The sequence below is a fragment of the Sinorhizobium sp. KGO-5 genome (assembly GCF_036245905.1).
Lineage (GTDB): Bacteria > Pseudomonadota > Alphaproteobacteria > Rhizobiales > Rhizobiaceae > Sinorhizobium > Sinorhizobium meliloti_A.
Window position 1 is genome coordinate 567043 of record NZ_BDIZ01000003.1, and the last position, 55378, is coordinate 622420.

Consider the following 55378-nt stretch of genomic DNA (forward strand, 5'->3'; position numbering starts at 1 on the left):
ATGATCCCTTCGCCCTGCCAGGCGAAGCCCTCGCGCCCAATTCCGACGCCGTAGCGCATCGCCGTTCCGCCGGGCTCGATGAGGTAGAGGAACCGCCCGGGCGTGTCTACGACGACCGTCCCCGCCGGTTCGCCGGTGGGGTCCGGCACCCGCTGGCGCAAATATTTCGGATCCATCTCCCTATAGGGAACTGCCGGAATGAAATGCCCGCCGTCTTCGACGGCAGCATATCTGGCTTCCAGTTCGGCATCGCTCGCCAGCCCGATCGGGCGGCTCACCAGACGCGGCACGGGGGCGCGCTGCGCTTGCGGCGCAGAGGTCGAGCACCCCGCGACGGCTGCCGTTGCGGAAATCGCTCCCAGAAGAAGCGTGCGTCGTCGTAATTGAATTTTGCTAAACATCTCAAGCAGGTACGAAGAGAGAAAAGGGGGTCGCGTGTAGACGTGTAGCCGACTCGCCTGGATTGCCAAACTCACGGCCAATCACATGTTCGATATCTGCAAGCATCGCGCGGAGGGTCGTCGGAGATTTAGAAGTGACGAAGTCGGCAGCCCTCCAGCCGGAGGAATGAGGTATGTGCGGTTTTCCGCCCGCATTCCGCTCTATTCCTGGATTTGATCACGTTTATGCTTCTAGCCGACCCGACCTGAAAGCATCGTGCCTAGGAATGCAGCTGCCGCGATCCCGCAGATCTGCGTATGGCGGCCGGCAGCGGCGCGGGCTGGCCGCAATAGACCGGGTACAGCGTCGGCTCGGACAGAAGGAAGCCCTGCACATGCGTTGCGCCGGCCTTTTTGACGGCTTCGAGCTGTCCGTAGGTCTCGATGCCGTCGACGACCACCGTCGGCGCAACGCAGGAAGCGAGCCCCACCAAATGATGGAGGAACCCCTTGCCCCCGCCCTGGCCGCGGCCGATGAAGAATGCGTCCAGTTTCACGATGTCGACGGGAATGGACAACAGCGATTCCGGCGTCGAGTGACCCGTTCCGAAACTGTCCAGGGCGATTCTGTAGCCCAGTTCGCGCGCGCCTTCAATGAACTCCGCCGCCATCGGCAGGGTGGCCAGCGGCAGGCACTCCGTTATCTCGAGAACCAGGCGCGAGGCCATTTCCCGATTTCGCGAAAGCAGATCGTAGAGTTCCGACCAAGTGTTCTCGTCGAGAATGTTCCCGGCCGAGATATCGCAACCCAACACGCCTGACGGATTGCAGTCGAGCCACTCGAATGCGAGACCGAGCATGTATCGATCGAATGACGCAACGCGTCCCGACGCTTCGAGAAAAGCCGTGAATTCCTCGCTCGTCCTGACCGCTCCGTCACGTTCTACGAGTCTGCCTAGGCATTCCGAATAGAGCACCTCGCCCGTATCGCCGACCGCATTGACCTGTTGCAGCGAGAAGCCTATCCGTCCCTCCCGCATCGCTTGGGTCACGGCGCCGACGACACGGTCGAATCTTCTCAGATGTTCCATCCGGCGACGCGCCTCGCTCGGTCAGTCTTCGATCACGACGTCCTCATCGGGCGTCGTGTCGAGAAGGTGCTCACGAATATCGTCTATCTTCCCGACGGACGATCCGACGCCAAGCGTTTCCTTGACGTCCTCAAGTGTCGCATCCGTCACTTCGCCGCCATTCGTGAAGCTTGCAATCGCCTCGCGCAGCGCTTCATCGCTGAGAGCCGGATCGGTCGGGATGACGTCCGAGCCGAACTCCGCCTCGAACTCTGCATAGGCGATCGCATAGGCGGAGATTGCCGCCATTCGCGGATCGTTCGAGTTCAGGTAGGCGTGATAGTTCCGGCCGAGCGAGCTCAGCTTTGCCGTTTCGGCCTGCGGATTCTTGGGCTTCGGCGTCGGGACAGCCGTTTCCGTCACCCTGGCCTTTACTACCTTACCGGACTTCCCGGACTTGCCGTGCGCCGCTTTTCCGGACTTCCTGCCGTGCTTGAACAGGTCCTGGAGGAAGCGCGGCGTGCCCGCGCGCTCGCCGCCCGATCTGCCCGAATCGGATCGGGCCTTCGCGTGGCTTCCGCTATTGCCGTGGCTTCCGCTCTTGCCGTGGCCGCCGCCATTGCCGTGGCCCCCGCCATTGCCGCCGCCATTGCCGTTGCCGCCGCCACCATTGCCGCCACCGTTGCCATTGCCGCCCTTGGCGAATGCGATGTCCGACATGCCGGGTGCAAGGCCCGCCAGGGGAGCGCCTGCGAGCGCCAGCGCAATAAGACCTCGTCCGACGAATTTGGAAATAGGCATGAGGGCCTCCTATCGAAAGTCGCGGCCGTTGTTGCTGCGGCCGATTTTCTGCTTCAATTGATTAAGCGATAGCGTGCAACTGGTGCGGGTTCCACCGCCGCCGGACCAATGCGCCGGTTGATTGGACTTAGGTCCGTGGGCTCGGTCGTCAAAAGTCCCAAGATGCGCTATGACCAAGGGGTAAGGGATGGCGCGCGTTGACCGGCCGGCCGGAAATGCTAATTTGGCGGTTGCAAAGAACGCAGCAGTGCCGGCGACGAATTGAGCGGGCCATCGTGAGATCTCTCGTGCACGTCGACGCCCTCATCAGACGGTGGAACTCTCAGCCGCTGGCGAAGCAGTTCCTCATTATCGGTGGCTCTGTAGCCGCCGCGGCGATGCTCGTCGTCGGCGCCTTCGTGACGAGCCTTATAGAGGACGCCGTGACGCGCAACTCCGCGGCCACCACGGCGCTCTATGTCGATAGCGTGATTGCGCCGCTCCTGCCCGACATGCAAACGACGCAGGTGCTCGACGATTCGGTGGCACGGGCGCTTGACGAAACGCTTGGGCAGGGCGCTTTGGGTGATCGGCTTGCTTCATTTCGCCTCTGGCGTGCCGACGGCACGGTTCTCTATTCGAGCGACAAGGCCATGGTCGGTCAGAAGTATGAGCTGGGTCCGGAGCTGACGGCGGCATTCGACGGCGGCATGGTCGCTCGTTTCATGCCTCTCGACGAGGCCGACGGCGAGACGGAGCGCCTTTCGAGCAGTCCTCTCCTGGAGATCTACAATCCCCTTCTCCAACCCTGGTCCGGCGAGGTGGTCGCCGTCTCGGAATTCCACGAGATTGCCGACGAATTCGAGCAGAGCCTCAATCGGGCGAGGCTTCACACGTGGCTCGCCGTTGCCGGCTTCACGCTCGCCTTCTTCATCGCCCTTTCGGCCATCGTCCTGCGCGGCAGCAGAACGATAGAGAAGCAGCGCCATGCGCTTGCGCAGCGCGTCGACGAGCTTTCGGCGCTGCTTGCGCAGAACGAGACACTGCGCGGGCGCCTGCGCCAGGCCTCCCAGCGAGCGACCGCGCTGAACGAGACCCTGTTGCGGCGGATCGGCGCCGATCTGCATGACGGGCCGGCGCAACTCGTGGCCTATGCTTCCCTGCGACTGGACAGCAACAAGCTTGTCAGCCCCACGACGCCCGCCGAACTGCGCGAGCGTGAGATCGCCGCCATCAAGGGCAGCCTCGACGAGGCGATGAACGAGATCAGAACGCTGTGCAGCGGGCTGGTCCTGCCGCAGATAGAGACCGCCGGCCTGAGGAAAATTCTGGAGCGCTGCGTCCACGCCCATGAACAACGAACGGGAACCACCGTGGAGTTGTCGATGACCGACCCGCCCGAGCGCCTTTCGGCATCGGCGAAGATCTGCATATACCGTTTCGTGCAGGAAGCGCTTAACAATGCCTACCGTCACGGCGGCGGCATCGCGCAGCGCGTGACGCAGAGCACGAAGGGTGACAAGGTTACCGTCGAGGTTGCAGACGGCGGGCCGGGCTTCGACCCCAAAGACGTACGGCCGACGAGCCTCGGCCTCGCGGGCCTTGAAGGCCGGGTCGAGAGCCTCGGCGGAACATTCGAGATCAACCCCAACGCACCCGGCACGATTGTCCGGATGTCGATCGGTTTTGAGGAAACGGAGCAGGCATGATGACGGGAATTCGAGTAGCCGTGGTCGATGACCACCCCTTGTTCAGGGAGGGTGTGACACGGAGCCTGTCGGAGATCGACGGGTTCGAGGTCGTCGCCGAAGGCGGGTCGCGGGACGAGGCGATCGCGATTGCGCAAAATTTCAACCCTGATGTGATGCTGCTCGACATCTCCATGCCGGGCGGCGGGCTGAACGCCATTCCGGCGATCCTGAGCGTCGCGCCCTCACAAAAGATCGTCATGCTGACCGTTTCCGAGGCGAATGACGACGTCGCTGCAGCTCTCAAGGAAGGCGCGAAAGGTTACCTTCTCAAGGGGATCGGTGCGAGGGCGCTGGCGGACGTCATTCGCACTGTCGCCTCAGGCGAGAGCTATGTCGCCCCCACCCTTTCCGCCAAGCTGCTGACGGGCCAGCTGGCCAATCCCGCACCGGCCAAATCCAACCTCGTTGCCGAGCTGACGCGGCGCGAACAGGAGGTCCTGCACCTCGTCGCCTCGGGAATGAGCAACAAGCAGATTGCCCGGAAGCTCGATCTGCACGAGAAAACGGTGAAACATCACATGACGCAGATCATGGCGAAGCTTGACGTCGCCAACCGGACGGAGGCCGCCATGGTACTGCGCGACGCGCTCGACTGGCGTCCTGTCAGTCAATGAAGGACAGAAGCCGTTTCCGGTCGGCCGACGTTGCACGCCGGTTGACAATAGTGCGCCCGCGCGAATCCTTCATGATATAACGGGCGCCTTCGATCACCTCGCTGATGCCGTCCCGGTGACGTACGCGCAAGACGGAGCCGCCCCCTTCCACGGACGTCGTTGCTTTTCCGCTTGCCCGGCCGGAATTCGAATTGCCGCCGCCCTTACCGTTTCCGCCGCCCCCGTTTCCACCGCCTCTTCCGCCGCCGTTGCCACCGCCTCGTCCGCCGCCGCCACCGCCGCCACCGCCGCGCCCGCCGCCGCTACCACCTCCCTTGGCGAGAGCGGATTGCGGTTCCAGTTCGATGCCTGAGCCCGACAGCGCGATTTTGTAAGGCGATACGGCGATGGGAAGGCCGACCGAAACCCAGCACAGTGCTGCAAGAAAGTTTCGACGCGTGACCATCACGCTCCTCCTGAAGAGTTTTACCGGGATGCGCCTGATCGCGGTCTCGCGAATGCCTTGACGCTATCACCGATCGTCGGCGTCGCCGCCGACCCGACAACAGTCCACCGGGAAAGCCCGACACTCGCTTTCGCCGGCTGTTGCGCCATCTTTGGTCACGGCCTGACCGGTGCGTCAACTGCAATCGGGGTGTCTCAGACGTTTCGCTTTCGCCGGTCGGACGATCGTCCGATGTGATTCGGACGAAAGTCCGACGACGGGGCGCGGTGGCCAGGCGAAAGCCGTACTGCAGCCTCCCGGACGAGAGGCTGCAGGAAGAGATATCCATCCGGTTGCCATTCGCGCAACCTGGCCGGACCATGGTGCCGCTGCGGCCGGCTCAGGCCGCCCGCACGCCCGCCTTCATCGGTATCTCGATGTCGACTTCGAGCGTGGTGACGTGCTCGCCGCGTTCCATCGTGACGTTGACCTTGTCGCGGTCGACCTGGACATGCTTGGCGATGACCGCGAGAATTTCTTCCCGGAGCACCGCAACGAGGTCCGACTGGCCGACCGACGCCCGCTCATGCGCCAGCAGCACCTGCAGGCGCTCGCGCGCCGTCGGCGCCGAGGTCTGCTTGCTGAAGAAACGGAAAATGCTCATGCTGCCCTCCGTCCGAATATCTTGCCCAGGAAGCCGCGCTTCTCGCCGGGAATGGTCATCGGCACCGTTTCCCCCGCAAGGCGGCGCGCGGCATCCAGATAGGCGCGTGCCGGAGCGCTGCTGCTGTCGGCGAGCGTCACCGGGGCACCGAGGTTGGAAGCCTTGAGAACGTCCATGCTTTCGGGAACGATTCCGATGAGCGGGATCGACAGGATCTCGAGAACGTCATCGACCTTGAGCATGTCGCCGCGCTCGGCGCGGACGGCGTCGTAGCGCGTCAGCAGCAGGTGCTTCTCGACCCGCTCTCCGCGCTCTGCCCTTTCGGTCTTGGCATCGAGCAGGCCGATGATGCGATCGGAGTCGCGGACCGATGAGACTTCCGGATTGGTGACGATGACGGCGAGGTCGGCGTGGCGCATCGCGAGCGTCGCGCCGCGCTCAATCCCGGCCGGGCTGTCGCAAATGATCCAGTCGAAGTGTTTCTTGAGCTCTTCCATCACCCGCTCGACGCCCTCGGGGGTCAGGCTGTCCTTGTCGCGGGTCTGCGATGCCGGCAGCAGGAAGAGGGTGTCGAGCCGTTTGTCGCGGATCAGCGCCTGCGGCAGCTTCGCGTCGCCCTGGATCACGTTGACGAGGTCGTAGACGACCCGGCGCTCGGCGCCCATGACGAGGTCGAGATTGCGCAGCCCGACGTCAAAATCGACGACGACCGTTTTCTCGTTGCGCTGCGCCAGCGCCGCACCCAGTGCGGCGGTTGACGTCGTCTTGCCGACGCCGCCCTTTCCAGATGTAACTACAACTACTTTCGCCATCTTCCCGCTCCTGTTGTCAGAGCGGGAGGAAAACTGTGAGCGGTTTCCGCCCGCATCCCCGCTCTAATTCTATAAATCAGCCGGCGACCGGCTCAGTTCAGTCTTTCTGCCATGATCGAATCGCCTTCCAGCCACAGCTGGACCGACTGCCCGCGCAGATTGGGGGCCATGTCCTCGGCCGTCTTGTAGACGCCGTCGATTGCCAGCAGTTCCGCTTCGAGCCGGCGGCAGAAGATGCGCGCAGACGCGTTTCCGACCGAGCCTGCCAGCGCCCGCCCTCGGAGCGTCCCGTAGATATGGACTGAACCTCCTGCGACGATCTCCGCGCCGGATGCGACGGAGCCAACCACCGTCACGTCGCCTTCCGGGAAGATGACCGACTGTCCGGACCGAACCGGTTCCCGGACGATGATCGATGCCGTCGCCCGAACCGGCTGAACGTCCTCCGACGTAATCGGCGCAGCGGCCTTTCCCTTGCCGGCCTTCGGCGGATCGGCCGGATCGGCCTCGGGTACTTCGAAATCGGGAGCCGGCCGACCGCCCTTCATGGCAGGCGGCATCCCCGGCTCGAAAAGCGAGGGACGTCCGCCTTCGATCCCCATGACCCTGACATTGCGCTGGCCGAGCTCGTCGAGCAGGCTCTTCAACTGTTTCCGGTCGATCTCGAGATCTGCCACATCGAGCACCACCGGGCGCCCCAGGAAGAAGCCCGCCGAACGCGAAGCGAGGTCATCGAGCCGGCCAAGCCACCAGTCGAGCGGCAGTTCCGGGGAAAGCACCAGCGCCAGGAAGGAGCGGCCCTTGATGCGGATCGAGCGAGCGTCTGTTAGCACTTTGGTCATCTTCGTTAATTTTTGGTTGCCAAGATGTAGGCGAGCCATGGTTAACAAACAGTTAACCGGGCCTCCTTCTTTGCCTGATCTTCGGTCCGTTTCGCCCCTGCACGACGTGAAGTTTCCGTCACGCGCGAGACCGTCTGTCCAAGATGAGACTCGACGGAACCGGCGACCAGTTCTAGGCAGCATGGTGACGAGGGGAGCTTGCACAGGGCTGACGAAGGCGGGATGCCCATGCGGGAAGAATTGACCGCTGCCCCGTAATCGGGGGGAGAGAGACCCTGCGAACCTCTCCCCCCGCACTTCTCAGGGTTTGCCTCCAGATCAATCCGGATGCCTTGCCCTGGCCTGGATGAAGGCGTCTATGTCCCAGATGGGAAATTCCTCCTCCGCCTCCGGAAGGCCGATATCGCGGCGCATCCGATTCGACAGGTGAGAGATCTGGTTTTGCGCCTGATGGCGCCTCCATGCGGCCGACATCAGTGCCCGTGCGGTCTTCCAGACGCCGAATTTGCGGTAAAGCTCATCGGCCGCCGCCGCGAGGGGCTCGACAACTATTGCTTGTGGTTCACGCATGACTGTCCGTCCCGGCGCGGTGATGCAGCCAGGTCCTTTCGAGGATCAGAAGACGTGCGGATGCGGAACGAAACAATGCGAACAATTGTCCCGTCAGCCGGTCACGTCAGTTAAAAGGGAAGCGCCAAATGGCGGAGATGCGGGCTTGTGAGCCTCAGATCAGTAGCGGCTGAAGCCAGATGCGCGTCGCATCGAAGGCACGATAGCCGTTCCGCCACAGAGGCGCACAAACACGAGATTGGAATTCATCTTACGCCTCCTCTGATTTGAATTGCGGATGAGGTGATCCTCGCACGAGACAGGCCGATCGGCAAGCACTCAATTTCGAATTGCAATCGGCGCTTCATCCCTGTTGCGGGAATACAACAGTCTTCCCATGAGAAGGCGCATCCGTGCGGCAAGGCACGTCGTTCAACTGCATCTATTATTGCTTGGCGAGACTCATGTTACGCTAACGGCGCATCTCCGGTTGAACGCATGGCGGCCGCTTATCTACTCGCCGTCGTGCAGTCGATCGAAGATGATCGTCAGCAGCGGAGAAAACACCATGAACCGCAACGTTATCATTGGCATTATCGTGCTCGCGATTATCATTCTCGCGGTCATATTCTTCATGCCAGGGACGGCTGAAACGCCCCCGGCGACCGAAACGACTCCCCCGGCGACGACGGAGCCCGCGCCCACAGAACCGGCACCGGCACCGACGACACCTGCACCTTCTCAATAAAGCCGGCCGATCGCACGCCCCGTTTAAGGACGGGGCGTGCGATCGGATTCTTACTCGATCTCCTCGACCGGCTGCACCAGCTGCGGCCCGAGATGCAGGTAGCGCGTGGCCTTGCGCTTGGCGGCAATATCCGCCCAGACGCGCTCGACCTGAGCCGCGTCTAGATTTGCCGCGCGTCCGACCTCGTCGGCGCTGAGCCCGTTGTTGAGGCCGAAGAGGCACAGATCCATTCGGTCATAAGGCAGCGAGAAATAGAACTCTTCCTGCGTCTGCTCGAGCGAATAGGTGTCGGTGGTCGGCGGCCGGCGCCGGATTTCCTCGGGAACGCCGAGATAACCGGCAAGCGCATAGACCTGCGACTTGTAAAGATGGGCGATCGGCTTGACGTCCGCCGCGCCATCGCCGTTCTTGACGAAGAAGCCCTGATCGTATTCCAGCCTGTTCGGCGTGCCGAGCACGGCAAAGTTCAGCCGGTCGGCATGGTAGTATTCGATCTGCTTGCGGGTGCGCTGCTTCATGTTCGTCGCGGCGACGATGCCGAGATAGACGGAAGGCGGCATGCGCAGCTTCGTCTGCTTCCCCTCGGGGTCCTGCACCACGAGCGAGGAAATGTTGTAGCCGTCGCCTTCGAGCGCATTGGCGATGACGATCTTCGACGCCCAGCCCGGCCCGTAATCGGGGACGAGTTCGCGAATGAAGGCGTCACGCCGCTGATAGCAGCCCATGGCGTCGAGCGTCGGTCCGATGTCCTCGACCACCGCCTCTACACCGAACGTCTCGGCGACCAGCCGTCCGAGGTGCAGGCTTTCCGGATCGGAATCGTTTTCCGGCATGAAGAGGCAGAAGACGTTCTTCGCACCGACGGCGCGCACGGCCAGCGCGACCGAGACGCTCGAATCGATGCCGCCGGAAAGGCCGAGGACGAGGCCGCGTTTGCGCAGGCTGCGCAGCTGGGCCCGCAATCCGGCGATTATACGCTCGGCTTCCGCAGCTTCGTCGATTTTCAACGTGTCGGCCGAGAAGACGAGCCTGTTCTGGTCCGGTCGGATATTCATTCTGCGGGCTCCAATGTTTCGGCCGCAAGGCGGCGACTGACTTTTCCTGTATCCGTCTTCGGCAATTCGGTGCGGAATTCGACGATCTTCGGCACCATGAAATCCTCGAGATGGCGGCTGCAATGACGGATGATTTCCTTCTCCGTCAGCGTCGGGTCCGACAACACGACGAGAGCGCCGATCGCGGCCCCAAGCACCGGATCGGGAACACCGATGACCACGGCCTCGGCAATTCCGGGATGCGCATGCAGCACGGTCTCGACCTCCTTGGGCGCCACCTTTTCGCCGCGCGTCTTGATGATGTCGTCCTTGCGGCCGACGAAATAGAGGAAACCCTCCTCGTCGGTACGGAACAGGTCACCGGTGTGAAGCACCTTTTCCCATGGATTGGGGCCGGGGCGGAGCATGCGCTCGGTCGCGGCGTCATTGCGCCAGTAGCCCTGCATCACATGCGGGCCGCGAATGACCAGTTCGCCGGCTACACCGGGCGGTACCCGGTTCCCCTCGTCATCGACCACGAAGGCTTCGGTGTTCGGTATCGCGATCCCGACGGAACCCGGCCGCCGGTCGAGCTCTTCCGGCGGCAAATAGGTGCAGCGCTTGCATTCCGTCAGTCCGTACATGGAATAGAGCCGGGCGCCCGGGAAAAGCTCTCTCAGGCGGGCGATATGCGCCGGCGGCAGTGCTGCCGCGGTATTGGAGAGAAAACGAAGGCTCGGGAGAAAGCCGGGTTCGAGGTCACGCATCTGCAGGATCATTGCCGCCATGGTCGGCACCAGCGGGAAGCCGGTAACCCCTTCGGTCCGGATACGGTCGAAGATCGCCTGCGGGAAGGCGAATGACTTTTCGAGTACGAGCGTCGCGCCGAGCCGGATCGCCATCAGCAGCTGATAGAGCCCGTAGTCGAAGGCGAGCGGCAGCACGTTCAGGATGATGTCGTCAGGCGTGTTCTGGAGATAGGAGGTGATCGACTCCGAAGCCGCATCGATATTGCGATGCGTCATCATCACGCCCTTGGGACGGCCCGTCGAGCCCGAGGTATAGATCAGCATGCCGAGATCGACGTCGATGCCGCCGTGGCGGATGGGCCTGGGCGCAACCGTCAGGCATTCCTCGAAGGAAGCGGCACCGTCCGGGATGCGGCCCCCCGGACCCGCGGTCGAGGCGACGAATGGCGCATGGCCCCGGGCAAGCGCCAGCGCCTCGGCAACGACCGGCACCAGCTTGGCCTGCGTCAGGATAGCCGCCGCTTCGCAATCGGCGACGATATAGGCAAGCTTGTCCGCCTTGGTCGAAGCATTGATCGGGCTGAAGGTCGCACCGGTCTTGAGGATCGCGAAGATCGCGACGGCCGCCTCCCAGCAATTGTCCATGAAGACGAGAACCCGGTCGTTCCGCTTCACGCCGCTTTCGGCAAGAGCGGCGGCGAGGCGGCTCGAAAGATCGTCGAGTTCGGCATAGCCCAGCCGCCGGCGATCGGTGACCAGCGCCGTCTTTGCCCCGTTTGCCGCGGCGTTCCTGATGAGGAATTGCTCGAACCGCATGATGGTGATGCCCCCGCCCTTCGCCGCTTACGCCGAGACCGGCACGGCGGCTTTCGCTTCGATGAACGCCGAAATCCGCGCGAGCGAGTCGAGATTTTGCGGGACGATGTCGGCATCGGCCATCACGATCCCGAAATGGTCTTCGATGAAGGCCACCAGTTCCAGAACGCCGGTCGAATCGATGATGTCGTTCTCGATCAGCGAAGCGTCGTCGGCGAGTTCGTATGCGCTGTCGCCGAAGAGAAAGTTCTCGATGACGAATGCCTTGACCTTGTCCTTAATCGCTTGGGCCATTCCACTATCCTTTTCTCCAAGGGTTTTTACGCGGCCTCAGCCTTGCGATGGCTGGTGCCGGTGAATGTCTGCAGCCAGAGTTGCGTCGAGAGGACGCCGACGAAGGCCGCATTGTCGCGGAAACCGGAGGCCGGGCGCGACTGGCATTTCTGGTAGAGTTTCGTTACCGCTTTGGCGTTGAAGAGCCCACCGGCGGCGACCGCGTCCTCGCTCATGGCCGACCGCACGTAATCGAGTTCGCCCGTGCCGCTGAAGGAGTGGCTGTCCGGAGCGCGATAGGGCTGCTTCGTCCGCCGGCCGATCGCCGGCGGCAGCAGATCTTTCGTCGCTTCGCGCAGGATATGCTTCTCGACGAGCCCTCTGAGTTTCATGTCCGGCGGCAGCTTTGCGGCGAATTCGACGAGGCGGTGGTCGAGGAACGGGAAACGGCCCTCGATCCCATGTGCCATCGCCATGCGGTCGCCCTGGCTCGAGAGAATATATCCGGGCAGCAGGAAGCGACTTTCGAGATATTGGGCCTGATGCAGCGGATGCCAGCGGCCGAAGGCGGCGGGGAGCCGACTGACCAATTCTTCCGCCGCATCATAACCCTTGAGTTCGGCGCGCAGGTCCGAGGAGAAGAACATCTTGGTTGCCGCCGTGCCCTTGAGGCGTGGCCGATGCGAAAAGAGCGGGTCGTCGAGGGCCACGTCGCCGGCGCCGAAAAAGGCGGCGAGATACTCGGCCGATTGCTGCTGCAAACCGGGCAGATAGGGGTAGAGCTTGCGGAAGAGGTGCGGCCTGATGCGCGAGCCGGGTTGCCGGCCGCAGAAACGGCGGACGCGCGCTTCCTTGAAGATATCGTAACCGGCGAACACCTCGTCGGCGCCCTCGCCCGTCAGCACCACTTTCAGACCCGCCTCGCGCACCAGGCCGGACAATTTGTAGAGCGGTGCGGGCGCAGTGCGGATGATTGGCTTCTCCGTAAAGCGGATGACATCGGGAAAGTCCCTGGCGATGTCGCCGGCGCGGCATGCGACAGCCCTGTGCTCGGTTCCGAGTGCCGCTGCCATCTCCTCCTGGAAGGCGCTTTCGTCATGTTCCGCGCTGTCGAAGGTGACGGAGAAGGTGCGCAAGCCTTGGGACGTCATCCCGGCCGCCAACGCCGAGATTATGGACGAATCGAGACCGCCGGAAAGATAGGCGCCGACGGGCACATCGGCCCGCATGCGGATCCGCGTCGCGTCCGTCAGGAGCGCGCGCAGTTCCTCCGCGGCGCGGCTTTCCTCCGCGTAGGCTGAGCGCTCGTCCCGGTCCGGATAATCGAGCTGCCAATAGGGCCGTGTCGTGATGCCGTTCTGATCGGCGATCATCAGATGCCCGGGCTCGAGCTCGTGGATGTCACGGAAGGGTGTGCGCGGCGCGATCGGCGCCCACAGCGTGAATATCTGGTCGAGCGCGATCGGGTCGATCTCCGCGGAGACCCCCGGAACTTCGAGGAGCGCCTTGACCTCGGATGCGAAATAGAGCGTGCCGCCTTTCAACGTGTGGAAGAGTGGACGCACACCCATGCGGTCGCGCGCGAGCACCATCCGGCGTAGGCGTGCGTCCCAGATCGCAAAGGCGAAGTCGCCGTTGAGGAGGGAAAGACAGTCCGCGCCCATCTCTTCGTAAAGATGGAGGATCACCTCCGTATCGCTGGAGGTGCGGAAACGGCGGCCCCTGGCGCGCAGGTCGTCGCGCAACTCCACATAGTTGAAGATTTCGCCGTTGAAGGCGATCGTCAGCTCGCCGCTCGGGTCTGACATCGGCTGCTGGCCGTCCCCAAGCCCCACAATCGACAGCCGGACATGACCGAGGCCCGCACCCGGCACGGTGAAGATCCCACGCTCGTCCGGCCCGCGGTGGCCGATCGCGGCCGTCATCCTCTCGAGAAGGGGCTTACCGTCCCGTATTGAACCAAGATACCCGCCGAGTCCGCACATGCCTATTCGCTCTCACGCCCGCAATGACACCCTAAATATAGACTGAATACCGGCGAGAATAGTTAATCAGCGGGGCTTTTTTCAATAATGGTAAATTGTCTTCTTGGCCTCGATAATAATCACTGCATCCTTGCCCGCATAATATTCACATTTACTTTGATACATTTTTATGCTTATTTTACTAAAATGGGATGCATCAACAAATCATCCAATCTTAACGGATGGATAACGGGACCGCGCGCCGCCCAGGTTCTGTCACATTGCAGGCCTCAAGGCGTGGAACCGCGCAGTTTCCATTTTGTTAAGAAAAAGCGTCCAATCTTAACGTTTGAGCTGCACATCTCGGAGCACATGATGAGCTACGATTGGACCGGCGAGCGGACACGTCGGATGAAGATGATGAGATATGCGATCGCCATTGCCCTCGCCCTTGGGCTTATCGCCGGCGCGGCATCCTGGACGTTGCAGACCATCTAGGCCTGAGCGAGCGCCACTGCATGTTTCTATTGATCGTAGCCGATCAAAGGACAAAAACATGCAATACCTCAAAGTGCTACAGCGACTTTTCGGCAATCTCTCCTCCGTTCTCATCCCTTTGCTCGTCACAGGTATGAGAACAGCGCCGCGTCTGCGGCGCGGGAAGAGTTGTTTCAGCCCAAGGACTTGGGCTGGCTGGATTCCTGTGACAAGCACAGGAATGAGGGACCGGGATGGGCGAAGCGACGCGGGACGCTGCACACGGGCGGGACCGGCGACCTTCCGCGCCGCCCCACTATCTTCACGGTTTATGAAACGCGCCGAGGACCGCACCCTCTCCGCCCTCATCTCTGTGCTTGTCACAGAGATCCAGCAGCGCCGCGTCTGCGGCGCGGGAAGAGCTCTTTCAGCCCAAACTTGATCGCCTCATCCCTGTGACAAGCACAGGAATGAGGCGATCAAACAAACCGCGGCGGGTGGACCGAATCTCAACAGGACTTAGGCCGTCGCGCATTCGGCTTGCCCGGCAGGCAAAGGCGCCCGACACATCTTTTCTAACTCGAATTGAGTAAGCGCTAAACCTTGACGCGAGCGCGCCCCGGGAGTGAAATCCGGGTTGAGGCGTATGCCTTGAGGCCGCCCGCCGAATGCTATTGAGGAGGCGGCCTCACCAGTTTCGAGGGGACGATAGGTGGACCCCGCCGCATAACCGATCAGCAGCAGCGCGGGTTCACCTATCGGGTCAGGCCAGTTCGAGGCATACCAGGACGCTATATTTTCACGATTTGCATAATGGCGCGGGAACAAAGCAGTTCCTTGCGTGTTCTTCGACGCAGCCGCGTGGAGGGTCGAATGCAGAGAAAATTCATGCCGACGGACGTATTCCTGCGCCTTGAGAAGGAATGGCAGCACATGCGCCATGCAAAGCACAATCTCGAGATCGAGGCCGTTCCTGCGAACGACCAGCGCATCGACGGTATCAATGAACTGGAGCACTCCGCGATTCCGCGGAACGCCCATAGGAGCTAGTCCGCTTCGTCCCCCCAGATTACCAATCATCGCGTTCTACTATCGACGATCCGGAATTCCGCCATATCGGGCAGCACCACCGCGCCCGCCGAAACATCCAGCAGTCCGCCGGGCAGTGTCACGGTGATCGAATTCAGGCTCGGCGGCCAGAATTCACCGTGCTCGGGGCCGGTCCTCTCGATCCTTTCCCGGTCTTTAACTGCACCGCGCTCACGACTTCGTGGCTGCAGAGTAGCGCCGCAGGGGTTATTATCCCGCCCCATGAGCCACAGGCTCGAGAGTTTCGGGCCGAAGGGAGCGAGCGATGACCTTCACGCGGCGCGCAGTCGTCCAGGGGCTGGGCATAGGTATGTCGCTGCCGCTCATGCCGCGGGCGCGGGGCCAGGCTGCCGACCTCAGGACGCGCGTCATACCGAAGAGCGAAGAAGCGCTGCCGCTGGTCGGCCTCGGCACCTGGATCACTTTCAACGTCGGAGACGACCCCGTCCTGATGGACGAATGTGCCGCCGTGATCGCTGCCTTCTTCGAAGGCGGCGGTCGCATGATCGATTCCTCGCCGATGTACGGATCCTCCCAGCCGACCATCGGCTACGGCCTCCGTAAGCTCGGACATCCGAAGCGGCTCTTCTCGGCGGAAAAGGTCTGGATATCGGATCCCGGCGACGGCGCGGCCCAGATCGAGGCATCGAAGGAATACTGGGGCGTCGAGAAATTCGATCTCATGCAGGTTCACAATCTCGTCTCCTGGGAAGAGCACCTGCCCGCGCTCTTCGACATGAAGGCGGCAGGCCGGCTGCGCTATGTCGGCATCACCACCTCGGAAGGGCGCAGGCACCGCGAGATCGAGCAGGTCATGGCGACCCGGCCGATCGATTTCGTCCAGGTCACCTACAATATCCTCGACCGCGAGGCGGAGGAGCGCATCTTGCCGCTGGCGCAGGAGAAGGGCATTGCCGTGATCGTCAACCGGCCGTTCCGACAGGGCGATCTGATCCGACAGGTCGAAGACGAACCGTTGCCGGCTTGGCTTGCCGAGACCGGCGCCCGCAGCTGGGCGCAGTTTCTCCTCAAGTTCATCATTTCGCATCCGGCGGTCACCTGCGCAATCCCCGCGACTACGCGCGTCGACCATGTACGGGAGAACCTGGAGGCTGCGAGAGGCATCCTGCCCGACGAGAAGTTGCGCCGCCGCATGGCCGCCTATGTGGAGGCGCTGTGAAGCACGATCCTGTCGCGCATGATACGGATTTGACGTGATGTCGGACTGGGGGACCTACACGCTCGCGGATTTCCTGATGTTTTCGCCGCGCGTCTATTTCCGCCTTGTCGAACGCTACAATCAGGGACTCTGGCCGCTTCAGCCGGTCTTCGTCGCGGGCGCGCTTGCCATCCTTTTCGCCACTGCGACGGACGGACGGCGCGCCCGCGCCGCGGCCATGGCGACGCTCGCCCTGGCCTGGCTCTTCTGCGCGTGGCAATTTCTCTGGCTGCGTTACTCCACCATAAACTGGGCAATGTCCTATGCGACGGCGGCCTTCATGCTGCAGGCCGGTCTGCTGCTTCTCGCGGTCCGGTGGACGCAAGGCGGCGTATTGCCCGCGAACAGCCTGCGCCGCCGTGGCGGCATCGGCCTGATGGTCTTCGGCTCGCTCGGCTATCCTTTCGGCCCGCTGCTTGCCGGCCGCGCGCCCGCCTCGGCCGAAACCTTCGGGGCAATGCCGGACCCGACCGTTGCCGTGACCCTCGGCGCCCTTCTGGCGCTCATGCCGCAGAAGCTGTGGCTCCTTCTGCCCATTCCGGTCCTCTGGTGCGTCTTCAGCGCACTCACCCTTCTGGCGTTGGAGGATCCAGGCGCCTGGGTGCCATTCGCGGTGATCGTCGCGACATTTGTCCTCCTCGTCGTCAGACGTTGACGGGAGCTCACTCCTTCACCGCTCCCGTCATCGACGAGACGTAATAATCGACGAAGAAGGAGTAGAGAATGACCACGGGCAGCGAACCGAAGAGTGCGCCCGCCATCAGTGCGCCCCATTCGAAGACGTCGCCGCGCACCAGTTCCGTCAGCACGCCGACCGGTACTGTCTTGTTTTCCGAAGACTGGATGAATGTCAGCGCGTAGATGAACTCGTTCCACGAGAGGGTGAAGGCGAAGATGCCGGCCGATATCAGGCCGGGCACGGCGAGCGGCAGGATGATCTTGACCAGAATCTGCCAGCGCGTGGCTCCGTCCACCAGCGCGCTTTCTTCCAGTTCGAAGGGGATCGAGCGGAAATAGCCCATCAGGAGCCATGTGCAGAACGGTATGAGGAACGTCGGATAGGTGAAGATCAGCGCCAACTTGGAATCGTAGATGCCGAATTTGAAGACGATGAAGGCGAGCGGAATGAACAGGATCGACGGCGGCACCAGATAGGCGAGGAAGATCAGCAGCCCGACGGGCCGCGCGCCGGTGAAGCGCACCCGCTCGATCGCATAGGCCGCGAAAACCGATGCAGCCAGCGACAGGATGGTCGAGCCTACGGCCACCAGCATCGTGTTCCAGAGCCAGCCCGGATAGGAGGTCTCGAAGAGCAGATACTTGATGTGGTCGAGCGTCGGACGGACCACCCAGAAAGGGCTGTAATTGTTGTAGTCGGTCAGCTGCGCGTTCGGCTTCACCGCCGTGATCGCCATCCAGTAGAAGGGGAAGAGCAATACGAAGACGAAGACCGCCATCGGCAGGTAAAGCACGACGATCCGCCGCGGCAGGCGGTTCAGGTAGCTCATGCCCTCGGCCGTGTCGGTGAGGACCTCGTCGTCGGTTCGTGTGGTCGTGTTCATTTTGTCCTCCCGCTCAATCCTGGCCGCCCTGCTGCCATTTGCGGCGTTGCAGACCGAAGAAGCTGAACATGATGGCGGCAAGCAGGAAGGGGATCATGGCGACGGCGATCGCCGCCCCCTCCCCGAGCTGCCCGCCCGGAATGCCGCGCTGGAACGAAAGCGTCGCCATCAAGTGGGTTGCATTGACTGGCCCGCCCTTGGTCAGCACGTAGATCAGCTGGAAATCGGTGAAGGTGAAGAGCACCGAGAAGGTCATGACGACCGCGATGATCGGGGTCAGCATCGGCAGGGTTACATAGCGGAAACGCTGCCAGCTGGTGGCGCCGTCGAGCGAGGCTGCCTCCTGCAGCGAAGCCGGGATCGTCTGCAGGCCGGCCAGAAGCGAGATCGCCACGAAGGGAATGCCGCGCCAGACATTGGCGGCGATGACGGAAGCGCGCGCGTTGTTCGGGTCGCCCAGGAAGTTGATCGGCCCGTCGATGATGCCGAGCTGCATCAGCGACCAGGAGATGATGGAAAACTGCGAATCGTAGATCCACCAGAAGGCGAGCGCCGAAAGCACCGTCGGCACGACCCAGGGCAGGAGCACGATCGCGCGGAAGAAGGATTTGAAAGGCAGGTTTTCGTTCAGCAGCAGCGCCAGCCAGAGCCCGAGCACGAATTTCAGGATCGACGCCACGAAGGTGTAGAGCAGCGTGTTGTAGACCGAGAGCCAGAAGACCGAATCCCGGGCCAGGAACTCGTAATTCTCGATCCCGATGAAGACGCCGTCGCGGCCTATGCGTGTGTCGGTGAAGCCGAGCCAGACGCCCAGCCCGAGCGGATAGGTCAGAAAGCAGATCAGAAAGACGGCTGCCGGCAGCATGAACAGGAAGCCAAGCACATTGTTGTTCTGCATTAGCGAAGCCGTGGTGGATGGCTTTCCGGACGGCGTTATGGAGGACATCGGGCTTCTCCGGCTGGAGGAACGGATCTCGAGGCATTTGCCGGCAGCGTTTGCTGCCGGCTTGAGGCGGCCCGTGGGCCGCGTCAGACGCGATAATAGCGGTTCGCCCGCCGTTCGGCCTCGATGATGGCGTCTTCCGGCGTTGCCTGGCCGGTGACCGCACTGGCGAACATGTCGACCAGGACGTAGTCGGCCATTACGCCTGCCGAGGCATAGCCGAGCGGTCCGGCGTAGCCGTTCGGCCGCAGCGTCTCCGAGGCGCGCGCATAGGGCGCGTGAATCGGGTCCGAGGTCCAGACCGGGTTGTCGGCAAAGGCCTTCAGCGGCTGGCAGCAATAGGCGCTCGATCCCTCGATCCAGGCGTTCATCTGGTCGGCTTCCATCATGAACTTGAGATAGGCCTTGGCGGCCTCGGGATACTTGCTGTGCTTGAAGAGCAGGATCGAGCTCGTCTGGTGGAGTTCGACGCTCTGGCCGACCGGACCGACCGGGAAGTTGGTCGTGCGGATGTCGGCCGCAAGCTCCGCAAGGGCCGCGTCCTTCTTGGCCGCATAGTAGAGCGAGACGCCGTTTGCCGTCAGCGATACCTGGCCCGCAAGGAAGGCGCGGTTGTTGTTGATGTCGAGCCAGCTTTCGGTGCCCGGGATGAAGGTCTCGTATAGCGACTTTGCGTAGTTGACCGCTGCGAGCGTCTCCGGGCTGTTGATCGTGACCTTGCCGCTCTCGTCGACCATCTTGCCGCCATGGCTCCACAGCAGCCAATGGGCGTAGTTGTTGCCGTCGCCGACCGCTTTGCCGTGGGGGAAACCGGCCGGGGTTCCCTTGGCCTTGAGGGCCTTGCAGAGTTCGAGAAAGCCGGCAGTATCCTTCGGGAACTCACTGAAGCCGGCCGCCTTCATGTGGCTCTCGCGGTAGCAGACGGCGTTGCCGATCGCGGCCAGCGGCATGGCGATGAACTGGCCGTCGCGGCTCGCATACCCCTTCAGGCCGTCGTACCATCCTCCATATTTGTTGCCGAGATAGTCGGCGAGCTCCGTCAGGTCGACGAGCTTGTCGGGATATTGATGTGCGTCGTCGAACCAGCACATCACCATATCCGGACCGGAGCCGACATTGGCGGCAACCGCCGCCTTCGGCCGGATGTCCTCCCAGCTTTCCTTGTCGATGCGGACTTCGACGCCCGTGGCTTCGGTGAACTTCTTGGTGTTGGCGATCCAGGCGTCTTCATCGCCCTTGACGAAGGGCGTCCATCTGAGAAGCCTGAGGCTTGCCCCCTCCTCCGGCTTGTAGCTCGGCTCGGCCTGCGCGAAGGACGGGCGGATGCCCAGACCCGCAACGCCGGCGAGTGCGGCGGAGGTTGCGAGAAAATCACGTCTCTTTATCGGCATGCTACTCCTCCTCAAAATGCGGGAGCGTCTTCCTCCGGCATTCACCGTCCCGCTTGGCGAATGCGGCTTGAGCGATGCCGGCGATTGCCTGGCATCTTTATGGCCCACGAAGGCTCCTCCCTTCGTCAGCGACGTCAGCCGACCAGCCGCCGTCCCGTTCCGGCGTCGAACAAGTGCACATGCGCGGCATCGATCGCGAGATGGATCGTTTCGCCGGGCTTGGCATTCACCCTCTCGCGGAAAACACAGGTCACATCGTGCCCGCCGAGCCTTGCGATCAGCTGCGTCTCATAGCCGGTCGGCTCGATCACCGCGATTTCTGCCGGCAGCCCGTTCGGGTCGAGCGCCATGTATTCGGGCCTGAGACCGTAGACGAGATCGCGCCCTTGGGCCGCTGCCGCCGGCTGCGCCACGGGCAGAGCCGTTCCGTCGGCGGTGAGGAAGGCATTCGGATTGTCCGGATCGAGGCGGCCCTTGAGCATGTTCATCGCGGGCGAGCCGATGAAACCGGCCACGAAGAGATTGGCGGGGTTGTCGTAGAGCTCGAGCGGTGCGCCGATCTGCTCGATGATGCCGTCATGCATGACGACGATCTTGTCGGCCATGGTCATCGCCTCGATCTGGTCGTGCGTCACGTAGACGGTCGTGGTTTTCAGCCGCTGATGCAATTCCTTGATCTCGGCGCGCATGGCGACGCGCAGCTTCGCGTCGAGGTTGGAAAGCGGTTCGTCGAAAAGAAATACCTGCGGGTCGCGCACGATCGCCCGCCCCATGGCCACGCGCTGTCGCTGACCGCCGGAAAGCTGACGCGGATAACGGTCCAGCAGCTTCGAAAGGCCGAGGATTTCGGCCGCCACGCCGACGCGCTTGTCGATTTCGGATTTGGGTCTGCTTGCCAGCATCAGGGAGAAGGCCATGTTGTCGGCGACAGTCATATGCGGATAGAGCGCGTAGTTCTGGAACACCATGGCGATGTCGCGGTCCTTCGGCGGCAATCGGTTGACCACCTGATTGCCGATGCGAATTTCGCCCGCGGTGATGTTTTCGAGACCCGCCAGCATCCGCAGCAAGGTGGATTTGCCGCAACCGGAAGGGCCGACGAGAATGACGAACTCGCCATCCTCGATCTCGATGTTCACGCCCTTGATGACAGGGAAAGCACCGAAGGACTTACGAACATCGACAAAATCCACGCCTGCCATTTGCGTTCCTCCCAGAACTGATCTTTACCCTTGCGGCCGCCAAATTCATCGTTTGCGCGATCGCGCCAGGCTGAAAACCTCTTTATCCGCGGCCGACCAGCGGCATCCTGGTCGCCATCACGGTCATCGTTAGAACATTGGCCGAGAGCGGCAGGCTCGCCATGTAGACGACCGCCTCGGCGATGTGCTCGATCGGTATCGTCGGCTCCGCCGCAACCTCGCCATTGGCCTGCAGCACGCCGGTGCTCATCCGCGCCGTCATGTCGGTCGCAGCATTGCCTATGTCGATCTGACCGCAGGCGATGTCGTGCATCCGGCCATCGAGCGCCGTCGATTTCGTGAGGCCGGTAATGGCGTGCTTGGTCGCGGTATAGGGCGCCGAATTGGGCCGCGGCGTCTGCGCGGAAATCGAGCCGTTGTTGATGATCCGGCCGCCCCGCGGCGTTTGCGCCTTCATCAGCCGGAAGGCATGTTGCGTACACAAAAAGGCGCCCGTCAGGTTCGCCGCGACGATACCGTTCCACTGTTCGAAGGTCACATCTTCGAGGGGCACGGGCGGCACGTTCGAGCCGGCATTGTTGACGAGGAGGTCCAGCCGGCCGAATTCCGCCCGGACGGCGGCGAAGAGAGCCGCGACCTGATCCGGATCGCCGACGTCGCAGACGACCGCGCGGACGATATTGCCGGTCCGCCCGCTTATTTCGCCGGCCGCAGCCTCGAGTACATCCGGACGGCGGCCGGTGATGACGACGCTGTAGCCTTCCTCACTCAAGGCCTGGGCTATGCCCCGGCCGACACCGGTCCCGCCGCCCGTGACCAGCGCGATCCTGCCCTCGCCCGATCCCTTCGCCTGGGCCATCTCAGATCCTTCCTCCGAGTTCGTCTTCGATATGGATGCGGATGATCTCGTCGAAATTGCTTTCGGCCGTAAAGCCGAGTTCTCGTGCACGGCGAGCATCGAAGTCGGTCGCCCAGCCGGAGACGATCGTGCGGATCACCGGGTCCGGTTCGCGGCGGATGAGGCCCACGGCCTTCCGGCCGGCAATGCGGCCGAGCGCCTCGATCTCCTCGCCGACCAGCGCCGACAGGCCCGGCATGGTGAGGTTTCGCCGCGGTCCGATGATATCGGTATCCATTCGCGCCGCATGGATGAAGAAGCCCACGGCCGAGCGCGGGCTCGCGAACCAATGCCGGACATTCTCGTCCACCGGCAGGATAGCCTCCTGGCCGACGAGCGGCTCGCGCAGGATGTTGGAGAAGAAGCCGGATGCGGCCTTGTTCGGCTTTCCGGGCCGTATGCAGATGGTCGGCAGCCGAATGCCGATACCGTCGAAGAAGCCGCGGCGGGTATAATCGGCGAGCAGCAGCTCGCAGATCGCCTTTTGCGTCCCGTAACTGGTGAGCGGCGTCGTGAAGAACTCGTCGCCGATCTTTTCCGGGAACGGCTGGCCGAAGACGGCGATAGAGGAGGCGAAGAGGACGCGCGGGAGGTAGCGCTCGCGCTGTCCCTCGCGGCGGATCGCCTCGAAGAGCGCACGCGTGCCGTCGAGATTGACCAGGTAGCCTTTGTCGAAGTCGGCCTCCGCCTCTCCCGAGACGATCGCCGCGAGGTGGAAGATCACGTCGGGCCGCGACGCGATCAGGCGCTCTGCGCTGCCCTCGGTGGACAGGTCGATGGCAAGCGTCGTCGCAAGCGACGAAAGCGCCGGAGGCACGGGCGGCTCAGCCACGTCAGCCAACGTCAGGCTGGCGATCTCGCGTCCCAGAGATCCGGGCTCCGCCGCCAGCCTTTCGACCAGCTTCCGGCCGATCATGCCGGCGGCACCTATGACCATTACATTCATTTTCGGCGAACCTCCTCCTGTTCAGCCACCCGGTCGGTCCTGCTCAGCTTGACTTTCTGTTCGTTCCGTCTGCCTCCTCGTCCGCCAGCAGAGCCTTCGTCGTCTCATAGATCCGGATCAGATGATGGTGAAAGGCGGCAACGACGGCCGCCCGGTCATGCCGCCTCAAGGCGGCGACGATGTCGCTGTGATCCTTGTAGCTCGCTTCGATTGCTCCCGGCCGTGACATGGCGCTGCGCCGGTAGTCCATCATATAGGTGTAAAGGTCGGTGACAAAATCGGAGAGCAGCGGATTGCCGCAGGCCCGGTAGATCGCCACGTGGAACTCGCGGTCGCAGATCAGAAAGCGCATCGCGTCGTCACCGCAGATCTTCTGCGCATCGAGAAGGCTGTCAAGCTTGCGCAGCGCCTCTTCGTCGATGTTTTCGGCCGCGTCGCCCACCACCTTCAACTCGATATGGAGCCTTGCGGCGTGAACGTCCTCGAGATCGTAGCTGTCGATCGCGTTCGGAGAAGCGATCGTCACTGTGACATGGCTGAGATCGACGTTCCCGACGCGGGTTCGGCTTCCTTGCGACACCTCGACCACACCGCGCGCCGCCAGCGTCTGGATTGCGCCGCGCACGGTCTCGCGGCTCACATGGAGCACGCTCGCAAGCTCGCGTTCGCCCGGCAGCACGTCGCCGGGCCTCAGCATGTTGGTCGCAACCAGCACCATAAGCTTGTCGGCGATGAGGTCGCGCGCGGTACGGCGCTCGAGGCTCTTCCCGACTTTCGGCATATGCGTGAGGATTGGACTTCCGTTCACCGCGGCCTCCCAACTGATCCACTGGTTGGTCCAGCAGATCAGTATGACGAATAGAGGGCTTATCGGAAGGTGCGGTCAAGACAGGTTCGTTGCGGCAGCGCACCAATAATGCACGGCTCGTTGTGCGGTGCCGTGGGACCGGACACGCTCGGCCTGCCCCTCATCCGCCTGCCGGCACCTTCTCCCCGCAAGCGGGGCGAAGGGACTAGCCGGCCAGCTTAGTGGCCCCAAGCATTTTTCAGGGCAGGTCCCCTCTCCCCGCCGGCGGGGAGAGGGCTAGGGTGAGGGGCAAAACGCGGGTCCAGGCCGGTTGAGAATAGATGCAAGAAGGCACTCTATCCGTGATCATGTCCCTCATGGTCGCCGAGCGACGGCAGGTCGAGGCTGAAGGTTTTGGCAAGATCGGCGACTTGCTGCGGGCTGAGATAGCGGGGATTGAGGTTGCGCAGCAGCAGGTAGAGCTTTGCGGTCTCTTCCAGTTCCTCCGTCGCAAAGACCGCGGCCTCCAGAGTGTCGCCGGCGACGACGGGACCGTGATTGGAAAGCAGCACGGAGGAATATTTTCCCGCAAGCCCGCGGATCGCATCGACGACTGCCGGGTCTCCGGGGCGGTAATAGGGTACGAGCGCAGTCTCCCCGGCCCGCATGAGGTAATAGGGCGTCATCGGCGGAAGGGCCGCTTGCGGATCGATCTCCGGCAGCATCGTCAGCGCGACCGCGTGGGTCGAATGGAGATGCACGATGGCACGGGCGCTGCCGCGCGTCTCGTAGAGGGCGGAATGAAGCGGGATCTCCTTGGTCGGCTTGTCGCCCGAGACAAGCCGGCCGCCGGCATCGAGGCGCGAAATACGCGCTGGGTCGAGGAAGCCGAGCGAGGCATTGGTGGGCGTCACCAGCCAGCCGCCGTCATCGAGTCTCATCGATATGTTTCCGGAAGAGCCGGGGGTCAGGCCCCGCTCGAAGAGAGACCGGCCGTAGCGGCAGATTTCCTCGCGAAGACGCGTTTCGGACATTGGTGGTCCTTTCGTTCAGGCTGTATCGCCTTCGATCAGTTCAAATCCAAGATCGGCGATGTGAGACGGGTGATCGTTGATGACCAACTCGGCCGCCAGCTTTCCCGTCGCGACGCGAGGCGTGCGAATGGTCGTCAGAGGCTGCGGCGTGGCCTGGCCGATATCGAGGCCGTTATGGCCGAAAAGGGCGAGCCTGGTTGGGACGGAAATGGCGCGTGCAAGACAATGAAAATATCCGCCGAGCGCCATGTCGTCGTTCGAGAAATAGACCGCATCGAGTCCCGGCGCCCTTCGAAGAAGCTGCTCGAGCCCCGCCCGCCCGCTCCCAACCGAAGAAGCGCCCGGACGGATTTCCCGATCCACAAGGGCGACGCCGGCCAGGTTCAGCGCTTCACGGAAGCCGTCGAAGCGTTTGCCGGCGCGTGTGTCGCGGTCGAGATCGTGGCCGACATAGCCGATCCGGCGATAACCGCGCTTCAACAGGAATTCGGCGCTCGCCCGACCCGCCTCACGATTGGAAAAGCCGACCGCCAGGTCTATGGCGCTCCCGTCGATGTCGAGCAGTTCGACGACGCGACAGCCGCTCGCCCGCAGCATCTTGAGCGTGCCCTCCGTATGCTCGAATCCGGCAAGCATCACCGCCGTCGGCCGCCAGGCGAGCATGGCGGCGACGAGGGCCTCCTCGCGCTCCGGCTCATAGTCCGTCACGGAAAAGACGGCCTGATAGCGATTTTCCTCCAGAACGGCACCTGCACCCCGCAGCACGTCCGGGAACACGATGTTGGTGAGCGACGGGATGACGAAGGCAACGAGCCGGGACCCGGCCGAGGCCAAGGTTCCGGCGATCCGGTTCGGCACGTAGCCAAGCCGCTCGACCGCATCCAACACGCGCTCGCGGGCCTTGCCGGAGAACGAGCCGTGATTGCGCAGCACGCGGGAAACCGTGCTCTCACCCACGCCCGCGGCTTCCGCCACCTCTGCGAGCGTTACGGGTGTCTGCTGCTTGAAGTCCGTCGCCACTTCGCGCCTGTCCAGTTTGACGAGACCGTTCACGGCTCTCATCGACTTCATAGGCGGATTTTTTTGGCAGCGCTACCAATTTTGGTTGGCAGCGCTGCCAAAAATCCCTAGAACGAGTGAGCGGCAACTGGAGGAGACGAAATGACATCGAAGATCGCAGTGCTCGGGCTCGGCTCGATGGGCTTCGGTATGGCGTGCTCGTTGAAAAGCGCGGGCCTCGACGTGTTTGGCTACGACGTTGCCCCGCCCGCAGTGGAACGTTTCGTCGCCGAAGGCGGTCGCGGAGCGGGCACGCCAGGCGAAGCCGTGACGGGCGCCGACATCGTCGTTTCGGTGGTCGTGAGCGGCGCGCAGACCGAAGCCGTTCTGTTCGGCCGGGACGGCGTTGCAGACGCGATGAAGCCCGGCGCCGTCTTCATATCGTCCGCGACAATGGATCCGGCGATCGCGCGCGACTTGGCGCAGCGGCTCGAAGGACTGGGGTTTCACTATCTCGACGCGCCGATCTCAGGCGGCGCGGTAAAGGCATCGAAGGGCGAACTGACGATCATGGCGTCGGGATCGCCGCAGGCCTTCGCCGCCGCCCGACCGGCGCTCGACGCCATGGCCGCCAAGGTTTACGAACTCGGCGAGACTGCCGGGACCGGCGCCGCCTTCAAGATGATCAACCAGCTTCTCGCCGGCGTGCACATCGCGGCCGCCTGCGAAGCGATCGCCTTCGCGGCGAAACAAGGGCTGGACCTCGACAAAGTATACGAGGTGATCACCGCCTCGGCCGGCAATTCCTGGATGTTCGAGAACCGCATCCCGCATGTGCTGGCGGGAGATTACGCCCCGCTGAGCGCCATCGAGATTTTCGTGAAGGACCTCGGCATCGTCCAGGATATGGCGCGCGCGGAGCGCTATCCGGTGCCGCTCGTGGCGGCCGCACTGCAGATGTATCTTGCAGCCTCGGGCGCAGGCATGGGGCGCGACGACGATTCCTCCCTCGCGCGGCTCTACGCCCAGCTCTCCGGGGCCACGTTGCCCGGCACAAATAACCCGTAAGGAAGACGCGCATGCCCGTTTTTGCCGCCAATCTGACGATGATGTTCACCGAGTGGCCGTTCCTCGACCGCTTCGACGCGGCGGCCGACGCCGGGTTCGCCGCCGTCGAGTACCTTTTTCCCTACGAGGTGCCGCCGGAAGCGATCGCCGAACGGCTTGCCCGCAACAGGCTCGAGCAGGCGCTGTTCAACCTGCCGCCGGGCGATTGGGCAGCCGGCGAGCGCGGCATCGCCGCCCTGCCCGGTCGCTTCGACGGGTTGAAATCGGATGTCGACAAGGCGCTCGACTACGCGGCGGCGACCGGCGCCAAGCGCCTGCACCTGATGGCTGGTCTTGCTGATCCGCGCGACCCGGAGGCCGCATCCCGTTACCGCCGCTCGGTCGCCTATACCGCCGGGCGCCTGGCCGACGAAGGCATCGATCTCCTCGTCGAACCGATCAACGGGCGCAACATGCCGGGATATTTCCTCAACGATTTCGGGACCGCCGAGCGGCTCATCGCCGAACTGGCGCTGCCCAACCTGAAGCTGCAATTCGACATCTATCACCGGCAGATCCTGCACGGCGACGTCGCAATGGCGCTCCGCCAACTGATGCCGGTCACCGGCCACATCCAGATCGCCAGCGTGCCCTCGCGGCACGAGCCCGATGGCGAGGAGTTGAACTATCGCTACCTCTTTGATGAAATCGACCGGCTCGGCTATGGCGGCTTCGTCGGCTGCGAATATAACCCGCGCGGCCGGACGCTGGACGGCCTCGGCTGGTTCAAACCCTTTCGACGGAGCTGACCCATGACAATCCTGCTCGGATCGATCGCCGACGACTACACGGGCGCCTCCGATCTCGCGAATACGCTGACGAAGAACGGGCTTCGCACCGTGCAGACGGTCGGCATTCCCGATCCGTCGCTCGCCCTGCCCGACGTCGATGCAGTGGTCGTTTCCCTGAAGATCCGGTCGGTCGCAGCGGAGGAGGCCGTGGCCGCCGCCCTCGCGGCCGAAAGCTGGCTGCGCGGCCGAGGCGCCGCCCATGTGCTCTACAAGATCTGCTCCACCTTCGATTCGACGGATCTCGGCAATATCGGGCCGGTGACCGAGGCGCTTCTGAGCGTCTCCGGCGGCGACATCGCCCTCGTTACGCCGGCCTTTCCGGAAACGGGGCGAACCGTCTATCTTGGCCATCTTTTCGTCAACGGCCAGCCGCTTGACGAAAGCCCGTTGAAAGACCACCCGCTCAACCCGATGCGCGATGCCAATCTGGTGCGGGTGCTCACCCGCCAGTCGCGCGGCAAGGCCGGCCTCATCGACCTGCCGACCGTCACGCGCGGAGCCGATGCGGTAAAGGCGCGGCTCGATCGGTTACGCGCCGAAGGCGCCGCCGCGGCAATCGCGGATGCGGTTTTCGAACGCGATCTCGAAACGCTCGGCGAAGCGGCGCTCGAAATGCCCGTCTCCACCGGCGCGTCCGGCCTGGGTCTCGGCCTCGCTCGCGCGCTTCTGCGCTCCGGCCGCGCTTCGGCAAGCGGCGGGGAAAGCGACGCCATCCGCCCCGTCGGCGGTCTTGCCGCGGTGGTCGCAGGCAGTTGTTCGGCGGCAACGCTGAAGCAGCTCGACGCGGCGGAACGCCATATGCCGGTGCTGCGGCTCGACACGGAAAAGCTCCTCGCCGGATCGGACGAGATTTCCGCAGCCGTCGCCTGGGCCGGGGAACGGATTGCCCAAGGCCCCGTCGCCATCGCCGCGAGTGCCGCGCCCGAGGTCGTTTCGCGTCTGCAGGCGCGCTACGGGCGAGAGGCATCCGGGCACGCGATCGAAACGGCAACCGCCGCGATCGCCGGCGAACTGGTGGAGCGCGGCGTGAGACGCCTCGTCGTCGCCGGCGGAGAGACCTCCGGCGCGACCGTCGACAGGCTCGGCATTCCGGCTTTCCTGATCGGTCCGGAAATCGCGCCCGGCGTCCCCGTGCTGAGGACGATCGGCACTGCCGGAAACGACATGTTGCTGGCGCTGAAATCGGGCAATTTCGGCGGCGAGGATTTCTTCGCCACGGCGCTGTCGATGATGCGGTGAGAGGGAAGGCGGGCGGTCCCCCTCGTCTGCCGCCCGCCCGCTGCACGCTTCCTCAAATCGGACCGAGTAAAGCATGCACCTTTGAGTTTGCCGCAGCGCGTCCGCGCGACGGCTCTTACAGGCCGTTGTCCTTCAGGATCTGCGCGGCGTTTTCCTTGGTTACCTTCATCGTGTCGAGCGTGACGGTCTTTTCGACCTTTTCCCCCTTCAGGAACTTCACCGCCTGGCGGAGACCCTCTGCTCCCGGCGTCGCATAGAGGAAGGTCGCGGTGAGTTCGCCGTTGTTGACCCAGGTCACGCCTTCGTTCGGGAGCGCGTCGATGCCGATGAACTTCATTTCCTTCTCACGACCTGCGTCCTTCGCCGCCAGATAGGCGCCATAGGCCATCGGATCGTTGTGGCCGTATACGAGATCGATCTTCTCGTTGTTGCGCAGCGCCGTCGCCATGATGTTGTAGGCCTGGTCCTGCTTCCAGTCGCCGGATTGCTGATCGAGCAGGTTCTTGATGCCGGGCTCCTTGTCGGTGAACTCGTGGAAGCCGTCGTGGCGGTCGTGGGCCGGCTGGGTGCCCATGCCGCCCCATATCTCGACGATATTGCCCTGAGCCTTGCCCTTTCCGCCGAGAAGCTCGACCGCATATTCGCCGGCCGCGCGGCCGATCAGTTTGTTGTCGCCGCCGACGAACTGGGTGTACTGGTCGGTCTCGACGTTGCGGTCGAGAACGAAGACCGGGATCTTGGCATCGATCGCCTGCTGCACCACGCCGGTGAGCCCTGCGGACTCTTTCGGCGACACGAGCAAGGCATCCACCTCCTGGCGAATGAGGTTCTCGACGTCGGCCACCTGCTTTTCCGTCCTGTCCTCACCGTCGGTTATGATCAGTTCGACGTCCGGATGCTTTGCCGCCTCGGCGATGATGTCCTTGTTGAACTGCGCACGCCACGGTTCGATCGTCGTCGCCTGGCTGAAGCCGATGCGAAACTTCTTGTCCTGAGCCAGGGCGTCGTGCGCCGGCATGAGCACGGTCGTCGCGGCGAGAACGGCGGCGACCGCCGTCAGTTTGATGATGTCACGGCGTTTCATTTCTTCTTTCCTCCCATTGTCATGGATAACGTCTCTCCCGACGTCCGCTCCTCGGCGGACGTATCTCCTTGAGTCGGGCGCCGGCTTGCGCCCGGCAGCCGCAATTGCGCGAGAAGGTCGTAGGCATTGCGCTCCTGAACGAGCACCGTGCCGATGATGATCACGCCCTTCAGCACCAGCTGAAGATTGGAATTGATGTTGTGGAGCTGCAGGATATTGGAGAGCAGGCCGAAGATCAGGACGCCGCAGAACGTCCCGGCAAGGCTCCCGCGCCCTCCCATCAGGCTCGTCCCGCCGATGACCACTGCCGCGATCGCATCCAGTTCGAGGCCCGCGCCGGCGTCCGGCTTGCCCTGCCGGTACTGCGCCACATAGAGGACCGCGGCGATGCCCGCGAGAAGACCCGATACTGCATAGGCGACGATCTTCACCCGGCCCGCATTGATGCCGGAAAGGCGCGCCGCCTCCTCGTTTCCGCCGATCGCATAGACATAGCGGCCGAAGGGGGTGAACCGCAGCACCGCGCCATAGAGAAGAATCGCGACGATGAAGAATATGCCGGGCATCGGCACGATGCCGAAGACGAGCTGCCGCAGCATATCGAAATCGGCGGTCGCATTGCTGCCGGTATAGACCGGCAGAACGGCGTTGTTCTGCCCGGCGGTGAGCCGGGCGATGCCGAGCGCCGTGACCATCATGGCAAGCGTGACGATGAAGGGCTGCAATCGTCCGACCACGATGATCGCGCCGTTGGCCGCGCCGCACATGAGTCCGACCGCCGGCGCCACGAGCAGAACGCCGAGCACGCCGAATTTCGTCTGCATCTGAGGCAAGAGGAAACTTAGAACCAGGGCACAGAGAACGATGCCGGCTGCGGCGGGCAGAACGGTACCGCGGGTCCGGTCAAGCCGGATGTCGCGGACATGTGTCACGCCCGCACGTGATTTCTCGATATTCAGGAAGACGAAGCGTACTGCCGCCGCACCGCCGACCAGAACGGCAAGCCCGACGGACGGCAGCCCCAGATAGAGGGCGGCCGTGTCCCCCGGAACGGTCAGGAGCATTGCGCAGACGACGGTGCAGATCGCCATCAGCGAGCCGACCGAAAGGTCTATGCCGCCGGTCAGAATGACGGCCGTCATGCCGGTGGCGATCAGCCCGGTGGTCGATACCTGCCGCAACACGTCGAGGAGATTGCCGGAGGAGAGAAAGATGTTCCTGCCCGACGACGTTACCGGCGAGGACAGGACTCCGATCAGGAAGATGGCGATCAGCCCCCAATAGAGTTTCGTACGGGAGAGAGCCTTCAGGAAATTCATGCAACCGCCCTTCCGCGTGCGCTCCGCGGAGCGGCGAGCTGCATGATGCGCTCCTCGCTCGCCTCCTCCCGGGAGATGAGCCCGGTCTGCCGTCCCTCGGCCATCACCAGAATGCGGTCGGCGAGGAGCAAAAGCTCCGGCAGTTCGGAACTGACCACCACGATCGCCAGCCCGTCGCCGGCGAGCTTGAAGATGAGATCGTAGATCTCGCGCTTCGCACCGACGTCGATGCCGCGTGTCGGCTCGTCGAGCAGAAGGACACGCGGACCGGTCGCCAGCCACTTGCCGATGACGACCTTCTGCTGGTTGCCGCCGGACAGGGTTCCGGCCGCCTGATCGGTGCTCGCGCAGCGCACGCCGAGCGCATCGACTGCCCCTTTTGCGAGCGCACGCTCGCCTTCGAAGGAGCGCAGCCCGAATCGGGCGAGCCTTCCAACAAGCGGCAGGGCCACATTGTCTCTGATCGATTCGTGAAGATGCAGCCCCTTCGCCTTGCGGTCCTCCGTCACCAGAGCAAAACCGAGGCGGCGAGCATCCCGTGGCGAGCGGATATCGACGGCGATGCCGTCCAGCCGGATTTCACCGCCGCGAAGGCCCTCATTCGATGCAAAGATCGTCTCCAGGATTTCCGTGCGTCCCGCGCCGAGCAAGCCGCCGATGCCGAGGATCTCGCCGGCGCGAACGTCGAAGCTCACGCCCTTCAGCACGTCGCGCCAGCCATGGCGTCCGGGCACGGCAAGCGACAGGTCCCTGACCGAAAGGACGGGCTCGCCGCCGCCGTTGCCCCGGTCGGCCGGATGCGCGTCGAGGAGGTTGCGGCCCACCATTGCGGCGATGATCGTATTCTCGTCCAGTCCGGCCATCGGCCGGGTCCAGACATGCCGGCCGTCGCGGAAGACGGTGACCCGGTCGCTGAGCTGCATCACCTCGTCGATCCGGTGCGAAATATAGATGATGCCGACGCCGTCGGCCGCGAGTTGCCGCATGATCTTGAAGAGGCGTCGACACTCGCCGGGCGAAAGCGCCGAGGTCGGTTCGTCCATGATCAGAATGCGCGCTTCGACGGAGAGGGCCTTCGCGATCTCGACGAGCTGTTGTTCGCCCACCCGCAACTGCCCGACGCGCGCCTCCGGGTCGAGTTCGATGCCGAGACGGTTCAACAGCCCTCGTGCGGCCTCCAGGCTCGCCTTGCGATCCACGAAAAGACCGGCGATCACCCGTTCGCGGCCGAGAAAGATGTTGTCGGCGACGCCGAGTTCGGGGACGAGGTTGAGTTCCTGATGGATGATGGCGATCCCGGCCGCCTCGGCATCGCGCACATTGGAGAAGCGGGCGGTTTCTCCATCGACGCGGAAGGTGCCCTCGTAGTCCGGGTAGACGCCGGACAGGACCTTCATCAGCGTCGACTTGCCGGCGCCATTCTCGCCCATGAGCGCATGGATTTCGCCCGCGCGCAGTTCGAAGCGCACATCCTTGAGCGCCGCGACGCCGCCGAACGATTTCGAAACCGCTTCGGCCGCCAGAACTGGCCGGCCGGATTCTTTGGTGACCGAATCACGGGGGATAGCATCGCGCATGATATTGGCAGCCTCCCTACCGCCGACATCTGACGCTCTATTCGCCTATTTCCTGCAGCCTATTCTAAACGTTTCGACACTGTCAAGCAGGCGGTTCCGGACTTGATTGCCTAATTCCAGCAATTCAAATACAGTTTCGCGATCAAATTATCTAAACGTTTCAGAAGAAATGCAGCAGCGACGAAATTCTCGGAAATCCGGTGCACCGACCATGCTCGACGTTGCCAAGGCGGCGCATGTCTCTGTGGCGACGGTCTCGGCCGTGATCAACGGCTCGGCCCCGGTCAGTCCGGAATTGCGCAGCCGCATCGAGCAGGCGATCGGCCTCATAGGCTACAAGCGCAACGCGATCGCCCGCAGTCTCAAGCTCGGCACGACCCGCACCGTAGGCCTGATGGTTGCCGATATCACCAATCCGTTCTTCACCGATGTCGTGGCAGTGATCCAGGACGTGCTGCATCGGGCCGGCTACGCCGTGATGCTCTGCTGCAATGACGAGGACGTTGCCTTGCAGGACGAGCAGATCGCCCTGTTGATCGACCGGAGCGTGGACGGCCTGATCATCGCGCCGGCCGGAGACGACGAGACGCTGAAGCGCATGATCGCTAACGCCAATCTTCCAACCGTGCTGATCGACAGGCTTTGCGACGGCATCGACACCGATGCCGTCGTGCTCGACAATCGTCGCGCGGTTCAGGATGCAACGGTCTATATGCTCGGCCTCGGCCATCGGCGCATCGGCTATATTTCGGGCTCGCTCGACACTTCGACCGGACGGGAGCGTCTTGCCGGCTATCGGGCAGCGTTGGAGGCGGCGGGCCTCCCCTGCGAGGAGGACCTGATCCGGATCGGCAATTTTCGGGAGAAGGACGCCTACACCGCGGCGATCCAGCTGCTGACAAGTCCCGAGCGGCCAACGGCGATTTTCTCCGCCAACAACCTGATGGTCATCGGGGTGATGAAGGCGATCCGGGATATCGGCCTTCGCTGCCCGGACGACGTTTCGGTCGCAAGCTTCGACGATTTTCCCTGGGCCGACGTCTTCCAGCCGCATCTGACGACGATCGCCCAGCCAGTCCAGGCGATCGGCGAACAGGCCGCGCAGCTCGTGCTCGACCGCCTTTCCGGCGCTAGCCCGGAAGCGCCACGCCGGCTCGTGCTTCAGGGAAGACTGGTGATTCGCGACTCCTGCCGGCCGGCCGGCAGCCTGACGCCGCGCGCGATCGCCTGACCCATTTTCGCACAAGGATCGCGTTATCGGGGCGTCAGTCGTCGTGCAAGGCGCGAGCGATCGGCGGGCCGAAATTCAAATCGCGGAACCTTGCCGCAAAGCCCGCGCGCTCCGGCGAACAGGCCGTGACGCCGGCCTCGGCATCAGCGGCGGAAAAGGGACAGAGCCGCGCCATCTGCCAGCGTTCCTCGCCAAAGCGGAATTGCACCCGCACCGCATCGTCATGCCGCGTCAGCCGCACCTCCAGTGGGTCCGAAGGCGCCCTTGCGTGCAACGGAATGACCGACCAGTCCGATACGCCGCGCGTCACGACCACGCTGAAATGCATCAATCCGTCGGTATATTCGATACCGCATTTGATCCAGTTCTGTTCGTCGAGCCGCAGCATCAGACCGGCCTGGTCGTAAAGCTGCTCATACTGGCCGACGATCTTCGCCGAGGCGGTGAAATCGCCTGAAACCGGACGAAGATAGGCATGTCCGCTGTCGCGCACGAAGCCGTAGAAGGTTTCGCGCCAGAAATCCGTCTTGGCGTCGGTTCTGAGCGACAGATCGCGTTCGTCGCCCTCCCAGCTTGCCGGCTCGTTCAGCCAGCGATAGGCGCTTGCCATTCTGTCCCTCCATCCGTCCCAGTGTTTAATTGCTCGGCAGCTGTCGCGCACCCCACTCGCTCTTCGGGATCGCCTTGCCGATTGCGAAGCTGAAGGAAGTGACCGATGTCGTCTCGGGGCTCACTTCGCATTTAAAGTCGATGGCGTACCATGTCGACCGACTGCGGAAGGCGCCGCCATCGGCGTTCAGGCCCGTCGGCGAGATGAAGCCCCCCGAAGGGCCGAAGGGAACGAGCATGTCCGGAAAGGCGCCGGGCATTTCACGCCGCACCTGCTCGAGCGCTTCGATGCTGCAGAGCTGCACGATCCGCTTCTTCGGCGGCAGCCTGCCGATCGCCTGTTTCACGCGGGGGTCCGACAGGGCGTTTTCAGAATAGAGTTCCTTCGCCTGGACGAGCTCGTTCGACTGGCGTTCGGCCATGGCCTCGGCCGGCTTTTGCGCCGGGTCCGCCCTTGCTTCCTCCACGACCGGTTTCTCCTGGGGAACAGCTGCAGCCGGCGGCGTGGCTGCGGCATCGGCCGCCTCGTTCGCTGCGCTCCGGGCATCGACGCGCAATTCCGCAAGCGCGGTCCTGCTTTCCGCCGGCTTTTCGCTGGCGGTGTTTTCCTTTTTTGCCGGGGCAGGGCGCGAGGCCTCCGGCGTCTCGCTCGGCGTTTCGGTCTTCTTCGGCGCGGCCGGAGGCAATTCGGGCCGAGGCGGCTTTTCCGTTTCGACCGGCGCTGCGGCCGACTCGAATGCCTCAGGCTGAGGACGCGTTTGCTCGCTCTTGGCCACGTTCGGCTGTTGCTCGGGCTTTTCTGCACTCTTCGGCTGCGCAACGAGCTCGACGCTGACGCTTTGCTCCTTTGCCGGCGCAGACAATTCCGGCAGCCGAACCAGCAGCAAGAAGGCGAGCGCCAGGTGCAGGGCGAGCGAGGTCGGCATGCCCCAACCGGTTTCTCCCCACATTTTCCTGGCGAAGTGCTGCATTGCTCAAAGATCACGGACTCGGAAGCACCGAACCTAAGAGTTCGAGCGCCCCGCAACAAGTGCGGGACGCGCGTCGGTCAAGCGTATTCAACCTGATAAGGCTTTTCGAAGAAATGCTCCTCGAGATTGCACCCGCTGCCGCCGCGGTCGATGACGACGAATTCGGAGGTCGAACGAAGCGGCGTCAGAATTCCGTGCCAGACATTTTGCGCGATGTTGACCCCCTGCCCCGGCGCAGTCTCGAAGGCGATCGGCTCGCCGGGTTCCCCGCCTTCGTCGGGCGCGACGACCACGAGAAAGGGATTTCCCGTCAGCGGGATGAAGGCCTGGCTTCCGAGCGGATGCCGTTCCACCATCTTCAGCGTCAGGGGGATGTCGTAGGGCTCGCCCTTCAAGAGGCTGACCAGCGTTCGGGCTTCCGGCCCGCTCGTCTCCACCTTCGCAAGGTCGTGATAGCGGATGCATTTGCCGGCGTTGATCGGAAAGCTCTTCGCATCGTCAGGCTCGATGACGTCGCCGAAGGGCGCGAACTCGCCGTGCGAAAGCGGGCGGATCGGTAGAGGTATCATGGTCTTTCCTCCCTGGTTGACCAATTGCCTTTGGGCGCCGGCACCGATCACTGGATCAGCACCGCCCTGAAATCATTGACGTTCGTGCCCGTCGGCCCCGGCTTGAAAAGGTCTCCAAGCGCATCGAAGGCCGCCCAGCTGTCGTTCTTCTGAAGCAGCGCGGCGGCATCCAGGCGCCGCGCCAGCAGGCGCGCGATCGTCGTATGATCGGCGAAGGCGCCGGCATTGTCCTCGGATCCGTCGATGCCGTCGGTATCCGCGGCGAGCGCCGAGATCCCGCCGATACCGTCGATGCCGAGCGCCAGCGACAGCAGGAACTCGCTGTTGCGCCCGCCGCGACCTTCGCCCCGGACCGTCACCGTCGTTTCGCCGCCGGAAAGGATGAGGGCGGGCTTCGGAAAGGGACGGCCGCGCAGCGCCGTCTCGCGCGCGATGGCCGCATGAACGAGCCCGACGTCGCGTGCCTCCCCTTCGATCGCATCGGAAAGAATGACGGCCTCTACGCCCGCGGACCGGGCCTTGGATGCCGCGGCCTCCAGTGAGACGCCTGCCGAAGCGATCAGCCGCACCTCGTTGCGGGCAAAGCGCGGATCGGAAGGTCTCGGCGCATCCGCCGCAGCGCTCGCCAGCCGGCGCATGACCTTTTCCGGCAAGGCGAGGCGATAGCGCTCGACGATCTTCAGGGCGTCGTGGCGGCTGGCTGCGTCGGCGACTGTCGGGCCGGATGCGACCAGCGCCGCGTCGTCGCCGGGAATATCGGAGACGACGAGAGAGACGACCCTGGCCGGATGGGCCGCGGCGGCAAGGCGGCCGCCCTTGATCAAGGAAACATGCTTGCGTACCGCGTTCATCGCTCTGATCGGCGCGCCCGACGCAAGTAGCGCCCGATTGACGGCGATTTCATCCTCGAGCGAAAGCTCCGGTGGTGGTGCCGGCAGGAGCGCCGAACCGCCGCCGCAGATCAGCGCCACGACCAGGTCATCCCCGGTCAGGCCGCTGACCGCCGCGAGGAGCCGCTTCGATGCCTTCAGCCCGCCCTCGTCCGGCAAGGGATGGGAGGCTTCGAGCACCTCGATCTGCCTGCAGTGCGCGCCGAAACCGTAGCGCGTGACGACCACGCCGCTGAGCGGCCCCTCCCAGGCGCATTCGAACGCCCGGGCCATCTGAGCGGCGCCTTTGCCGGCTCCGATGACGACCGTGCGCCCCTTCGGCCGCTCCGGCAGATTTGCGGCGATGACGCGTTCCGGATCAGCGGCGGACACCGCAGAGGCGAACAGGCTCTCCAGGAATTGACGCGGGTTGGCGATGGCGGCCATTGTTCCTCCCGTTTGGAAATACGCGGGCGGCGGCTCCTCCTTCCGCCGCCCGGATGCATGATCTCCCCGACGGATGAGGCCGTCGGCCGATCATGCGCGTCCTCGACCGCGACTTAGGCGACCTCGTGGTTCGCCATCCGCTCGAGCGCCCGCACGAGCCCGGAGTGGTCAAGCCCGCTGTCGCCATTGGCGGCGCAATTGTTGAAGAGCTCCTGGGTCGCCGCCGTGTTCGGCAGCGAGATGCCGAGGCTTTTCGCTCCCTGCAGCGCGAGGTTCAGGTCCTTCTGGTGCAGCGAGATGCGGAAGCCCGGCTCGAAGGTACGCTTGATCATCCGATCGCCATGGACCTCGAGAATGCGCGACGATGCGAAGCCGCCCATCAGCGCCTCGCGGACACGGGCCGGATCGGCTCCTGCCTTGGACGCGAAGACCAGCGCCTCGGAGACTGCCTCGATGGTCAGCGCCACGATGATCTGGTTTGCGACCTTGGTGACCTGACCGTCGCCGCAATCGCCGACGAGCGTGATGTTCTTGCCCATCAGCTTGAAGAGCGGCAGGGCGCGTTCGAAGGAGCTCGGCTTGCCGCCGGCCATGATGCTGAGAGAGGCGTTCTTGGCGCCGACCTCGCCTCCGGAAACCGGGGCGTCGATATATTCGGCACCGGTTTCGCGTACCTTCTTGGCGAACTCCTTCGTTTCGATCGGCGAGATGGAGCTCATGTCGATGACGAGCTTGCCCTCGCCCAGGCCGTAATAGACGCCATTCTCACCGAACAGGACATCCTTCACTTCCGGCGTATCCGGCAGCATCAGGATGATCGTGTCGACCGTTTCCGCGAGCGCCTTCGGCGTTTCGACGATTTCCAGCCCGTTGTCGACGAGCTCCTGGCGCGGCGGGATGGCGAATTTGGACGTGATGATCTTGTGACCGGCATCCTGAAGGTGCCGCGCCATCGGCGTGCCCATGATACCCAGTCCAATGAAACCGATAGATGCCATCGTGCTTAGCTCCTGATTTGGATGATGTCTGCGGATTGTTTGCGCCGGCGCTCGGTGCCGAGCCACCCAAGTCCTTCTGCGGTGGTCTTCAGCGGCTTGTATTCGCACCCGATCCAGCCGTCGTAGCCGGCTGCTTCCAGCGCGTCGAAGACGAAGGGGTAGTTGATCTCGCCGGTCCCCGGCTCGTTGCGTCCGGGATTGTCCGCAAGCTGTATATGCGCGATCTTTTCGCGGTAGCGCCTGTAGGTGCCGACGAGTTCGCCTTCGGTGCGCTGCTGGTGGTAGAGGTCGTACTGGACAAAGAGGTTGTCGCTCCCCACCTCCTCGATGATCGACGCCGCCTGCCCGACCGTGTTGAGATAGAAGCCGGGAATATCGAAGCGGTTGATCGGTTCGATCAGGAGGCGGATGCTGCACTTGCCGAGTTCGGCCGCCGCAAGCTTCAGATTGGCGACGAGGGTCGTGCGCAGCACGCTGTCGGGCACACCGTCCGGGGCAATCCCCACGAGGCAATTGACCTGACGGCAGCCGAGCGCGGTCGCATAGTCGATGGCCGTGGCGACCCCCTTGCGGAATTCGTCGATCCGATCCGGCAGGATCGCGATGCCTCGTTCGCCGCCGGCCCAGTTGCCGGCCGGCAGGTTGTGCAGCACTTGCGTCAGGCCGTGGCGGTCGAGTTCGCCGCGCAGCGCCCCCTTCTCGAATTCGTAGGGGAAGAGATATTCCACGCCTTCGAACCCGGCATTGGCGGCCAGTGCGAAACGGTCGAGGAACGGCGCCTCGTTGAACAGCATCGTCAGGTTCGCAGCAAATCTCGGCATGCGATCACTCCTCTGTGGTAGCGGGATGCGGGCGGAACCGCGCAGGACGTTCTTCAATCGAGAAGGGCGGCAATCGCGGTCGGGGCATCCTCGCCGCGCTCGGCGAGTTCCTCGAACTCGACGACCGCGTTGATGTCCGCCCCCATGGCGATGTTGGTGACGCGCTCCAGGATGAATTCGATGACGACGGGCACCTGGTGCTCTTCCATCAGCGCCTGCGCCCGATCGAAGGCGTCGGCGAATTCATTCGGGCTCCTGACGCGGATTGCCTTGCAGCCGAGCCCCTCGGCAACCGCCACATGGTCGACCCCGTAACCCTTCTCCGCGTCGCCGTCGGCATTGATGTTGTCGAAGGCCAGACTGACCTCGAAATCCATGTTGAAGCCGCGTTGGGCCTGACGGATCAGCCCGAGATAGGAATTGTTCACGACGACATGCAGGTAAGGCAGCTTGTGCTGGGCGCCGACCGCGAGCTCCTCGATCAGGAACTGGAAATCGTAATCGCCGGAAAGCGCAACGATTTTCCGGTTCGGATCGGCGGCCCGCACGCCGAGTGCTGCCGGCAGCGTCCAACCGAGCGGACCGGCCTGGCCGCAATTGATCCAGTTGCGCGGCTTGTAGACGTGCAGGAATTGCGCGCCGGCAATCTGGCTCAAGCCGATGGTCGAGACGTAGCAGGTGTCGCGGCCGAAAGTCTTGTTCATCTCCTCGTAGACACGCTGGGGTTTCAGCGGGGTCTGATCGAAATGGGTCTTGCGCAGCATCGTCCGCTTGCGCTCGCGGCACTCCTCGGCCCAGGCCGACCAGTCGCGCAGCTTGCCGGCAGTCTTCCATTCGGTTGCGACGTCGAGGAAGAGCTTGAGCGCGGCGCCTGCGTCGGAGACGATGCCGAAATCGGGCGCGAAGACGCGGCCGATCTGCGTCGGCTCGATATCGACATGGATGAACTTGCGGCCCTCCGTATAGGTCGGGACGTTACCGGTGTGGCGGTTTGCCCAGCGATTGCCTATGCCGAAGACGAAATCGGAGGCGAGCAGCGTCGCATTGCCGTAACGGTGCGAGGTCTGCAGGCCGCACATGCCGGCCATCAGCGGATGGTCGTCCGGGATGACGCCCCAGCCCATCAGTGTCGGAACGACCGGAACGCCGGTGATCTCGGCGAATTCGGTCAGGAGATCCGAAGCGTCCGCATTGATGATGCCGCCGCCGGCGACGATCAGCGGCCGCTCTGCCTCATTGAGCATGGCGAGCGCCTTTTCGGCCTGCGCACGGGTGGCGGCGGGTTTGTAGGCGGAAAGCGGCTCGTAGGTTTCCGGATCGAATTCGATCTCGGCAAGCTGGACGTCGACCGGCAGGTCGATGAGGACCGGCCCCGGCCGACCCGAGCGCATCAGATGGAATGCCTTCTGGAAGACGAAGGGGACCAGCGCCGGCTCCATGACGGTGACCGCCCATTTGGTGACCGGCGCCGCGATTTTCGCGATGTCGACCGCCTGGAAATCCTCCTTGTCGAGACGCGCACGCGGCGCCTGCCCGGTGATACAGAGGATCGGGATCGAATCCGCGGATGCCGAGTAGAGGCCGGTGATCATGTCCGTGCCGGCTGGGCCCGAGGTGCCTATGCAGACACCGATATTGCCGTGCTTGGCGCGGGTATAGCCCTCCGCCATGTGCGAAGCCCCCTCGACGTGGCGAGCGAGGATGTGACGGACCGATCCGCGCGCCCTGAGGGCCGAATAGAATGGATTGATCGCCGCGCCGGGTACGCCGAAGGCGCAATCAATCCCTTCTTTTTCCAGAACATAAACCGCTGCATCGACTGCGCGCATCTTGGCCATGGGAACTCCTCCTGTTTGATTGGAAGGTAAATCCATGCTGCACCCATTTCAACGCGTTTATGGAAACCATTCCCATCATATGGAAATAAAGATTTTCAACAAATAGGAGAAAATCGGATGCAATGGCTGTAGAGCATGATCTCAGGCGGCAACTGATTTGGAGACTGGCATGGAGGCGAACGGCAGGGGAAAGAGAGGGCGCAAGGCGGGAGAGAACGCCGCCCCGGCTTCCGTTCAGGTACTGGACAGGAGCCTGTCCCTGCTGGCGATCATCGCCGAAGGGGACGGCTCAACCTTGACCGCGCTTTCGGAGCGCTCAGGCATGGCGCCTTCGACCGTGCACCGGCTGCTGACGTCGCTCGCCCAGCACGGGATGGTGGCGAACGACGCTGAGGCCGGCACGTGGACCGTCGGCGTCAAGGCTTTCGAGATAGGCAACGCCTTCCTGCGCTTCCGCAAGCTCGGCACGATCAGCCGTCCTTTCCTGAAGCGGCTTATGGACGAAAGCGGCGAGACGGCGAATATCGGCATTGAGGAAGACGGCGACGTCGTTTTCATTTCCCAGGTCGAAAGCCACGCGCCGATGCGCGCCTTCTTCCGTCCCGGGCGGCGCGGCCCGATCCACGCTTCCGGCATCGGCAAGGCCATTCTGTCGACTTGGTCCGATACGGAGATCGCCAAGACTTTGAGCGGCAGAACGCTGCCCTGCTTTACCGGTCGGACGCTCGCCACGCTGCAGGACCTGATACGCAATGTTCAGGAGATCCGCTTCCGCGGCTGGTCGGTCGATGACGAAGAGCACACGCTCGGCATGCGCTGCATCGCAGCCCCGCTCTTCAACGAGTACGGCGAGGCGATCGGCGGCATCTCGATCTCCGGCCCCACCGTCCGTATCGACGACGAGAGACTCGGCATCCTCGGCCCCGCCGTGCGCCGCACGGCGGACGAATTGACGCGCGCGATCGGCGGGCATAGGCCGGAGGAAGGCTGAAGGCGCTCCGCATCCAGTTGGTCTGGTGCGCCATGCTTCGAAGGCCCTATCCGCGGCGGATGCCGCAGGCAGAACGCGGAAGCGGAAGCGAGGGCAAGCGGCTCGACCTCGACCTATCTCACCCCGGCATCGATCCTTTTGCCCGGCGAGCCTTGCGCGGCCTCCAGAAATGCTGCGATGACGGGTCCGGGGTTCGGCCGGCTGATGACGTACACGTCGGCTTCCGGCGCGGGGTCGGCGAGCGGCCGGTAGACGACCCCCGGTCGCGAAAGAGTCCTGATGCATTCCGGGACGAGTGCGACGCCGAGCCCCGCGGCAACGAGGCTGGTGAGGGAATAGGATTCCACGACCTCGTTCGTGATATCAGGTACGAATCCCGCCGCCACGCAGCAATCATGCAGGTAGCGGGCAAAGCGGGAGTCCGCGAGCCGCAGGAAGACGAAACTTTCCTGCCGCAGGTCGCCGAGCGCGATTTTCCCGAAATCCGCCAGGCGATGGTGCTCGGGCAAGGCGATACCCACCTTCTCATGCCAGGCGACATTCGCGACGAGATCCGGATGGTTCCGAGGCCTGCGCACGAAGCTGAGGTCGGTGCGATGGGAGAGCAAGGCCGCCTCCTGCGCCTCGGGGTCCATTTCATGGATACGGACGAACACGCCGGGCCACGCATCCCGGAACCGCGCGATCAGGTTGGACAACGGCCCCAGCAGCACCGAGCCGGTCGTCGCAATGTTCAGCGCTCCTACCTGCCCGGAACCGATGGCGCGCGCCTGGCGCGTCGCATGCTCCACCTGGCCGAGAATCATCCGGGCGTGTTCGAGAAAGTCGGCGCCCGCCTCGGTCAGCTCGACATTGCGGCTGGAACGCTCGAACAGCCGCGTGCCGACTTCCGCCTCCAGATCCCTGATCTGCTGGCTCAATGGCGGCTGGGAGATGTTGAGGTTCCTCGCCGCCGCCGTGAAACTGGCGGCCTCGGCGACAGCAACGAAATAGCGCAGGTGACGTAGCTCCATCGCGAAGTCCTATCGATACATCATTCCTCTGGATCGAGTGGAACAATATATTGGACGTATCGCGGATCAAGCCTGTAAAGTCCTGGTGGAGAGGCGGAAGAACCCGTTTCACCTGGCATTCGATGGGATTCACATGCAGAAGAACTACTATTTTCCGGAAGGCGGCCTCCCGCCTCAGACCAGCCTGCTTTCCGACCGCGCCATCTTCACCGAGGCCTATGCGGTCATTCCGAAGGGCGTCATGCGCGACATCGTGACGAGCTATCTGCCCTTCTGGACGAATACACGGCTCTGGGTGCTGTCGCGCCCGCTTTCCGGCTTCGCCGAGACCTTCTCGCAATATATCATGGAAGTTGGCCCTTCCGGCGGCAGCAACCGGCCGGAGACGGATCCCCGCGCCGAGGCCGTGCTGTTCGTGGTGGACGGCGAGTTCCATCTCACGCTCGGCGATGAGACGCATCTGATGCAGTCCGGCGGCTATGCCTTCATTCCGCCGGGCACCAAATGGAGCCTCAGAAACGAGTCCGGTGCGCCGACGCGATTCCACTGGATCCGCAAGGCCTATGAGGAAGTCGACGGGGTTCCCCTTCCCGAACCGATCGTCACCAATGAGCGCGACATCCCTCCCTCGCCCATGCCGGAAACGGACGGGCGCTGGGCCACCACCCGCTTCGTCGATCCTTCCGACATGCGCCACGACATGCATGTCACGATCGTGACCTTCGAGCCCGGCGGCGTCATCCCGTTCATGGAAACCCATGTGATGGAACACGGACTCTACGTGCTCGAAGGCAAGGCCGTGTACCGCCTCAACAACGACTGGGTGGAGGTGGAAGCCGGCGACTATATGTGGCTCAGGGCCTTCTGCCCGCAGGCCTGCTATGCCGGCGGACCGGGCAAATTCCGCTATCTGCTCTACAAGGACGTGAACCGCCATATGACGCTCGGCAATCCGGGCAGGCTCGCCTGATATTGCAGCCCGCCGTGATCCGCCATAGCTTGGGTGCATGGCGACGCCGAAGCTGGAGGCCTACCGCAAGAAGCGGAATTTTTCGAAGACGCCGGAGCCGGTCGGAAATCTGACCGGCGGCGGCAACCGATTTGTCGTGCACAAGCACCATGCGACCGCCGACCATTACGATTTGCGGCTCGAGGTCGACGGCGTCCTGAAAAGCTGGGCGGTGCCGAAGGGTCCGTCGCTCAACCCGGCCGACAAGCGGCTGGCGGTGGAGACGGAGGACCATCCCCTCGACTATATCGACTTCGAGGGCGTGATCCCCGAAGGCGAATATGGCGGCGGTCCGATGATCGTCTGGGACAAGGGCGTCTGGGCGCCGATGGGCGATGTCGAAGACGACCTGCGCAAGGGCGCCTTCAAGTTCCGCCTGGCAGGGGAGAAGCTCAACGGCGGATGGATGCTGGCCCGTCTGAAGCCTCGCCCGGGCGAAGAGGATCAGCGCAACTGGCTCCTTTTCAAGGAGCGCGATCCGGCCGCCGACACTTCGATCGACATCCTTGCCGCCCGGCCGGAAAGCGTCAAATCCGGCCGGCGGATCGAGGAACTGGTGGAGAAGCCGAAGGCACCGGCAAAGCCGGTCAAGCTCAATCCCGGGGCGCTGGCCGGTGCGGCCAAGGGCGCACCACCCGAACGCATCGAACCTCAACTCGCAACACAGACGATTCTCCCCCCGGAAGCCGAAAAGAACGCGAAAAAGCCCGAGCTCTGGCTGCACGAGATCAAGTTCGACGGCTATCGCACCATGGCCCACATTGCGGAAGGAAAGGTGCGCCTCGTCACTCGTGGCGGGCTCGACTGGACGAAGCGCTACGGAGACCTGCCGGAGGCTTTCCGGCGGCTGCCGTGCCGCGATGCCGTCATCGACGGCGAGATCGTCGTGCTGGACGAGACGGGTGTCAGCCGCTTCGCGCTGCTGCAGGATGCGCTTTCCACCGGCGCCGGCAACAGCCTCGTCTTCTACGCCTTCGACCTCCTGCATCTCAACGGCTGGAATCTTTTCGACGTCCCGCTCGAAAAGCGCAAGGCACTGCTGAAGAAATTGCTTGCAGGGCAGATCCCAAGCCGCTCGGCAATCCAGTTCAGCGATCATGTGGTGGGCGAAGGGCGCGCGCTTTACGACCGGGCCTCCGAGATGGGTCTGGAAGGGATCGTCTCCAAACGCATCTCCGCCCCCTACCGAAGCGGCCGGTCGAAGACCTGGACCAAGACGAAGGCGCTGAAGGCGGAGGATTTCGTGATCGTCGGCTACACCGTTTCGGAGGCGGCCGAGGGCATTGCGTCGCTTGCCCTCGGAGAGTGGGCCGACGGCGAGCTGGAATATCGCGGCAAGGTCGGAACCGGTTTCGACGCGCAGATGCTGAGAGAATTGCTTGTGCGGCTCGAGCCCTTGCGGGCCGGCGCCGCAACGCTCGAAGGGGCGCCCCGGGAGATCATCTGGGTGCGGCCCTTGCTCCGGGCGCATATCCACTATGGCAACCGGACGACCGACAACGTCCTGCGGCACGCCGTCTTCAAGGGGCTGCGCGACGTCGAGCTGTCGACGCCGGTTTCCATGTCGAGAAAGCGCCTGATCTCGGACGCGGACCTCGCAGGCATATCGATCACCAACCCGACCCGGCGGCTCTTCGGCAGGTCCGGCCCGACCAAGCTCGACCTCGCCGTCTACTACGCGATGATCGGGGATTTCATGCTGCCGCATATTCTCGGCCGTCCCGTTTCGCTGGTACGCTGCCCTACCGGCCGGACGCAGGATTGCTTCTTCCAGCGGCATCCCTTTACCGGCATGCCGCCTTCGGTCGCGACGTTCCAGGCAACCAACTCGGAAGGCGAGGCGAAAACATACCTGTCGGTCGAGGACGCGAGAGGATACCTGGCGCTGGCGCAGTTCGGCGTCGTCGAATTCCACAACTGGGGGACGACACGCAAGCTGCTCGGCAAGCCGGATCGCATCGTCTTCGATCTCGATCCCGGCGAGGGCATCGCCTGGCGCGAGGTGGTCGAGGCCGCGATCCACATCAAGGCCGAACTCGAGGCGCTTACCCTCGTGCCCTTCGTAAAGACATCGGGCGGCAGGGGAGTGCACGTCGTCGTACCGGTCGCGCCGAAGCTCGACTGGAAAAAATTCCATCAGGCGGCGAGCGCGCTCGCGACCCGTCTCGCGGCCACCGCTCCGGACACCTTCACCACCACCATGGGCAAGGACAACCGCGTAAGGCGCATTTTCATCGACTTCCATCGCAACGCCCGCAGCCATACCTGGGCGGCCCCCTATTCGCTGCGCGCGCGCACCAATCTGCCCGCTTCGACCCCGCTCAGCTGGGCGGATCTGGAGACTATCGACGCTCCGGCGGATTTGAACTATTCTTCGCTGCCGGGCCTTCTGGCCACGTCCGGCGATCCCTGGGCCGATATCGACGACTTCGCGAGGGATCTGTCTATACTGTAGTCGTTGAGCGCGGGATGCAGGCGGAGACCGCATGCATTTTCCTCATCCCGCTCTGGCAGATGTGATCGTAGTGCCGCGTAGGAGACAACCATGGCACCCAGGGCAAGTTGGAAGGGCTATATCAGACTGAGTCTCGTGAGCTGTCCGGTGAGGCTTTACCCCGCCACCAGCGCAAGCGAGCGCATTTCCTTCAATCAGCTTCACAAGGACACCCATAACCGGATCAACATGAAGCCCGTCGATCCGGAGCTCGGCCTCGTCGAGCGTTCGGACCTCGTGAAGGGCTACGAATACGAAGACAAGAAATACATCATCATCGAAGACTCGGATCTGGAAAGCGTCCGGATCGAATCCAATCACACCATGAACATCGAGGCTTTCGTCGACGCCGATTCCGTCGACGTCATCTACCAGGACGCCCCTTATTATCTGGCGCCCGACGGGGCCATGGCCGAGGAAACCTTCGTCGTCCTGCGTGAAGCTCTGCGCCGAAGCGGGAAGCTCGCGATCGCCCGCCTCGTGCTGTCCAGCCGCGAAAGGGTGGTGACCATCGGTCCGCGCGAGACCGGAATGTTCGTCTGCACCTTGCGCAATCCCAACGAGGTGCGCGGCACGGCGGATTATTTCGGCAACATTCCGGTGGGCAAACCGGATCCCGAGATGCTGCAGCTTGCCGAAGCGCTCATCGAGCAGAAGACGACGACCTTCGACCCGAAGCAGTACGAAGACCGCTACGAGGTCGCGCTGATGCAGATGATCCGCGAGAAGCTCAAGGGTCACAAGCCGATCATCGCGCAGGCGCCCGAACGCGGCAACGTCGTCAATCTCATGGATGCCCTGAAGGCGAGCCTTTCGCAGGCCAAACCGCCCGCCAGGAGCAAGCCCAAGGCGGAGCCCGCAGCAAAGGAGCCCGCTGCCAAAGCCGCGGCGGCGAAACGCGTGACGGCGAAACCCGCGGCCAAGAAGAAAGCCTGATGGCGGTTGCCGGTCGGACATTCGGTATCGTGGGCGCGCTCGCCGCCTTTCCGCGGCGGCTGGCGGCGCGCGAGGTCGAGCGCCAGGGCGGACACCTCAGGCGCGGTGTCAACAGGCAGACGAAGTTCGTGGTCTTCGGGCGCGGGCTGCTCGCAAAGGCGTCCGAAGCGGAGATCGAGGCCCGCTTCGACAGCGAAAGCGGGCAGCGTCGGTGCGTGCTCAGCGAGAACGGCTTCCTCCGCCTGCTCGGACTGGCGAGCGCCCCGGAAACATCGGCGCTGACGCGGCAATCGCTCGTCGACCAGTCCGGCATCTCCCCGCGCCACCTCGATCTTCTGTCGTTGTTCGACGCTTTCGAGCATGACGGCGAGCCCTATTCCTTCCGCGATCTGATCCTCGCCAGAAAATATGCCGGACTGATGGCCAGCGGCGCCGGCTGGAGCGCGATCGCGCGCTCGGTCCACCGCTCCGGAAACGTTGCCTCCCTCACGGCGCTCTCGCTGCACCATGAACGCAAGGATGCGATCTATGCGCGACGCGCCGAAGGCCTGAGCGAGCTCGACGGTCAATTGCTGCTCGACATCGGCTCTCCCGACGAGGAGGCGCTCGAAGATCTGTTCGCCCAGGCCGAAGTGGCCGAAGAAGCGGGGGAATACGACCAGGCGGCCGCGTTCTACCAGCGCTATCTCGGCATCGACCGCACCGACGAGGTTGCAGCCTTCAACCGCGCCAACTGCCTCAGGGCCGCGGGGCGGGAGGCCGAAGCGGCCCAGGACTATGTCCGCGCCATCAAGCTCGATCCTTGCTTCGTCGAGGCCTGGTTCAACCTGGCCGGGCTGATGGGCGAACGCGGCCGCACGGACACGGCCAGGCGGCATCTGAGGAGAGCGATCGAAATCGATGGCGATTACGCCGATGCCATCTTCAATCTGGCGAAGCTGGAGTTCGATGCCGGCAATCTCGCTGAGGCCCGCCGCTGGTGGACGCGTTACCTCGAGCTCGATCAGCATTCCGAATGGGCACGCGCGGCAGAACGCGGCGTGCAGTTCGTGAACCTTCATCTCCTCTCCAGAACGGCTGGCTGACATGCACGGAAAATTCCTGTTCGACGGGCCGGGCGATGCGCCCGTCACCATTCTCCTCGCGCATGGAGCCGGCGCGCCGATGGATTCGACCTCGATGACCGCGGCCGCCCTGGCGCTTGCAGGGGTGGGCTTTCGCGTCGCCCGCTTCGAGTTCGGCTATATGGCAGCGCGGCGCACTGCCGACGGACGCAAGCCCCCGCCCCGTGCGGAAACGCTCAATCCGGAGTATCGGGCGGCCATTGCCGAACTCGGCGCCCAAGGCACTCTCGTGATCGGCGGCAAGTCCATGGGCGGCCGCGTCGCCAGCATGGTCGCCGACGACCTTCATGCCGAGGGGAAGATCGCCGGGCTCCTTTGCCTCGGCTATCCCTTCCATCCCCCCGGAAAACCGGAGCAGTTGCGCACCCGGCATCTCGCCGATCTCAAGACGCCTGCACTGATCTGCCAAGGGACCCGCGACGAATTCGGCACCCGCGACGAGGTTTCGCGATACGCGCTCTCCGACAGGATCGAACTTCTCTGGCTGGAGGACGGCGACCACGACCTGAAGCCACGCAAGAAGGTCTCGGGCTTCTCGACCGCAGATCATCTGAAGACGATGGCCGAGGCGGTCGCGCGATGGGCGGATCGCCTCGCCCCTTGAGCTCCTCATGAAGATCGCGACCTTCAACATCAACGGTGTGAACAAGCGGCTCGACATCCTCTTGACCTGGCTCGCTGCGGCCGAGCCGGACGTGGTCTGCCTGCAGGAGCTCAAGGCGACGGACGGACAGTTTCCGAAGGCCGCGATCGAGGAAGCCGGCTACGGCGCCGTCTGGCGGGGCCAGGCGGCCTGGAACGGTGTCGCCATTCTCGCCCGCGGTTGCGAGCCGGTGCTCACGCGAACCGGATTGCCCGGGGACCCCTCGGATACGCAGAGCCGCTACATCGAGGCGGCGGTGAACGGCATTCTGATTGCGTCGCTCTATGCGCCCAACGGAAATCCGCAGCCCGGGCCGAAATTCGACTACAAGCTCGCCTGGCACTTGCGCTTCAACCAGCATGCCGCCGCGCTGCTCGAGACGGGGGTGCCGGTGGTGTTCGCCGGCGACTACAACATCGTTCCGGAACCGCGCGACATCTATCCGACCCGCTCCTACGACGACAACGCCCTCGTCCAGCCGGAAAGCCGCGCAGCCTTCCGGAGCCTTATCGATCAGGGCTGGCTCGACGCGCTGCGCAAGATCCACCCGAAAGATCAGCTCTTCACTTTCTGGGACTACCGCCGCAACCGCTGGCAGCGCGACGCCGGCCTTCGCCTCGACCACATTCTCTTGAGCCGCAAGCTCCGGCGCCGCCTGACCGGCGCCGGCATCGACCGGGAGATCCGTGCGCTCGAAGGAGCGAGCGACCACGCGCCGGTATGGGTGTCGCTGCGGGATTAGTCTAGCTGTCCCTGTAAGCCTGCGATGCATCCGCAGCGCCCGACTGGCGAGCCAATGCGGCGAGCTTGACCTGTACCAGCAGCGAAAGCTCGTCATAGACATTCCATTCGTCGACGATCTTCCCGTCCTTGTAGTGGTAATGGGTCATGCCCATGACCTGCAGTCGGGCACCTGTCGGTTCGCCGAGATCCTGAAGAATACCGTAGCCAAGGTGATGACCTTCCATCAGCCAACGCACCGCGACCTTGACGCCGCCTTCCTCGCAGGGGTTTGAGCAGATGTGCTGCGCCGTGTAGGCGGCATCGGGAATCGACCCGATAAGGCCAAGATGCTGGTGGGTGACGGCTGCGACCCCGTAGAGCTCCTTCATCAGCGGACCGTGATATTGGCAGGTCGGGGCGTAGACATCCTTGATCTTTCCGAACATGCGCCCGTTGAACATCTCGTGGAGCCAGCGCAGCGTATAGGCTTCGATATCGTTATGCGCGAGCGAGACGTCCGCTTCCGCCTCGGGCGGATATTGACCGAGCAGACGGCGGTTCTCGCCGATATCGAGCGAGAGGAGCCCCTTGTCGAACGAGGATCGGGCAAGCTTTTCGGCAAAGGCATGGGGATCGAGACCGAGCTGCTTGATGATAGCCATCGTGTCGGCGACCACCCATTCGCGATAGATCTTGTTGCGGTGGATCATGCAGTCGGCGATCGTGCGCGCCACGAAGGTGCGGCCGGTGGGCGGCCCGAAATGACCAGATTGCGTATGCCGGCCAGAACCGGTGACGAGATGCGACGTGTAGAACCCCTCGACATCGTTGCCGCGCCAGAGCACCTGGGTGGCCATGCCGCGCCGCTCCGGCAGCGACACGAGCCGCTGGATCGTGTCGCGGACAACGTCCTCGCGATTGTAGATGGTGCCGAGGGTGCCGTAGAGGACACAGTTGTGGGTGTAGTGCGTGTAGATCAGACCGATATCGCGCTCGTCCCAGATCCGATGGGTGCATCGTACGATGTAGTCGACGATATCAGTGTATATCTCATCGAAACCGTCGAGCGACTGGCTGCGGGGGCGGTCGACCGGGGCGAGTTCGGTGTAGTCGCGGCGCTCGACCTGCAGAACCTGCTCCACCGGCTCCTTTCGCTGGCTCTGCGCCATGGCTTTTGCTGCCTTGGTAGTGTCGTCGCTCATGAGATGTCCTTCCATTGGAATTCCGTAGGGTTACGATAGGGGGGCGGAAACGGCTGCAAGCCAGCGCTTCATGACGAGCGCCACGGGTTCGGGGTTCTCAAGCGGTGCGAAATGGCCGGCATCCGCGATGAGGTGGAGCTCCGCGCCGGCAATGCCGGCGGCGAGCTCCCGTTGCGCATCGAGCGGGCATACTTCCTCGTCCTCTCCGGCAAGCACCAGTGTCGCCTGCGTGATGGAAGCAAGCCTCGGGCGGCTGTCCGCGCGGTTTACGGCGACGTCTGCCTGTTCGGAAAGCCGGTCGGGGCCGCAGTCGCGTGCCATGGCGACGATCGTGTCGCGCAAGCCCGTATCATGGACATTCGCGGGCGCCACCAGCCGCGGCCAGGCATCGAGGATGAAGCCGTCCATGCCCTTTTCGCGCGCATCCGCGACCGCCTTGCGCCGCACCGCCGCATTGGCGGGCGGATCCGGACGCGCCGTCGTGTCCATCAGGGCGAGCTTGCCGATCCGTTTCGGCTGCTGTGCTACCATCTCGAGCGCACAGATACCTCCAAGGGAAAAGCCGGCGAGCAGAAAATAGGGCGGCGCGTCCGCAAGAATGGCCTCGGCCAGCGCCGCCATGGTGCGGGCGCCGCCCATACTGCCTATCAGAACCGGGTAATCGCCAAGCCTTTCGATCAGCGGAGCAAACACCCGGCGGTCGCAGGCTGTGCCCGGCAAAAGCAGGAGCGGCGGTCGCGGATCGTCGATTGACTGAGAAGTCTTCATTGTCGGGTCGCCCGGAGAGATTGCTCGCTTCGCCATCACGATCCGGCCTCCAGGGGTAGCCAAGTAGGATTGTGAGGCCGTGCCTGAAAAATGATTGGCAGATTTTGAATACGTATGCAATAGAATTTGTGCTCGGACATTTTCGAACCTCCCGGATGCCTCTTCCTGTGTGACGCAAGCTCGCCACGCATCAGTGCCTGGACGAACGGGGCGTCGCTGGCTGCCCGCTAACCTTCGTGCCGGCAGGCGTCATTTCGGAGCGAGGAAGTGCTCTAAACTCCGGAATTGGACCACAGTCGCGGCGGCTTGGACGCGGCGAAGTCGCTCGCCTCTTCATAGGCATGGCCGATCTGGCAAAGGGTCGCCTCGCCCCCTGCCCGGGCGGCAAGCTGAAGCCCGAGCGGGAGGCCGCCGGCAAAACCACAAGGGACCGAGAGGGCGGGGTGGCCCGTGACATTGAAGGCGATCGTGCGCATGGGTGTCCACCGCGCCGCATCCCCGGTAAAATCGGCAAAGGGTATCGCCGGCGTCAGCGTCGTTGCCGTCAGGATCGCATCGAAGTCCGCGAACGCCGTGCGGTCGATCCGATTGCGCAGGCGCGCGGCAGCCTGACGAGCCCGGGAAAGATCCTCCGGCGTCAAGCAGAGGCCCGACACGATGTTCTGGAAGACCTTGCGGCTGTAGCGGTCGCCGGCCTCGGCAAGCTGCCGCCGGTGTGCCTCGAAGGCCTCGGCATGGATGATGACGGCGCCGACGGCTTCGAAATCTGCCGCGGCTGGCAGTGTCACCTCCTCGATCCTCGCGCCGAGTAGCGACAAGAGCGATGCGGCTCCGTCGACGGCCTCGAGAAGCGCCGGCAGGGTCTCCGGATCACCGGCAAACCATTCGCGAGCATAGCCGATGCGCAATCCCGTCAAGGGCCTGCCTAGGCACGCGGCGGCAGGATTACCGTCCCTACCTGGAGGGTCCGCGACAGCGTCGAAGGTGATCGCCGCTTCGGCCACCGAGGCGCTGACGAAACCAACGTGGTCCATGCTCGGCGAAAGCGGAAAGACACCGCGCATGGGTATGCGGCCACAAGTCGGCTTGAAGCCTACAGCGCCGCAATAGGCGGCAGGGCTGCGCACCGAACCTCCCGTATCGGAGGCGACGGACGTGCGCAGCAGGCCGCCGGCGACCGCCGCTGCCGAACCGGATGACGAGCCGCCGGTAAAGCGCCGCACGTCCCAGGGGTTGGCGGCCGGTGGAAAGGACCGGTCGAAGACCGGGCCGACCATCGCGAATTCGTAGGTTTCCAGTTTGCCGATCAGGACGGCACCGCCCAGCCTCAGTCGACGTACCACCTCCGCATCCTCGGCCGGGATTTGCCGAACATATACATCCGAGCCATAAGTCGTCGGCATATCCGCCGTGTCGAAGAGATCCTTGACGGCAACAGGGATGCCGTGCAGCGCACCCCGATCCTCGCCGCGCTCGAAGGCCTCGTCGGCCCGCGCCGCCGCGGCGAGCGCCCTTTCCGCAGCCACATGCAGGAATGCATGATAGGCGCCGTCCCGCTCCACAATTCGGTCGAGATGCGCTTCGGTCAGCGCCACGGAGGTCAAGCTTCCGTCACGAAGCCGCGCGGCAGCCTCCGGGATCGGGAGGTCGGCTGGGTTCTCCGTCATCGGCCGTCAGCCTCCGGCGGCGCTTCGTCATCGCCTGCGATGTGGTCCAGGCGTTGCGCCGCACCATGAAGATGCACCGCACCGGCCAGAACGGGTGCCTCCCGCTCGGCTGCAATCGAGATGCCGAGGACGCGGGCCCGCTTCCGGATGATGGACAGGGTCGGCCGCGTGGATTGGGAATGTGCCATGGCGTGCTCCAGTCAGGTCCGGGCAGCCTCGAACCGCGCCCAGGCTTCCTCGAATTTTGCGAGATTGAAGCCTTCCTGTCGAGCGGGCTCCAGGATCAGCCGCTCAGTGGCGCGGAGCTTCGCGATCGAGGCCGCAAGCACGGGAAGGACGTCCTGCGGCACCACGACTGCGCCGTGGCGGTCCGCGTGAACGAGATCGCCCGGCGCAACCGTCAGGCCGAAGACGGTGACCGGGACGCCGATCGCCTCCACATGCACGAAGGCATGGCTGGGTCCGATCGAGCCGGCGATCATCGGGAAGTCCTCGGGCACGTCTCCAAGATCGCGCATGACGCCATTGGTCAGCACGCCGGAAAGGCCGAGCCCTCGGTGGACGGTCGCGTTGATCTCGCCCCAGAAGGCACCGACGCAATGGGGAAAATCCGTATCCTCGACGACGGCGACTGAAGGCGGACCGCCGCTCGCCATGTGGCGGTAGTAGTCCATGCGCCGCGCCCTTATAATGGCCGGGTCCTCGCTCGGAGGCGCGGCGGCGGCTATCTTCGCTGTGCGCGCATATCCGACGACCGGCGGGGACGCCGGAGCCGAACTGACGACCGTGCCGCGGGTAAAAGCGTCAAAGCCGCGCTTGCCCTGCGCCACCTCGATCGCGTTGCAGACGGTGGGCGTGTCGACCATGCGCAGCAGGGACAGGAGTTCGTCGTCCAAGTCTTTTCCTCCGGTAATCTGGGCCTCGAGCCGCAACCTCAGGGGTAATGAAGGGCGGCCCGCCGCCCTTCACTGGAGATCAGCCGCGCCAGGTCTGGCCGGCCTGGTCGCCGGTCGAGACGACGCGGTAGAGGCTCGCCTCGCCGGTCATTGCGGGCGCGAGGCTGCGCTTGAGGCCCGGCGGAACGGCGCAGGTGTCGCCCGGCGCCAGCACGGATTGGCCGCCGTCCCAGGCGAGCTTCCAATGGCCGCGCATGACCATCAGCACCTCGTGACGTTCGTTCACATAGGCCTCTTCCGGAATCGAGCCGCGCGTGAGCAGTTCGACCTCGAAGCCCGGCTTGTCGCGCAACAGCGCCTTCTCGCCGATCACCTTTGCCGGCGCCTTCTGCGCCAGCGCCATCAGATCCCAGTAACGGGCGACA

Annotated in this window: 56 protein-coding genes and 1 pseudogene (2 of these 57 running past the window's edge); 18 read left to right on the forward strand and 39 right to left on the reverse strand. The window is 63.7% G+C overall.

Annotation, left to right across the window (positions count from 1 at the left end):
• The 3 genes from BHD07_RS16710 to BHD07_RS16720 form a co-directional block, all read right to left on the reverse strand.
• Positions 1 to 401, reverse strand: the 5' portion of a protein-coding gene (locus BHD07_RS16710) for a L,D-transpeptidase (RefSeq protein ID WP_100671433.1). 331 nt of this gene lie to the left of the window's left edge; 401 of the gene's 732 nt are visible here — the first part of the coding sequence; its start codon is at positions 399 to 401; the stop codon falls past the left edge of the window.
• A gap of 260 nt (positions 402 to 661) precedes the next feature.
• Positions 662 to 1471: an EAL domain-containing protein gene (locus BHD07_RS16715; protein ID WP_324764603.1), complete on the reverse strand. Its 810-nt coding sequence runs from the start codon at positions 1469 to 1471 to the stop codon at positions 662 to 664.
• Between the two features lie 21 nt (positions 1472 to 1492).
• The gene (locus tag BHD07_RS16720; RefSeq protein ID WP_324764602.1) at positions 1493 to 2251 is read right to left on the reverse strand and encodes a hypothetical protein; all 759 of its coding nucleotides are present in this window, start codon (positions 2249 to 2251) and stop codon (positions 1493 to 1495) included.
• Positions 2252 to 2526: 275 nt separating this feature from the next.
• On the opposite strand from BHD07_RS16720, the gene BHD07_RS16725 reads away from it, so the two are divergent.
• Positions 2527 to 3939, forward strand: a complete 1413-nt coding sequence (locus BHD07_RS16725; protein ID WP_324764601.1) for a sensor histidine kinase — start codon at positions 2527 to 2529, stop codon at positions 3937 to 3939.
• Complete coding sequence (locus tag BHD07_RS16730; RefSeq protein WP_102764556.1) at positions 3936 to 4595, forward strand: response regulator; 660 nt, start codon at positions 3936 to 3938, stop codon at positions 4593 to 4595. The genes BHD07_RS16725 and BHD07_RS16730 overlap by 4 nt, the downstream gene beginning before the upstream one ends.
• Here BHD07_RS16730 and BHD07_RS16735 read toward each other — a convergent pair.
• From BHD07_RS16735 to BHD07_RS16755, 5 genes are all read right to left on the reverse strand, one after another.
• Positions 4585 to 5040: a hypothetical protein gene (locus BHD07_RS16735; RefSeq protein ID WP_338281768.1), complete on the reverse strand. Its 456-nt coding sequence runs from the start codon at positions 5038 to 5040 to the stop codon at positions 4585 to 4587. The genes BHD07_RS16730 and BHD07_RS16735 overlap by 11 nt on opposite strands.
• 379 nt (positions 5041 to 5419) lie before the next feature.
• A complete protein-coding gene (gene minE / locus BHD07_RS16740) occupies positions 5420 to 5683 on the reverse strand; it encodes a cell division topological specificity factor MinE (RefSeq protein ID WP_003526351.1) in 264 nt (87 codons plus the stop codon).
• Entirely contained in the window at positions 5680 to 6495 is an 816-nt protein-coding gene (minD, locus tag BHD07_RS16745; RefSeq protein ID WP_003526353.1) for a septum site-determining protein MinD, read from the reverse strand. The genes minE and minD overlap by 4 nt, the downstream gene beginning before the upstream one ends.
• 92 nt (positions 6496 to 6587) lie before the next feature.
• Entirely contained in the window at positions 6588 to 7337 is a 750-nt protein-coding gene (gene minC, locus BHD07_RS16750) for a septum site-determining protein MinC (RefSeq protein ID WP_324764599.1), read from the reverse strand.
• Between the two features lie 318 nt (positions 7338 to 7655).
• Positions 7656 to 7907 (reverse strand): DUF1127 domain-containing protein, encoded by a 252-nt coding sequence (locus BHD07_RS16755; RefSeq protein ID WP_275599363.1) that lies wholly within the window; start codon positions 7905 to 7907, stop codon positions 7656 to 7658.
• A gap of 547 nt (positions 7908 to 8454) precedes the next feature.
• Here BHD07_RS16755 and BHD07_RS16760 point away from each other — a divergent pair.
• A complete protein-coding gene (locus BHD07_RS16760; protein WP_014527798.1) occupies positions 8455 to 8634 on the forward strand; it encodes a hypothetical protein in 180 nt (59 codons plus the stop codon).
• A 50-nt stretch (positions 8635 to 8684) separates the two neighbouring features.
• Here the strand turns inward: BHD07_RS16760 and nadE are convergent, their stop codons facing one another.
• From nadE to asnB, 4 genes are read right to left on the reverse strand one after another with little or no spacing between them, the layout of a single operon-like run.
• Positions 8685 to 9689 carry an NAD(+) synthase gene (gene nadE, locus BHD07_RS16765; protein ID WP_338281781.1) on the reverse strand — a complete coding sequence of 335 codons (1005 nt, stop codon included), beginning with the start codon at positions 9687 to 9689 and terminating at the stop codon, positions 8685 to 8687.
• A complete protein-coding gene (locus tag BHD07_RS16770) occupies positions 9686 to 11233 on the reverse strand; it encodes a class I adenylate-forming enzyme family protein (protein WP_338281784.1) in 1548 nt (515 codons plus the stop codon). Before BHD07_RS16770 ends, nadE begins: the two co-directional genes overlap by 4 nt.
• Before the next feature lie 27 nt (positions 11234 to 11260).
• Positions 11261 to 11527: an acyl carrier protein gene (locus tag BHD07_RS16775; protein ID WP_338281786.1), complete on the reverse strand. Its 267-nt coding sequence runs from the start codon at positions 11525 to 11527 to the stop codon at positions 11261 to 11263.
• 26 nt (positions 11528 to 11553) lie between these two features.
• The gene (gene asnB / locus BHD07_RS16780) at positions 11554 to 13491 is read right to left on the reverse strand and encodes an asparagine synthase (glutamine-hydrolyzing) (RefSeq protein WP_338281788.1); all 1938 of its coding nucleotides are present in this window, start codon (positions 13489 to 13491) and stop codon (positions 11554 to 11556) included.
• Between the two features lie 354 nt (positions 13492 to 13845).
• On the opposite strand from asnB, the gene BHD07_RS16785 reads away from it, so the two are divergent.
• The gene (locus BHD07_RS16785) at positions 13846 to 13968 is read left to right on the forward strand and encodes a hypothetical protein (RefSeq protein WP_013850378.1); all 123 of its coding nucleotides are present in this window, start codon (positions 13846 to 13848) and stop codon (positions 13966 to 13968) included.
• A gap of 498 nt (positions 13969 to 14466) precedes the next feature.
• Here the strand turns inward: BHD07_RS16785 and BHD07_RS16790 are convergent, their stop codons facing one another.
• On the reverse strand, positions 14467 to 14964 hold the full coding sequence (locus tag BHD07_RS16790; protein ID WP_338282331.1) for a hypothetical protein: 498 nt from the start codon (positions 14962 to 14964) through the stop codon (positions 14467 to 14469).
• A gap of 72 nt (positions 14965 to 15036) precedes the next feature.
• Here BHD07_RS16790 and BHD07_RS16795 point away from each other — a divergent pair.
• The 3 genes and pseudogenes from BHD07_RS16795 to BHD07_RS16805 all read left to right on the forward strand — a co-directional run.
• A pseudogene (locus tag BHD07_RS16795) lies at positions 15037 to 15185 on the forward strand (VOC family protein); the annotation flags it as partial.
• Positions 15186 to 15301: 116 nt separating this feature from the next.
• Positions 15302 to 16216, forward strand: a complete 915-nt coding sequence (locus tag BHD07_RS16800) for an aldo/keto reductase (protein WP_338281792.1) — start codon at positions 15302 to 15304, stop codon at positions 16214 to 16216.
• 37 nt (positions 16217 to 16253) lie between these two features.
• Positions 16254 to 16910: a DUF6064 family protein gene (locus BHD07_RS16805; protein ID WP_338281794.1), complete on the forward strand. Its 657-nt coding sequence runs from the start codon at positions 16254 to 16256 to the stop codon at positions 16908 to 16910.
• A gap of 7 nt (positions 16911 to 16917) precedes the next feature.
• On the opposite strand, the gene BHD07_RS16810 is transcribed toward BHD07_RS16805, so the two are convergent.
• The 9 genes from BHD07_RS16810 to BHD07_RS16850 form a co-directional block, all read right to left on the reverse strand.
• Positions 16918 to 17817: a carbohydrate ABC transporter permease gene (locus BHD07_RS16810; RefSeq protein ID WP_003526374.1), complete on the reverse strand. Its 900-nt coding sequence runs from the start codon at positions 17815 to 17817 to the stop codon at positions 16918 to 16920.
• Between the two features lie 13 nt (positions 17818 to 17830).
• Positions 17831 to 18763 carry a carbohydrate ABC transporter permease gene (locus tag BHD07_RS16815; RefSeq protein WP_010976183.1) on the reverse strand — a complete coding sequence of 311 codons (933 nt, stop codon included), beginning with the start codon at positions 18761 to 18763 and terminating at the stop codon, positions 17831 to 17833.
• A gap of 83 nt (positions 18764 to 18846) precedes the next feature.
• Entirely contained in the window at positions 18847 to 20151 is a 1305-nt protein-coding gene (locus BHD07_RS16820) for an ABC transporter substrate-binding protein (protein WP_018096271.1), read from the reverse strand.
• 134 nt (positions 20152 to 20285) lie between these two features.
• On the reverse strand, positions 20286 to 21353 hold the full coding sequence (locus tag BHD07_RS16825) for an ABC transporter ATP-binding protein (RefSeq protein WP_338281802.1): 1068 nt from the start codon (positions 21351 to 21353) through the stop codon (positions 20286 to 20288).
• 82 nt (positions 21354 to 21435) lie between these two features.
• On the reverse strand, positions 21436 to 22212 hold the full coding sequence (locus BHD07_RS16830; protein WP_338281804.1) for an SDR family oxidoreductase: 777 nt from the start codon (positions 22210 to 22212) through the stop codon (positions 21436 to 21438).
• A 1-nt stretch (position 22213) separates the two neighbouring features.
• On the reverse strand, positions 22214 to 23197 hold the full coding sequence (denD, locus tag BHD07_RS16835; RefSeq protein ID WP_338281806.1) for a D-erythronate dehydrogenase: 984 nt from the start codon (positions 23195 to 23197) through the stop codon (positions 22214 to 22216).
• Between the two features lie 43 nt (positions 23198 to 23240).
• Positions 23241 to 24005 carry a FadR/GntR family transcriptional regulator gene (locus BHD07_RS16840; RefSeq protein WP_018096267.1) on the reverse strand — a complete coding sequence of 255 codons (765 nt, stop codon included), beginning with the start codon at positions 24003 to 24005 and terminating at the stop codon, positions 23241 to 23243.
• A 335-nt stretch (positions 24006 to 24340) separates the two neighbouring features.
• The gene (otnC, locus tag BHD07_RS16845) at positions 24341 to 25018 is read right to left on the reverse strand and encodes a 3-oxo-tetronate 4-phosphate decarboxylase (protein WP_338281808.1); all 678 of its coding nucleotides are present in this window, start codon (positions 25016 to 25018) and stop codon (positions 24341 to 24343) included.
• Positions 25019 to 25033: 15 nt separating this feature from the next.
• Entirely contained in the window at positions 25034 to 26038 is a 1005-nt protein-coding gene (locus BHD07_RS16850) for a LacI family DNA-binding transcriptional regulator (protein ID WP_338282306.1), read from the reverse strand.
• 141 nt (positions 26039 to 26179) lie between these two features.
• Between BHD07_RS16850 and ltnD the strand changes: the two genes are divergently transcribed.
• The 3 genes from ltnD to otnK are packed head-to-tail and all read left to right on the forward strand — an operon-like array spanning position 26180 to position 29154.
• Positions 26180 to 27085, forward strand: a complete 906-nt coding sequence (gene ltnD / locus BHD07_RS16855; RefSeq protein ID WP_338281810.1) for an L-threonate dehydrogenase — start codon at positions 26180 to 26182, stop codon at positions 27083 to 27085.
• Positions 27086 to 27096: 11 nt separating this feature from the next.
• Entirely contained in the window at positions 27097 to 27873 is a 777-nt protein-coding gene (otnI, locus tag BHD07_RS16860) for a 2-oxo-tetronate isomerase (protein ID WP_338281812.1), read from the forward strand.
• A gap of 3 nt (positions 27874 to 27876) precedes the next feature.
• Positions 27877 to 29154 (forward strand): 3-oxo-tetronate kinase, encoded by a 1278-nt coding sequence (gene otnK, locus BHD07_RS16865; protein WP_338281814.1) that lies wholly within the window; start codon positions 27877 to 27879, stop codon positions 29152 to 29154.
• Positions 29155 to 29269: 115 nt separating this feature from the next.
• Here the strand turns inward: otnK and BHD07_RS16870 are convergent, their stop codons facing one another.
• The 3 genes from BHD07_RS16870 to BHD07_RS16880 are packed head-to-tail and all read right to left on the reverse strand — an operon-like array spanning position 29270 to position 33134.
• Positions 29270 to 30238, reverse strand: coding sequence for a substrate-binding domain-containing protein (locus tag BHD07_RS16870; protein WP_324764586.1), 969 nt, complete (start codon positions 30236 to 30238; stop codon positions 29270 to 29272).
• Positions 30235 to 31557 carry an ABC transporter permease gene (locus BHD07_RS16875; protein ID WP_338281818.1) on the reverse strand — a complete coding sequence of 441 codons (1323 nt, stop codon included), beginning with the start codon at positions 31555 to 31557 and terminating at the stop codon, positions 30235 to 30237. The genes BHD07_RS16870 and BHD07_RS16875 overlap by 4 nt, the downstream gene beginning before the upstream one ends.
• Positions 31554 to 33134, reverse strand: a complete 1581-nt coding sequence (locus BHD07_RS16880; RefSeq protein ID WP_338281820.1) for a sugar ABC transporter ATP-binding protein — start codon at positions 33132 to 33134, stop codon at positions 31554 to 31556. The genes BHD07_RS16875 and BHD07_RS16880 overlap by 4 nt, the downstream gene beginning before the upstream one ends.
• Positions 33135 to 33345: 211 nt before the next feature.
• On the opposite strand from BHD07_RS16880, the gene BHD07_RS16885 reads away from it, so the two are divergent.
• Complete coding sequence (locus BHD07_RS16885) at positions 33346 to 34365, forward strand: LacI family DNA-binding transcriptional regulator (RefSeq protein ID WP_338281822.1); 1020 nt, start codon at positions 33346 to 33348, stop codon at positions 34363 to 34365.
• A 34-nt stretch (positions 34366 to 34399) separates the two neighbouring features.
• Here the strand turns inward: BHD07_RS16885 and BHD07_RS16890 are convergent, their stop codons facing one another.
• The 7 genes from BHD07_RS16890 to gcl form a co-directional block, all read right to left on the reverse strand.
• Complete coding sequence (locus BHD07_RS16890; RefSeq protein WP_338281823.1) at positions 34400 to 34975, reverse strand: DUF1349 domain-containing protein; 576 nt, start codon at positions 34973 to 34975, stop codon at positions 34400 to 34402.
• Between the two features lie 25 nt (positions 34976 to 35000).
• Positions 35001 to 35924 (reverse strand): DUF930 domain-containing protein, encoded by a 924-nt coding sequence (locus BHD07_RS16895; RefSeq protein WP_338281826.1) that lies wholly within the window; start codon positions 35922 to 35924, stop codon positions 35001 to 35003.
• Positions 35925 to 36022: 98 nt separating this feature from the next.
• A complete protein-coding gene (locus tag BHD07_RS16900) occupies positions 36023 to 36514 on the reverse strand; it encodes an ureidoglycolate lyase (RefSeq protein ID WP_018096250.1) in 492 nt (163 codons plus the stop codon).
• A 47-nt stretch (positions 36515 to 36561) separates the two neighbouring features.
• Positions 36562 to 37830, reverse strand: a complete 1269-nt coding sequence (locus tag BHD07_RS16905) for a glycerate kinase type-2 family protein (protein WP_338281829.1) — start codon at positions 37828 to 37830, stop codon at positions 36562 to 36564.
• A gap of 113 nt (positions 37831 to 37943) precedes the next feature.
• The gene (locus BHD07_RS16910; RefSeq protein WP_275599383.1) at positions 37944 to 38828 is read right to left on the reverse strand and encodes a 2-hydroxy-3-oxopropionate reductase; all 885 of its coding nucleotides are present in this window, start codon (positions 38826 to 38828) and stop codon (positions 37944 to 37946) included.
• Positions 38829 to 38833: 5 nt separating this feature from the next.
• The gene (gene hyi / locus BHD07_RS16915) at positions 38834 to 39649 is read right to left on the reverse strand and encodes a hydroxypyruvate isomerase (RefSeq protein ID WP_338281831.1); all 816 of its coding nucleotides are present in this window, start codon (positions 39647 to 39649) and stop codon (positions 38834 to 38836) included.
• Positions 39650 to 39702: 53 nt separating this feature from the next.
• Positions 39703 to 41487, reverse strand: a complete 1785-nt coding sequence (gcl, locus tag BHD07_RS16920) for a glyoxylate carboligase (protein WP_338281833.1) — start codon at positions 41485 to 41487, stop codon at positions 39703 to 39705.
• A 169-nt stretch (positions 41488 to 41656) separates the two neighbouring features.
• Between gcl and BHD07_RS16925 the strand changes: the two genes are divergently transcribed.
• On the forward strand, positions 41657 to 42478 hold the full coding sequence (locus BHD07_RS16925) for an IclR family transcriptional regulator (protein ID WP_018096245.1): 822 nt from the start codon (positions 41657 to 41659) through the stop codon (positions 42476 to 42478).
• A gap of 113 nt (positions 42479 to 42591) precedes the next feature.
• Here the strand turns inward: BHD07_RS16925 and BHD07_RS16930 are convergent, their stop codons facing one another.
• The gene (locus BHD07_RS16930) at positions 42592 to 43491 is read right to left on the reverse strand and encodes a LysR family transcriptional regulator (RefSeq protein WP_338281836.1); all 900 of its coding nucleotides are present in this window, start codon (positions 43489 to 43491) and stop codon (positions 42592 to 42594) included.
• Positions 43492 to 43624: 133 nt separating this feature from the next.
• On the opposite strand from BHD07_RS16930, the gene BHD07_RS16935 reads away from it, so the two are divergent.
• The 6 genes from BHD07_RS16935 (at position 43625) to xth (ending at position 50439) form a co-directional block, all read left to right on the forward strand.
• Positions 43625 to 44461 (forward strand): bifunctional allantoicase/(S)-ureidoglycine aminohydrolase, encoded by an 837-nt coding sequence (locus tag BHD07_RS16935; RefSeq protein WP_338281838.1) that lies wholly within the window; start codon positions 43625 to 43627, stop codon positions 44459 to 44461.
• Between the two features lie 37 nt (positions 44462 to 44498).
• Complete coding sequence (gene ligD / locus BHD07_RS16940; RefSeq protein WP_338281841.1) at positions 44499 to 46955, forward strand: DNA ligase D; 2457 nt, start codon at positions 44499 to 44501, stop codon at positions 46953 to 46955.
• 90 nt (positions 46956 to 47045) lie between these two features.
• Positions 47046 to 47930 carry a non-homologous end joining protein Ku gene (gene ku / locus BHD07_RS16945; protein ID WP_018096241.1) on the forward strand — a complete coding sequence of 295 codons (885 nt, stop codon included), beginning with the start codon at positions 47046 to 47048 and terminating at the stop codon, positions 47928 to 47930.
• Positions 47930 to 49015, forward strand: a complete 1086-nt coding sequence (locus BHD07_RS16950; protein ID WP_338281844.1) for a tetratricopeptide repeat protein — start codon at positions 47930 to 47932, stop codon at positions 49013 to 49015. Before ku ends, BHD07_RS16950 begins: the two co-directional genes overlap by 1 nt.
• A 1-nt stretch (position 49016) precedes the next feature.
• On the forward strand, positions 49017 to 49658 hold the full coding sequence (locus BHD07_RS16955; RefSeq protein WP_338281845.1) for an alpha/beta hydrolase family protein: 642 nt from the start codon (positions 49017 to 49019) through the stop codon (positions 49656 to 49658).
• A gap of 7 nt (positions 49659 to 49665) precedes the next feature.
• A complete protein-coding gene (gene xth, locus BHD07_RS16960; protein WP_324764573.1) occupies positions 49666 to 50439 on the forward strand; it encodes an exodeoxyribonuclease III in 774 nt (257 codons plus the stop codon).
• 1 nt (position 50440) lies between these two features.
• Here the strand turns inward: xth and BHD07_RS16965 are convergent, their stop codons facing one another.
• From BHD07_RS16965 to BHD07_RS16990, 6 genes are all read right to left on the reverse strand, one after another.
• Positions 50441 to 51622: a nuclear transport factor 2 family protein gene (locus BHD07_RS16965; RefSeq protein WP_338281848.1), complete on the reverse strand. Its 1182-nt coding sequence runs from the start codon at positions 51620 to 51622 to the stop codon at positions 50441 to 50443.
• 30 nt (positions 51623 to 51652) lie between these two features.
• On the reverse strand, positions 51653 to 52390 hold the full coding sequence (locus tag BHD07_RS16970; protein WP_338281850.1) for an alpha/beta fold hydrolase: 738 nt from the start codon (positions 52388 to 52390) through the stop codon (positions 51653 to 51655).
• Positions 52391 to 52662: 272 nt separating this feature from the next.
• The gene (locus BHD07_RS16975) at positions 52663 to 54057 is read right to left on the reverse strand and encodes an amidase (protein ID WP_338281852.1); all 1395 of its coding nucleotides are present in this window, start codon (positions 54055 to 54057) and stop codon (positions 52663 to 52665) included.
• Positions 54054 to 54245 carry a hypothetical protein gene (locus BHD07_RS16980; protein ID WP_338281853.1) on the reverse strand — a complete coding sequence of 64 codons (192 nt, stop codon included), beginning with the start codon at positions 54243 to 54245 and terminating at the stop codon, positions 54054 to 54056. Before BHD07_RS16980 ends, BHD07_RS16975 begins: the two co-directional genes overlap by 4 nt.
• Before the next feature lie 12 nt (positions 54246 to 54257).
• Positions 54258 to 54953 carry an RraA family protein gene (locus BHD07_RS16985; RefSeq protein ID WP_275599392.1) on the reverse strand — a complete coding sequence of 232 codons (696 nt, stop codon included), beginning with the start codon at positions 54951 to 54953 and terminating at the stop codon, positions 54258 to 54260.
• 79 nt (positions 54954 to 55032) lie between these two features.
• Positions 55033 to 55378 carry the 3' end of a cupin domain-containing protein gene (locus BHD07_RS16990; protein WP_338281856.1) on the reverse strand. It continues 626 nt past the right edge of the window, so the window shows 346 of its 972 coding nt (coding positions 627-972); the start codon falls outside the window, past its right edge — the gene reads right to left on this strand; it ends in the stop codon at positions 55033 to 55035.

Excerpts from the sequence above, each read along its gene's own strand:
- BHD07_RS16720 (WP_324764602.1), bottom strand. The coding sequence starts at position 2,251 with ATGCCTATTTCCAAATTCGTCGGACGAGGTCTTATTGCGCTGGCGCTC.
- gcl (WP_338281833.1), bottom strand. The coding sequence starts at position 41,487 with ATGGCCAAGATGCGCGCAGTCGATGCAGCGGTTTATGTTCTGGAAAAA.
- BHD07_RS16820 (WP_018096271.1), bottom strand. The coding sequence starts at position 20,151 with ATGCCGATAAAGAGACGTGATTTTCTCGCAACCTCCGCCGCACTCGCC.
- BHD07_RS16880 (WP_338281820.1), bottom strand. The coding sequence starts at position 33,134 with ATGCGCGATGCTATCCCCCGTGATTCGGTCACCAAAGAATCCGGCCGG.
- BHD07_RS16885 (WP_338281822.1), top strand. The coding sequence starts at position 33,346 with ATGCTCGACGTTGCCAAGGCGGCGCATGTCTCTGTGGCGACGGTCTCG.
- BHD07_RS16810 (WP_003526374.1), bottom strand. The coding sequence starts at position 17,817 with ATGAACACGACCACACGAACCGACGACGAGGTCCTCACCGACACGGCC.
- BHD07_RS16730 (WP_102764556.1), top strand. The coding sequence starts at position 3,936 with ATGATGACGGGAATTCGAGTAGCCGTGGTCGATGACCACCCCTTGTTC.
- BHD07_RS16925 (WP_018096245.1), top strand. The coding sequence starts at position 41,657 with ATGGAGGCGAACGGCAGGGGAAAGAGAGGGCGCAAGGCGGGAGAGAAC.
- BHD07_RS16955 (WP_338281845.1), top strand. The coding sequence starts at position 49,017 with ATGCACGGAAAATTCCTGTTCGACGGGCCGGGCGATGCGCCCGTCACC.
- ligD (WP_338281841.1), top strand. The coding sequence starts at position 44,499 with ATGGCGACGCCGAAGCTGGAGGCCTACCGCAAGAAGCGGAATTTTTCG.
- BHD07_RS16800 (WP_338281792.1), top strand. The coding sequence starts at position 15,302 with ATGACCTTCACGCGGCGCGCAGTCGTCCAGGGGCTGGGCATAGGTATG.
- BHD07_RS16890 (WP_338281823.1), bottom strand. The coding sequence starts at position 34,975 with ATGGCAAGCGCCTATCGCTGGCTGAACGAGCCGGCAAGCTGGGAGGGC.
- BHD07_RS16770 (WP_338281784.1), bottom strand. The coding sequence starts at position 11,233 with ATGCGGTTCGAGCAATTCCTCATCAGGAACGCCGCGGCAAACGGGGCA.
- BHD07_RS16815 (WP_010976183.1), bottom strand. The coding sequence starts at position 18,763 with ATGTCCTCCATAACGCCGTCCGGAAAGCCATCCACCACGGCTTCGCTA.
- BHD07_RS16830 (WP_338281804.1), bottom strand. The coding sequence starts at position 22,212 with ATGGCCCAGGCGAAGGGATCGGGCGAGGGCAGGATCGCGCTGGTCACG.
- BHD07_RS16970 (WP_338281850.1), bottom strand. The coding sequence starts at position 52,390 with ATGAAGACTTCTCAGTCAATCGACGATCCGCGACCGCCGCTCCTGCTT.
- BHD07_RS16935 (WP_338281838.1), top strand. The coding sequence starts at position 43,625 with ATGCAGAAGAACTACTATTTTCCGGAAGGCGGCCTCCCGCCTCAGACC.
- ku (WP_018096241.1), top strand. The coding sequence starts at position 47,046 with ATGGCACCCAGGGCAAGTTGGAAGGGCTATATCAGACTGAGTCTCGTG.
- BHD07_RS16755 (WP_275599363.1), bottom strand. The coding sequence starts at position 7,907 with ATGCGTGAACCACAAGCAATAGTTGTCGAGCCCCTCGCGGCGGCGGCC.
- minE (WP_003526351.1), bottom strand. The coding sequence starts at position 5,683 with ATGAGCATTTTCCGTTTCTTCAGCAAGCAGACCTCGGCGCCGACGGCG.
- BHD07_RS16895 (WP_338281826.1), bottom strand. The coding sequence starts at position 35,924 with ATGTGGGGAGAAACCGGTTGGGGCATGCCGACCTCGCTCGCCCTGCAC.
- ltnD (WP_338281810.1), top strand. The coding sequence starts at position 26,180 with ATGACATCGAAGATCGCAGTGCTCGGGCTCGGCTCGATGGGCTTCGGT.
- BHD07_RS16950 (WP_338281844.1), top strand. The coding sequence starts at position 47,930 with ATGGCGGTTGCCGGTCGGACATTCGGTATCGTGGGCGCGCTCGCCGCC.
- BHD07_RS16870 (WP_324764586.1), bottom strand. The coding sequence starts at position 30,238 with ATGAAACGCCGTGACATCATCAAACTGACGGCGGTCGCCGCCGTTCTC.
- BHD07_RS16785 (WP_013850378.1), top strand. The coding sequence starts at position 13,846 with ATGAGCTACGATTGGACCGGCGAGCGGACACGTCGGATGAAGATGATG.
- BHD07_RS16805 (WP_338281794.1), top strand. The coding sequence starts at position 16,254 with ATGTCGGACTGGGGGACCTACACGCTCGCGGATTTCCTGATGTTTTCG.
- BHD07_RS16910 (WP_275599383.1), bottom strand. The coding sequence starts at position 38,828 with ATGGCATCTATCGGTTTCATTGGACTGGGTATCATGGGCACGCCGATG.
- BHD07_RS16875 (WP_338281818.1), bottom strand. The coding sequence starts at position 31,557 with ATGAATTTCCTGAAGGCTCTCTCCCGTACGAAACTCTATTGGGGGCTG.
- BHD07_RS16760 (WP_014527798.1), top strand. The coding sequence starts at position 8,455 with ATGAACCGCAACGTTATCATTGGCATTATCGTGCTCGCGATTATCATT.
- otnI (WP_338281812.1), top strand. The coding sequence starts at position 27,097 with ATGCCCGTTTTTGCCGCCAATCTGACGATGATGTTCACCGAGTGGCCG.
- minC (WP_324764599.1), bottom strand. The coding sequence starts at position 7,337 with ATGACCAAAGTGCTAACAGACGCTCGCTCGATCCGCATCAAGGGCCGC.
- BHD07_RS16905 (WP_338281829.1), bottom strand. The coding sequence starts at position 37,830 with ATGGCCGCCATCGCCAACCCGCGTCAATTCCTGGAGAGCCTGTTCGCC.
- BHD07_RS16900 (WP_018096250.1), bottom strand. The coding sequence starts at position 36,514 with ATGATACCTCTACCGATCCGCCCGCTTTCGCACGGCGAGTTCGCGCCC.
- nadE (WP_338281781.1), bottom strand. The coding sequence starts at position 9,689 with ATGAATATCCGACCGGACCAGAACAGGCTCGTCTTCTCGGCCGACACG.
- BHD07_RS16735 (WP_338281768.1), bottom strand. The coding sequence starts at position 5,040 with ATGGTCACGCGTCGAAACTTTCTTGCAGCACTGTGCTGGGTTTCGGTC.
- BHD07_RS16825 (WP_338281802.1), bottom strand. The coding sequence starts at position 21,353 with ATGGCAGGCGTGGATTTTGTCGATGTTCGTAAGTCCTTCGGTGCTTTC.
- BHD07_RS16930 (WP_338281836.1), bottom strand. The coding sequence starts at position 43,491 with ATGGAGCTACGTCACCTGCGCTATTTCGTTGCTGTCGCCGAGGCCGCC.
- BHD07_RS16715 (WP_324764603.1), bottom strand. The coding sequence starts at position 1,471 with ATGGAACATCTGAGAAGATTCGACCGTGTCGTCGGCGCCGTGACCCAA.
- BHD07_RS16975 (WP_338281852.1), bottom strand. The coding sequence starts at position 54,057 with ATGACGGAGAACCCAGCCGACCTCCCGATCCCGGAGGCTGCCGCGCGG.
- hyi (WP_338281831.1), bottom strand. The coding sequence starts at position 39,649 with ATGCCGAGATTTGCTGCGAACCTGACGATGCTGTTCAACGAGGCGCCG.
- otnK (WP_338281814.1), top strand. The coding sequence starts at position 27,877 with ATGACAATCCTGCTCGGATCGATCGCCGACGACTACACGGGCGCCTCC.
- BHD07_RS16965 (WP_338281848.1), bottom strand. The coding sequence starts at position 51,622 with ATGAGCGACGACACTACCAAGGCAGCAAAAGCCATGGCGCAGAGCCAG.
- minD (WP_003526353.1), bottom strand. The coding sequence starts at position 6,495 with ATGGCGAAAGTAGTTGTAGTTACATCTGGAAAGGGCGGCGTCGGCAAG.
- xth (WP_324764573.1), top strand. The coding sequence starts at position 49,666 with ATGAAGATCGCGACCTTCAACATCAACGGTGTGAACAAGCGGCTCGAC.
- BHD07_RS16980 (WP_338281853.1), bottom strand. The coding sequence starts at position 54,245 with ATGGCACATTCCCAATCCACGCGGCCGACCCTGTCCATCATCCGGAAG.
- BHD07_RS16775 (WP_338281786.1), bottom strand. The coding sequence starts at position 11,527 with ATGGCCCAAGCGATTAAGGACAAGGTCAAGGCATTCGTCATCGAGAAC.
- otnC (WP_338281808.1), bottom strand. The coding sequence starts at position 25,018 with ATGTCCGAAACGCGTCTTCGCGAGGAAATCTGCCGCTACGGCCGGTCT.
- denD (WP_338281806.1), bottom strand. The coding sequence starts at position 23,197 with ATGAATGTAATGGTCATAGGTGCCGCCGGCATGATCGGCCGGAAGCTG.
- asnB (WP_338281788.1), bottom strand. The coding sequence starts at position 13,491 with ATGTGCGGACTCGGCGGGTATCTTGGTTCAATACGGGACGGTAAGCCC.